Source organism: Arthrobacter sp. Ms25 (assembly GCF_059090365.1).
Map to the genome: position 1 here is coordinate 284243 of NZ_JBNHFP010000002.1, position 56658 is coordinate 340900.

A 56658-nucleotide genomic window follows, 5' to 3' on the forward strand; every position below is an offset into this window, starting at 1 on the left:
TCAACTCCTCCCTCTTTGCCCGGATCGCCGCCCTCCCGCTGCCGGTGATCGCCGCGCTGGACGGCTTCGCGCTGGGCGGCGGGGCGGAACTGGCCTACGCCGCGGACTTCCGGATCGCCACGCCGCGGCTGAAGATCGGCCAGCCGGAGGCGGGGCTGGGCATCATGGCGGCCGCCGGTGCCACCTGGCGGCTGAAGGACCTGGTGGGGGAGCCGCTGGCCAAGGACATGCTGCTGGCCGGGAGGATCCTGACCGGGGAAGAAGCCCTGGCCGTCCGGCTGGTCACCGAGCTCCACCACCCCTCCGGCCTGCTGACCGCCGCCCACGCGCTCGCGGACCGCATCACTGCCTCGGATCCGCTGGCACTCCGCCTCACCAAAGCGGCCTTTTCCGCCCCGCGCGACGCCCATCCGCTGATCGACAACCTCGCCCAGGGCATCCTGTTTGAATCCGAAGCCAAGATGAACCGCATGCAGGCCTTCCTCGACCGCAAGGAGAATCCGAAGTGAACACCGCGAACCCCGGTGCCGTACCGTCCCGGGTCGGCGTGCTGGGCGGCGGACGCATGGGAGCGGGCATTGCCCACGCCTTCCTGCTGGCCGGAGCGGAAGTGGTGGTGGTCGAACGGGACCAGGCAGCCGCCGACGCCGCCCGCACCCGGGTCCAGGCATCCATCGCCAAGAGCATCGAGCGGGCCGACACCGCGTCGACGTCCGCGCAGCTCGCCGCCCGGGTCTCCTACGCGGTGGACTACGCCGCCTTTGCCGGCTGCGGGCTGGTGGTGGAAGCGGTGCCGGAGGACTTCGCGCTGAAGTCCTCTGCCCTGCGGACTGTGGAGGAACAGCTCGACGACGGCGCCTGGCTGGCCACCAACACCTCCTCGCTGTCCGTGGACCGGCTGGCCGCGGACCTCAAGCGGCCGGAGAACTTCTGCGGGCTGCACTTCTTCAATCCCGTGCCCTCCTCACAGCTGGTGGAACTGGTCCTCGGCACCCGGACCTCCGAGAACCTGGCCCGCAGCGCGCAGGAATGGATCGACGCCCTCGGCAAGGCCGCCGTCGTCGTGCACGATGCGCCGGGGTTCGCGTCCTCCCGCCTGGGCGTGGCCCTTGCCCTGGAAGCCATGCGGATGGTCGAGGAGGGGGTGGCGTCCGCGGAGGACATCGACGCAGCCATGACGCTGGGCTACCGCCACCCGACCGGTCCGCTGCGGACCACGGACCTGGTGGGACTGGACGTACGGCTGGGGATTGCCGAGTACCTGCATGCCACACTGGGCGACCGGTTCGAGCCGCCGCACATCCTGCGCGACAAGGTGGCGCGGGGCGAACTCGGGCGGAAGGCCGGACGGGGTTTCTTCAGCTACGAATAGCCTCACCCGGCGCCACCGTGTCCAGGAACGTGCGGACCATGGCCGGGTGGTCCAGGGCCATGGCCACCGAAATGACCGGTGCCGGAGCGAGCAGGCCGTGCACCGTGTCTTCGCCGGCGATGAGCCGCCGGTCCACCAGGGTCTGCCCGCGGCTGTGTCCGGCGAGCTCCACCCGCACCGGATAATCCTCCAGCACCACGGTCTCCGGTGCCGCGATCAGGCAGGCGGCGCCGGCGTCGCCGATGGTCATGGGATCCAGGGTGCCGTCGTGTGCACTCACTTGGAGAAGCGGTTCCGCGCCGATGACCCCGCCGGCGGCCCGGGTCCGCGCGCCCGAGGCCAGCAGCTGGCCCACGAGCCGGGCTCCGGGATCCGCGGAGGCCTCCAGCTGCAGGTACTGCGGGGCGGTGAGGGTTGCCAGCATAAAGACGTCCAGCCCGTACATGGTCACCGGCACCCCGCTGTCCAGCACCACCGCCAGTGCCTCCGGATCGTGCCAGGCATTGAACTCGGCATGCGAGGTGGCGTTGCCGATCCCGGCGGATCCGCCCATGAACACGATCCGCTCCAGCTTCCGGGCCGTGCGGGGATAGGCGCGCAGGAACACGGCCAGATTGGTCAGCGGACCGATGCCCAGCAGGGTCACCGGCTCCGGGGAGTCTTCAATGGTGCGGTGCAGCAGTTCCACGGCGGCCAGCGGCGAGGCGGCGGCGCTGCTGGCCGGCAGCTGCAGTCCGCCGATCCCGTTGGCGCCGTGGAAGGCGTGCGCGTTGCGGGGCTCGTTGACCAGCGGCCGTTCCGCACCGCGGGCCACCGGGACGTCCGGCCGTCCGGCAAGGTCCAGCACGTCCAGGGTGTTGCGCAGCACCTGGTTGACGTCAGTGTTCCCGGCAACGCAGGTCACGGCCAGCAGGTCGATGCGGGGGCTGCGGGCCAGGAAGGTCAGGGCCAGGGCGTCGTCCACGCCGGTGTCGACGTCGGCAATCACCGGGATGCGGCGCTGCGGACGGGAGGGGGACTGGGGCTGCACGGCGCCGCCTTCCGGTGGATCTTGTAGTGATGGTCTTCCCAGGAACGGTACGGCAGAACGGCCGTCGAACAGTAGCCGGGGCCGGTTCCGGGAATGGCTGCCGGCCGGGGTCCCGAACTAGGGTGGGTTCTTGAATGACCGTGACGGCTGACGTGGCAGGAGGAGAACAGTGGCAGGACTTGCACTCGTGACCGGGGCTTCCTCGGGGATTGGTTTCCAGCTCGCGAAAGGGCTCGCGGACCGGGGTTACGACATCGTGGGCGTGGGATCAAGCGACCGCATCGAAGAAGTGCCGCGGCGGCTGACGAAAACGAAGGTGTATGCCGTCCGGGCGGATCTGGCCTCCAGTGAGGGGGTCCAGACGGTCCGGGACGCGCTCAGCGCGATCGACGCCCCGCTGGATGTCGCGGTGCTGAACGCCGGGCGGAGCCTGGGCGGGTCCTTTCTGGACGCGGACACGGACCAGGAGCTGGAGCTGCTGTCCCTGAACGTGACCTCGCAGGTCCTGCTGGCCAAGCACGTGGCACGCACCATGGTCGACCGCGGGCAGGGCAGGATCCTCATCACCAGTTCCATTTCAGCCACCACGCCCACTCCCTTCGAATCGATCTACGGACCCACCCGGGCGTTCATGTACAGCTTTGCCGAGGGGCTGCGCGAGGAGCTGCGCGAGCACAATGTGAACGTGACGGCGCTGCTGCCCGGGCCGACGGCCACCGAATTCCATGACCGGGCCGGAATGCAGAACACCGCCTTCGGGGACAACTCCGTCAAGAACGATCCGCGGAAGGTGGCCCGGATGGGCCTCGATGCGCTCTTCGCCGGGCGGGACCACGTGGTCGGCGGCGACCTCAAGACCCGGCTGCAGGCGGTGGTGAACAAGTTCCTGCCGGAAGAGACCAAGGCGCGGCGGTTCGCCAAGCAGTCGCGCGAAAGGTAGGAGGACGCTATGACGCAGGAACCTGCAGCTCCGCCCCGGACCGTCGCCGTCCTGGGCGGCGGGGTGCTGGGACTCTCGACAGCAGTGCAGCTGCTGCGCGGCGGCGCGGACGTGCTGCTGGTGACCGAAGCGGAAGTGGGCAGCGGCGCCTCCGGGCGCTCGCTGTCCTGGCTGAACGCCGGCGGCGGCTACGGCGAGGATTACTACCGGCTCCGGATGGCCGGCATTGACCGGTACCGGACCCTGCTGGCGCGGAATCCCGGCATCGACTGGCTTGCCTTCGACGGCGGCCTGTACTGGGACGATGACCCGTTCACCGTGGTCGACCGGCACAACGGGCAGACCCGGCAGGGGTACGACGCCCGGATGCTGGAACGCGAAGACATCGCGGGCATGGTGCCCGGCGTGGATCCGGGCGTGCTGCCGCACCGGGTGCTGGTCAATGCAGGGGAGGGGTGGGTCTCGCTGCCGCACCTGGTCCGGCACCTGGCCGAGGAATTCACCCTGCGCGGCGGGACACTGATCGAGCACGCCGGACTCTGCACGCTGGTGCGCGGGTCCGGCCCCGGTGACGGGTCCGACGGCGTCAGCAGGGTCCGCGGGCTGCGCACTGCCGGCGGCGAGGAGTACGGTGCCGACGCCGTCGTCGTCGCCTGCGGAGCCGGCACCGCTGCCGTGCTTGCCGAAGCCGGCGTCCACCTGCCCGACGCCTCCGACCCGGCGATGCTGGTGATCAGCGAACCGCTGGAACACGGACTGCGGGCCGTCCTGAACACGCCGCGGATTTCGCTGCGCCCGCATCCGGGCGGACGGCTGGCCATGGACTCCACCTGGTACCTGGACCGGGTGCAGCGCAACGGGGGCGGAAGCTGGGCCGTGGATCCCGCTGTGCCGGGAGAACTCGCTGCCGAAGCCAGCCGGGTGCTGGCGGGGCATCCGGAGGTGGTGCCGCAGAGCTGGCAGCCCGGCCTGAAGCCGGTCCCGGGCGACGGCGAACCGGTGCTCGGGGAGCTGGCGGAGCTGCCCGGCTGCTGGACCGTCTTCACGCATTCGGGCGCCACTCTGGGGCTGATCGCCGGGGAACTGGTGGCCGATGAGATCCTCACCGGCCGCCGGCATCCGCTGCTGGAGTCGTTCCGGGCCGAGCGCTTCGGCTTCGGCTGGGACGCCTAATAAGCGGGATTCCTCGAAGGGGGCCTAGTGGCGCCAGCTAGGCGGGGCGCGGCGCGGCGAGTACCGGGGCGAACGCCAGCTCCGCGGCGCCGACCAGCAGCAGCTCCGACCGCAGCGCCGCCCGGCGCAGCTGCACGCGCCGGCCCAGGCCGGCCACCGCCTCCGCGGCCACCGCATCCGTCAGCCGCTGCGGATTGGAGGCAAACAGGGTGCCCAGGAATCCCCCCAGGACAACGGCGTCCGGGTTGAAGATATTGACGAAATTCGTCAGCGCCACGGCCAGGAAGTCCAGCTGGCGGTCTGCCTCGGCGCGGACCTGCGCGGTTTGCTGCTCGCTCATTGCGGCGTCGAGTGTGTCTTGGTCCGCGCGGTCCAGCCCCAGCACCCGCAGCAGCCCGGCGAGGTGTACTTCCGTTTCCAGGCAGCCGCACCGGCCGCAGTGGCACTGTTCACCGTCGCTGCGGACCAACGTGTGCCCGAGTTCGCCTGCGTAGCCGTCCGCGCCGCGCAGCGGAGTGCCGGCGACTATGATGCCGCCGCCGATGCCGCTGGCGCTGCCGTTCAAGTACACCGTGTTGTCCGTGTCGACGGCGGCGCCGAAGAGGCTTTCGGCCACCGACCCCAGCGTTGCGTCGTTGCCGGCGAAGACCGGCAGGGAGAGCGCGTCGGCCAGGGGAGCGGCCAGCGGCTCGTTCCGCCATCCCAGGTGCGGTGCCAGCAGCACCTTGCCGTCGGAGGTGCGGGTGAGTCCGGGCACCGCCACGCCTACCCCGGCAATCCGGTCCATCGCGGCAAGTTCGGGCGCCATCCCGGCCAGCACGGCGCGGGTGATGCTGACTGTCTCCTCCACGCTCGGCCTCGTATCGGTGTCGTGGCGGATCCTGCGGTGCACCCTGCCGCCCAGGCCTACCAGGCCTACGGTCACGGCGTCGACGTCGGGATGAATGACGACGGCGGCCACCCGCTCGTTGGGATGGACCAGCGGACTGGGCCGCCCCACCCGGCCTGCCGGCGGATCCGTTTCGTACGCCAGGCCCATGGCGGCCAGCTCTGCCGTGAGCGCGCCGACCGTGGAACGGTTGAACCCGGTCAGCCGGGTCAGGTCCGCCCGGGACAGCGGTCCGCTCCGGTGCAGCAGGGTCAGGATCCGCGAGAGATTGGCGGACCGCAGGTTATCGGTGCCGCGGCCTGCCGGGGCTGGGGCGCTGATGGTGCCGCGTTCCACGTTGTAGGTTCCTCTCGGTTACAGGGTCCCTTCCAGCCTACCCGGCGTTCCTCCCGGTTGGTTGGGCAAGGCAACATATTGGCGATATGGCGTGCCGTCGGCCGCGGCTGCGCCGGGATGGATGCCCGGAAACCATTGACAGGAGAGGATTGCCCCAATATGTTGTTGATCCCAACTAATACTTGATCTGGAGCTCACGTGACAATGACGCCATCGCCTTCCGACCGGTTTACCTTCGGCCTCTGGACCATCGGCTGGACCGGAACCGACCCCTTCGGCACTCCTACCCGGGCCGCCCTGGATCCGATTAAGGGCATGCATAAGCTCGCCGAACTGGGCGCCTACGGGGTGACCTTCCACGACAATGACCTCGTTCCCTTCGACGCCACGGCGCAGGAGCGGGACATCATCATCAAGAACTTCACCAACGCCCTGGCCGAAACCGGCCTGAAGGCGCCGATGGTAACCACCAACCTGTTCACGCATCCGGTCTTCAAGGACGGCGGCTTCACCTCCAACGACCGTTCGGTCCGGCGCTTCGCGCTGCGCAAGGTGCTGCGGAACATCGACCTCGCCGCCGAGCTCGGTGCGGAAACCTTCGTCATGTGGGGCGGCCGTGAAGGCAGCGAATACGACGGTTCCAAGGACTTCTCCGCCGCCTTTGACCGCATGCGGGAGGGCATCGACACTGCCGCCGGCTACATCAAGGAGAAGGGCTACGGGCTGCGCATCGCGATCGAACCCAAGCCCAACGAACCGCGCGGCGACATCTTCCTGCCGACCATCGGCCACGGCCTGGCGTTCATCGCCCAGCTCGAGCACGGCGACATTGTCGGCCTGAACCCGGAAACCGGGCACGAGCAGATGGCCGGGCTGAACTTCACCCACGGCATCGCCCAGGCCCTGTGGTCCGGCAAGCTGTTCCACATCGACCTCAACGGACAGAAGTCCATCAAGTTCGACCAGGACCTGGTCTTCGGGCACGGCGACCTGACCAGCGCCTTCTTCACCGTGGACCTGCTGGAGAACGGCTTCCCCAACGGCGGCCCCCGCTACGAGGGACCGCGCCACTTCGACTACAAGCCGTCCCGCACCGAGGGCTACGAGGGTGTCTGGGAATCGGCCAAGGCCAACATGGGCATGTACCTGCTGCTCAAGGAACGCGCCCTGGCCTTCCGCGCCGATCCCGAGGTGCAGGAAGCCATGCAGTACGCCGGCATCGGCGAACTGGCGCAGCCCACGCTGGCCGCCGGTGAATCCGTCAGCGCGTTGCTTTCCGACGCCGCGTCCTTCGAGGACTTCGACGCCGACGCCGCCGCGGACCGCGACTTCGGCTTCGTGAAGCTGAACCAGCTTGCGCTGGAACACCTGATGGGTGCCCGCTAGGCTACCTGCGCACGGCGCCGCAAAACATCACCGAACCGTGCTGCCGCCGGGTCCTGGGGGACCGGCGGCAGCACCTTTTTGAAAGGCTCGACATGCCCCTCGTTGCCGGAGTCGACAGCTCCACCCAGTCCTGCAAAGTCGTCATCCGCGACGCCCAGACCGGCGCCCTGCTGCGCGAAGGCACGGCCCGGCACCCGGCAGGCACAGAGGTGGACCCCGAAGCCTGGTGGGCGGCGCTCACCGAAGCTGCCGCGGCCGCCGGGGGACTGGACGACGTCGACGCCGTCTCGGTGGGCGGGCAGCAGCACGGCATGGTGTGCCTGGACGAGACCGGTGCGGTGGTCCGCCCGGCGCTGCTCTGGAACGATGTGCGTTCCGCCGCCGCGGCGGACAAGATGGTGGCCGATGCCGGCCCCGACGGTGCCCGGCACTGGGCCGAAACCACCGGCTCGGTGCCGGTGGCCTCGTTCACCGCGGCGAAACTGCGCTGGCTGGCCGAAAACGAGCCCGAAAATGCGGCCCGCACCGCCGCCGTCTGCCTGCCGCATGACTGGCTGAGCTGGCGCCTGGCGGGCTACGGCCCGGGCAGCGGGGCGGAAGGCCTGGCCGCTCTGACCACCGACCGGTCCGATGCTTCCGGCACCGCCTACTGGTCCCCGTCCACCGGGGAATACCTGCCCGAGGTCCTGGAACAGACCCTTGGCCACGTGCCGCAGCTGCCCCGCGTCCTGGGTCCGCTCGAAGCCGGTGCCCGTACCCCGGCCGGAGCGCTGATCGGACCCGGTGCCGGCGATAACGCTGCCGCCGGACTGGGCGTCGCAGCCGGGGTCGGGGACGTGGTGGTCTCCGTGGGCACCTCCGGCACCGTGTTCGCCGTGACCGACGACCCGACGTCGGATGCTACCGGGCTGGTGGCCGGATTCGCCGACGCCACCGGCCACTTCCTGCCGCTGACCGCCACCCTGAACGCCTCCCGCGTGCTGGACGCGACCGCCGGCCTGCTCGGCGTGGAACTGAACGAACTGACCCGGCTGGCGCTCTCTGCTCCGGCCGGCGCCGACGGGCTGGTCATGGTGCCTTACTTCGAAGGCGAACGCACGCCCAACCTGCCCGATGCCACCGGTTCCCTGCACGGCGTGACGCTGCGCAACTTCACCCCCGCCAACCTGGCCCGCGCAGCCGTCGAAGCCGTGGCCTGCTCCCTGGCGGACGGGTTCGCGGCGCTGAAGGACACCGGAGTGACCGCGCAGCGCGTGATCCTGGTAGGCGGTGCAGCCCGGTCCGAGGCCATCCAGCAGTCCATCGCCGCTGTCTTCGAGCTTCCCGTCACCGTTCCGCGCCCGGGGGAGTATGTCGCCGACGGTGCCGCCCGGCAGGCCGCCGCCATCCTCACCGGTGCGTGGCCCGCGTGGAATGACAGCGCATCCGTGGTGGTCACGGCTGACCCTGCCCCCGCTGTGCTGCAGCGTTACCGGCAGGCCGCGGCCGGAGCGACGCTTCCGGCTGCCCGGTAGGATCGGGCCCATGACTTCCTCTTTCGGCCCCAACGGCCGCCCCGTCGAACTGGCTGCCGGAGACTACCGGGCGACCATCCTGCCCGTCGGGGCAACGCTCGCCGGCCTGACGTCCGACGGCCGGGACCTGGTGCTTCCGCTGTCTCCGGACACCATTCCCCACGCGTTCAGCGGCAAGGTGCTCATGCCCTGGCCGAACCGGATTGTCGGCGGCCGCTACAGCTTCGACGGTGCCGAGTACCAGGTGCCGGTCAACGAACCGAAAGCCGGCATGGCCCTGCACGGGCTGGTTGCGTGGGATGCCTGGGAGGTTGCCGAGTCCTCGCCGGAGCGTGTTGTCCTGCGGCACCGGCTGATGGGCCAGCCCGGGTATCCGTTCCAGCTGGACCTCGAAACGGTCTACGCGCTCGACGCCGATACCGGGCTCAGCGTGGAACTGGCCGCCGTCAATGCCGGCACGGCGTCCGCCCCCTACGGTGTCTCCGCCCACCCCTATCTCACTGCGGACCGGGTGCCGGTGGACCGGTGCGTGCTGGACGTGCCGGCCGCGCAGGTGCTCGGCGGAGTCGACCAGCCGGGCCGCCCCCTGGACCTGGTCGAACTGCGGGACACCGGGGGGACGCCGCTGTCCTTTTCCGCTCCGGAGGCGATCGGGAGCCGCACTGCGGACCATGCCTTCACGGGCCTGCCCGACGGCGGCTGGCAGGTCACGCTGACCGATCCGGACACCGGGTTCGGTGCTGTCCTGTCCGCCAGCGGCAAGGACGCACCGTGGCTGCAGGTCTACTCCGGGGAGAAGATGGACCGCCTCGGCGTCGCCGTCGAACCGATGACCTGCCCGCCGGATGCCTTCAATTCCGGCGAGGGGCTGATTGTGCTGGCTCCCGGCGAGGAGCACCGGTTGAGGTTCGGCATCGCTGCGGCCTAAGCCCCGCCCCACTGTCGGTTCCCTGACCCGCAGCCCCTGTTAGCGGTGGGGGTTGATCAAACCTAAACACCACATCTTGTCCTCGCCAGACTAGGCTCGACACGCCCATGTAGCGCGACACGCGGCTATTTCCTCTGGGAGTCTCGGTCCGCTTCGTCTGGGAAAAACGACGGCAATGCCCTGAGAAGCCGCGGAATTACAAGGGCTTAGACTCTGGGTGAAGCACGGAACCGGGTGCCGGGAATGACATGTTTGTAATACAGAGTGTGTCGGTCACCACGGCGACGTATGCGCCGAGAGGTACCCTTGGGAAAGCTGTTAACGCATGAGAGCCAACTTGGCAACGGCAATTGCTTAGTTGGCTCAAATACGAGCGCTGGCAGCCCTGGAGTCATCCGGACTGTGTACGCATTTTTATATCTTTGTGTATGTATAGAAACAGTACATGGTTTGGTGGATCGCGCGGTAACCCGTACGGCGTGTTTCCGACTCCTAGAAATCTGGAATTCAATTTCTAAGGAGAAACCATGACAGAACAGCAACGAAAAATGGCGGGGCTGAACTTGGAGGTCAACGTGCGGAGGATCCAGCCCACGTTGCCGAATTCGAAGGCATATTGGGAAGTTCATACCGGCGGGGACAGTTGGCGCCGACTGACTGTTACGGAGTAGAAGGTCCTAATCGCTGGTTCCTCTGTGTTCTCCTTAGCGCGGCTGCACTAGGGAGAACACAGAGGAGCGGCGTGTTGGGAAGGGCTGATTGTGCTGCCTCCCGGCGAGGAGCACCAGCTGGGGTTCGGCATCGCTGCGGCCTAAATGGCCGGCAGGGCTATTTCAGCCGCCGAAAACCGGCCTACGCTTTCACCTATGACCCAGGACCCGGTCGAGTCCAATCCAGACCATTACACGGTGGTATTCGAAAACGACCGCGTGCCCGTGCTGGAGTACCGGGACGCTCCCGGCCATATCAGCGTTGGGCACCGGCATCCGGACAGCGTGATGATTACCGCCAGCTCCTTTCAGCGTCGGTTGCACTCCAGTTCCGGTCTGGCAGGTTCCCACATGGACGTGGAGCTGCCTGCCGGTGCAGTCCGCTGGCTCCCGGCCCAGGAGCATTACGGCGAAAACACGGGCGAGACGGACACGCACGTCTTTTTCGTCGAGCTCAAGGAACCGAACCCCGCGGGGGAGACGCCCGGCCAGTTGGGACCGCAGGGAGCGTAGGTATCCCGTGAAAAGCCCAGCTAACTGGCCGGTTGTTTGTAGATGGCCGTTTTATAGCTAATCGACAGCAGCCCCCGCAGCGGGTAGTGGCTGAAGGTCGGGGGCGTCGCCGCCTGCCGGGCCGCTCCGCAGGGAAGAGCGGCCTGGGGGCCAGGAGCCGCGGATCAAGCCGATATCGGGCGTAAATCCCAGCCAGTCTTGGGGATCCCTGTCGGGGTCTTCCCCGGTAGCGGGGCAGTCGACCTGTCTCAGCTCCCTAATGAGGAAGGTGAGGACCCTGAACCGTCGGGCCTGATCTCCTGCGTCGGGACCGGAGTGTTCCGCCTGCGCCATTCGGCGGGCAGCGGCCAGACGGTGATTTCCATCCAACACCACGCGCACAGTCCGCCCGGTCTCCGGGTCGAGAAGCAGTTCGTAGGCAAGCACGCAGACTGTGGGAGATGGCTGCTTTTCCAGTATCCGGCAGAATTTCTCAATGCCCATACGCCTCATGCCCTCCGGCAGCTGCCCGTGCGGGACTGCGTCGGGCCAAAGGGGAGTGGAGGCATCAACCTCGAGCTGGTCGTGCCGTGCCCGTTCTTGCAAGTCGCTGCGTGAAACGCTGACCGGCTGCACATGGTTGTCGGTGGCGTCCTTATCCACATACCAAGGAGCCAGCCACTCATCCGTCGCCGCGCTGTCCACAAGCTCGACCTCGCACTGAAGGTCCCCAGCATTGTCATCCAGGACCTTCCAGTTGTGCTGGACGGTCAATTCGTACCTGTAGAGGTCTGCGAAACACCCAAGGCGGTGACTGGTCTCGTCGCTATTCGGGGTATTCGGCTGACGGTGAGTGCTGTAGGGCAACCGTGTTCTGTCCCAGACAGCGGGCAGAGTCAGGGTTCCCCGGGGAGGCAGAAACGCATCGTCGTTTTCCCGCAACGCACTCCCCAGAAGTTCGATAAAAGCAACGTGCTCAGCTAAGGAAGTCAGGGTTTTGTCCTGGTAGTTCCGCTCGAGGGTATCGGCTTCGGCTACCACGCTCCGCGTCCCCTCGAGCAACTTCTTCCAGACTGAACGAGCGAGACTATCGGAGTGCAGGAACGTGGAGAAGGCTAAGTCGTTGTATGCGCCGGTGACCGCCCGCACAAGGTCGGTTCGGATCGCTGGATCGACATCGGGGTAATGCTGCAATACCGCCCGGGCGTCAGCAGCCACGCGAAGAGCATCCGGAGCCGCCCCGGCAAAGGTGCGTGCACTGTTCATGGCCAACACTCCGGTGGAAGTGAGGAGGTTGGCGCTCGCTACTGCCATGGCACGTCTGCTCGCCTTGCGATTGGCCCCTTCGGCGAGGGCGAAGAACGATAATCCGAGCAGCAGGGAGATAGCAAGGTCTGCCCAATTTGCAGTGGTCCATGCAGAAGGACGTATTCTCCACGCCAAAAAGGCGGCAGTGACGGAAGCGGCGCAGAAGATCACAGCCCAGACCAGCATCATGTTGACGCTATGACGTCGCCCTCTCACTCTGTCCTCCGCTCAGCCGCCCGTCCACGCGACGGAGTGGACTGAGCGTAGCCGGATACAGGCGAAGTAAGGGAGTGCCGGTGTTGGAGGACAGGAGAAACATACTCGCGTAGTAGGGCCCAGCTAACCCGCCAGTTGCCCACGTAGGAACGCCAGTGCGACGAGCTCATCCTCGCTGCCCCCGGCCTCGTGCTGGTTGAAGGGCCAGACGGAGAGTTCCTTTGGCCCGGCATAGGTGTTGTAGGCGGCATACACCGTGGACGGGGGAGTAGTGGTATCCATCAGGCCCACCGAGAACAGCGCCGGCGCGGAGGCTCGCGGCACCAGATTCACGACGTCGAAATAGCGCAGCGTCTGCCTCACATGCTCCACCGCCCCGCGCTGCATGGACAGGAAGTCGGCGATTTCCCGGTATGGGTAGGCATCGGTGACGGTCAGCGCCCGCGGAAAGTCCGAAAGGAACGGCACCAGGGCGACGACGGCGGCCACCTCCGGGCACAGCGCGGCAACCGCCAGGGCCAGCCCGCCGCCCTGGCTCATCCCCAGCACCGCCACCCGTTCCGGATCCACCGGCGCCGAACCGCTGCCGGCGAGTGAACGCATGGCCTCCACCGCCCGGACAGCATCAGTGATCAGCCGGCGGTAGTAATACGTCTGCGGATCAAGCACCCCGCGGGTCATCACGCCCGGAACCTGAGGACCGGCACTGCCGGCGGCATCCGGCGTCGTGCCTTTGCTCCAGCCGGCACCCTGCCCGCGGGTGTCCATCTGCAGGTGGGCGAAGCCGGCCGAGGCCCAGAACAGGCCCTCGTGCGCTTCCCCCCGGCCGCCGCCGTAGCCGGCAAACTGCACCACGCCGGGCAGCGGACCGTCGCCGAGGATGCTCCGGGCAGGCAGCCGGAGCCAAGCCCGGATCGGGTCACCGGCGAAGCCCGGGAACACCACGTCATAGACCTCAACCGTCCGCAACTCACTGGGGAAGGGGGTGACCTCCACCTCCAGGGGATGCACACGCGCTTCCGCCAAGGTGTCCGCCCAGAATCGGTCCAGGTCCTCCGGAGCGCTGGTGCTGCCGCGGTAAGTGGCGAGTTCTTCGGCGGGTAGGTCGTAATACATGTGGCTCCCGGGTGTTGGAGGGATGCAGGCGTTGCGAACTGGTGCGGCTCAATCCAGCGGGCTCGCCTCCACCGGGCAATGCAGCCGCCTGATGTGATCCACCTCCCGCACGGTTCCGGTCAGGCTAACACCTGCCGTGCCGTGGATATCGGCACTTGATGCCCCGAGCCGCAGTTCCAGGTTCCCGGGCTCCACAATCCCCTGGCCGTCCCGCCGGTGAAGGACGCGGTCGGCCGGAACCGTGAACCGGACCTTCGCCTCGCGGTGCCCCCGTTCGCGCAGGGACTCCCATTCGGTGGGGCTGCTGGGACTGGTGGTTTCCCTTCAGGTAACACCTGTACCACCCGGTGGGATGCTGTGCAGCCCGGCTGCTCCCGAGGTGCTTTTCGTATCCCTTCACCCCAGCCGGTGAATGGAGAACGCCGCAAGGAAACCGACCGAGGCTATGAGCCCGGTCAGCACATGCGACTCTTCGAAAGCTTCCGGAATCATGGTGTCCGCCAGCATGGCCAGGATGGCGCCGGCGGCGATGGCGGTAATGAACGCAACCAGCTCCACAGGCGCGCCCTGCAGGGCAACAAAGCCCAGCAGCGAGGCCAGCCCGCAGACGACGGCGATCCCTCCCCAGACGCCGAAAACGTACCTGGCGCTGCGGCCGGAACGTTTCATGCCTGCCGTGCTGGACAACCCCTCAGGGACGTTGGAGATGAACACCGCGGCCAGCATGGCCGGGCTGATAGTGGACGCGCTGACCAGGCCCAATCCCAGCACCACCGACTCCGGAATACCGTCCAGCAGGGCACCTACGGCAATGGCACCCCCGCTGCCGGGATTCTCAGCCTCGCTCGGATGCTTGTGCCCGGAACGTTTACGGTGCCGTGCACCCGCCCGGGCCAGCAGGGCGTTGGCCCCCACATAGGCCACGGCCCCGGCCAGGAACCCCCAGATGGTCGGCTCCAACCCGCCCGACTCCACCGCCTCGTCCACCAGCTCAAAGGCAAGGGCGGAAATCAGCACCCCGGCGCCGAAAGCCATCACCGAGGAGACGATTTTGGGCGGAATCTGCCACTTCCAGGCGATGCCCGATCCAATGACCAGCGCCGATCCGGCAACCGTTCCCCACAACCATGCCTCATACCAAGAGCCCAAGAGCTTTTCTCCTTCCAGTGCCGGAAGATCAGCATACTGATGTTCGAATGCTGCTGTTTCGTCTGCCGGGCCCATCGGGGTTAGGGTCGGCGGAACCGCCGGGACAGGACGGGAGACCCCATGGCTGCGCAGCAGAGCGTTGAAAACATCCGGGACGAGATTCTTTTGGCCGCTGCCGCCTGGTGCGGGCACGCGTGTTCGGCTAGCGTCCCACTCCGAATGGGACGGACGGTTCCGTTGACCGGCTCCAGAGCTGGTTTCACACTAAGAGCAGCACATCCGCTGTCCGCCGCTGGATTGGCCGGCCACGAAGTCCGGCTACCGAGCTGTCCGGTCCGCCGCCGAGCTGTCCGCCCTCCACCGAAGGTGCTTCCCATGGACAAAAACTTCCTGAACTATCCGGACTGGCAGGCCACTGCCGACACCCTGCACCTATACCTGCAGGTGGCGGGCAAGGTGAAACTGGAACGCAGCTACCCGGAGCCGGAGTGGGGCCACATACGCATGCCGCTTACCGTCCAGGGCATCGGAACCGGCATCATCCCCGGGCCGGACGCGAATTTCGAGATCTATATCAACCTCCGCCAGCATCATGTGGACGTACAGAACAGCGACTACATCCGCACCCGGATCGAACTCAGCGACGGCCTCAGCGTGGCCGACTTTTACCGGCAGCTGATGGGCGCCCTGGAATTCATCGGGGCACCCACCTCCATCAACACGGCTCCGCAGGAGTTCCACGATCCGGTGCCTTTCGACTCCGACACCAAGCACTCCACGTACGACAAGCACGCAGTGGAACTCTTCCTGGACAACCTGCATTTCGCCCACCGCAGCCTCTCCAAGTTCATGGGACCGGTGCGCGGAAAGGTCTTCGCGCCGTCGTACTGGTTCGGAACCATGGATCTTTCCGGAACCATCTTCAGCGGCCAGTCGGAGCCGTATCCCGGAAACGGGGTGATTGCCGTGAACTGCTTTGACGAGCGGTTCTGCGAATTCGGCTTCTGGCCCGGCGACCCGTCCTCCACGGAGCCGGCGTTCTACGTGATGCCGTATCCGTTCCTCGCCGACATCGGGAGCTACCGGACGCTGCTGGCCCCGGCCAAGGCGGAATTCCTCACCCGGTCCAGTGAATTCATCCTCACCCTCAGGGACGCCTTCTCCTATGAGGATCCGCAGCAGGCCGTGCTGGACTTCTGCCGCACGAGCTTCGACATCCTCCAGCGGCTGGATCGCTGGGGGGACATCGACTGGATCACCGAGCCGCTGACCTATCCGGGGCCCACCGACTAAGAGGAGAGTAAGAGGGGCTACCGAGTAAACGGGGGGAGCGGCTGCCGAAGCGCCCCCTCACGCAGGAGCTTCAGCCGGATCTGCCGGGCCGTTTCCATGTGTTCGCGGGCAATACGGCGGGCAGCTTCAACGTCCTGGCTCTCGACGGCACGGATCAGTGCGTCATGCTCGTCAAGGGCGGCGTCCCAGCGTGATTCCACGGACAGCGTGGACTGCGGGGCGTGCACGAGGTGGGTGCTGAGCCGTTCCAACAGGTCAGTCAGCACCGGATTATGGGCACACTCCCAGACGGCCGCATGGAATTCCAGGTTGGTGGTGATCCGGGTCGCGTCATCGGGAGCGGTAAGGGCCCGGTCCCGCTCGAGCAATGCCTCCAGCCGCATCAGGTCGGTGAACTGTCGGGCTCGTGCCGCCTGTCCGGCGGCCTCTTCCTCCAGCAGGATGCGCATGTCGTACATCTGGATGACCTGGGCCGGTTCGACCCGGGTCACCTGCAGGCCGCGGGCGGCCCGCTCGAGCAGCCGTTCCTGCAGCAGGCGCGAGAGCGCCTCCCGGATGGGTGTCCGGGAGACGCCGAAGCGCTCAGCCAGGTTCACTTCCCGCAGGGCCGTCCCGGGCCGGTGCACTCCGGAGAGGATCTCACTGCGCAGAGTTGCGAAGATCGCCTCGCCGTCCATACGTGCTGATGCTGCTTGCGCCACTGAAGTGTCCTCGGAAAAGATGCGGAAAATAGCCGGAATTGACGTCCCTACTTTACGGGAGCTCAGGCCAGGGAACCTGCCCTGCGGCCGAAGACGCAGCCCGCTGCCAGCCCTGAACCGCCGGGATAGTTGGTGCTGAACAGCCCGCCCAGCATCTCGCCGGCGGCGTACAACCCCGGTATGTGGCTGCCGTCGGCGTCGAGCACCCGGCCGTGCGTATCTCCCTTGACTCCGCCAAAGGTAAACGTGATGCCGCAGGTGACTCCGTAGGCATAGAACGGACCGGTTTCCAGCGGCATTGCCCAGTTGCTCTTCACCGGCTCCGTCGAGGCGGAGCGGCCGTCCAGGACGTTGGGGTCAAAGTCGACACTGCGGTCCACGGAGGCGTTGAACGCGGTGACCGTCTTCTCCAGTGCCTCCGGATCAATGCCGATCTTCGCAGCGAGTTCCGCGATGCTGTCCGCGGTCTCCACGGAGACACCGGGCATGTCGTATTCCTCGGTCCGCAGCATCGGCCGCAGCGTCGCATCGAAGATCTGCCAGGCCACCGATCCCGGTTGGCGGAGGATCTCGCGTCCGTACTTGGCGTAGGTGTAGTTGCGGAAGTCGGCTCCCTCGTCCAGGAACCGTTCGCCGTCGCGGTTGACGATGATGCCCAGCGGATAGCTCTGCCGCGTCAGGCGGTTGGTCAGTTCCCGGTTGCTCTCGTTGTTTTCGGTGAAGGCGTCCCACTGCACGCTGTGGCAGGTGTTCCAGTCACCGCCGCGCGCCGCCCCGGCTTCCAGGGCCGCAAGGATCATGTCGCCGGTGTTGCAGGGGGTGCCGCGCACCTTGGCGTTTTCCCACCCCTCGCCGAGGTGTTCCCGGCGCAGCCGGGGGCTGGACTCGAAACCGCCGGCGGTGAGGATCACCGACTCGGCACTGATCTCGTATTCGCCCTCGGGACCGGAGACGACGACGCCGGTCACCCGGCCGCCGTCGAGCACCAGCCGGGTCGCCGGGCTGCCGTAACGGATGTCGACGCCGCGCTCCCGGGCAACGCGGGTGTGGTCTGCCATCATGCCCTCGCCGCCGCCGACATTTCCGACATGCAGCCCGCCCCAGAACAGGTAGCTGCCGTCGGGCCGCTGGTAGGCCTGGCGCTCGTACATGAGCCGGTACTTCAACCCGAGGCTGTTCAGCCAGCGCAGGGTGGACTGGCTTTCGGCAATCAGGACCTCGGTGAGACCGGGATCGTTGCGTCCCTCGGTGACCTTGGCCAGATCGGAGGCGTAGTTCTCCGCCGTGTACGGGGGAACGACGGTGGAGGCGTGCCGGTCATCGGGTTCGACCAGGCCGGCCAGGTCTTCCAGCCCGCCGTGGACAATCCGCGTGGCGCCTGCCGTGTAGAAACTGTTTCCGCCGGAGAGCTCCTCGCTGCCCTTTTCGAGCAGGATGACGGACCGGCCCCGTTCGGTTGCCGCGTGGGCAGCGGTGAATCCGGCATTTCCGCCGCCCACGACTATGACGTCCGTACGTTCGAGACCTGGTTTCTCTGCCATCTGGTTACTCCTGCCAATCGTTGCATACGACTGTATACATTGCCGTGGAAACAGAACAGAGTCTAGGGAATTTCCGCGTCCGGTCAAATATTCGGACGCAAATTCGTATTGTTACTTCGGGTTGCCCGGGATTATTGTGGTGAGCTGCGTCACTTGGAGTATATGTATTTCAGTGTGTACAAACGTCTCCACCACAACGAAGTAATGGAACGGGAAACATGAAAAAGTCCATCCGTACGGGGGCATTCGCCCTCGTGGTCGCAGTGGTCACCCTCCTGGCGTTCGTCAACGCGGCGGCCTCCGGCGGTACCGCTACCGCCCGCAGCAAACTCACGCTCATCGCTCCGGCGGCCCCCGGCGGCGGTTGGGACGGGTTTGCGCGGGAATCTCAGCAGGCGCTGCGCAGTGACGGGATTGTCAACAACCCGCAGGTGGTGAACGTCCCGGGAGCCGGAGGCACCATCGGGCTCAGCCAATTCGTCCAAACGCCCGGCCGGGAGGACGCACTCCTGGTCACCGGCGGGGTCATGGTGGGAGCCATTGAACTGGCCGACAACCCGGAGTCCATGGCCGACGTCGTGCCGATCGCCCGCCTCGCTGACGACTACGCGGCACTCGTGGTCCCTGCAGACTCCGAATTCGAGACACTCGACGATTTCCTCACGGCATGGAAGGCGGATCCGGGAGCCAACTCGATCGGCGGCGGATCGCTTGGCTCCATTGACCACCTGCTCAGCGGACTGCTCGCCCAGAAGATCGGCATGGACCCGAGCACGGTGAACTACGTGGCCTACTCCGGAGGCGGCGAGGCGCTGACCTCCCTGCTGTCCCACACCACGGCCGTCGGCATGTCCGGATACAACGAGGTGGCGGACCAGATTGAGTCCGGCACCCTGCGCGCCTTGGCCATTTCCTCCGCCGAACGCCTCGAGGGAGTGGACGTGCCCACTTTCAGGGAGCAGGGGGTGGATGTCTCCATGTCCAACTGGCGCGGGGTTGTTGCCGCGCCCGGTATTTCGGACGAGGCGAAGGCGGAGTTCATTTCCATCATCACCGAAATGCGTGAATCGGAGGAATGGAAAGACACCCTGGAACGCAACAGCTGGACGGACAGCTTTGCAACGGGAGAAGAATTCGAAGCCTATATCGAAGAAGAAGTCGCCACTGCCCAATCCATTGTTAAGGAGCTCGGACTATGAGCCTCGCCCAGGACAAGCCGGCTCCGCTGCAGCGGACGCAGCCGCAGCGGAGCCCCGCCCTCGAAGGCCGCAGCGAACTGATCGTGGTGGCGGTGCTGTATGCGCTCGCCGTTTTCCTTACCGTCGGCACCGCCTCCATGAACGTGCAGGGCAGCGCCGTCCCGGGACCGCAGTTCTTCCCGATCTTGGTCTGCATTGCCCTCTACGTGGTGGCCACGGCCTTGGCGGTCTCCATTATCCGGCGGCCAAACGTTCCCGACACCCGCATCCACCCCGGACGCGGCAACTTCTCCGGAGCAATGCTCGACGACCTGTCGGGCGAGCACGAGTTCTCCATGCCCCACCCGGCCGGCGGAACGGCTCCCACCTGGAAAACCTACTCGGACTGGCGCACCGTCGGCCTGGTGGTGGGCGGCGTGGTGGTCTTTACCGCCGCACTCAACATCCTGGGCTGGATCATCAGCGCCGCGTTCCTCTTCTGGGTGGTCTGCTACGCCATGGGCAGCAAACGTCCCGGCTTTGACGTGGGGGTATCCCTGCTGTTCTCGTCCGCTATCCAGCTGGCCTTCGGCGCCGGCCTCGGCCTCAACCTGCCCGCCGGTTTCCTGGGAGGAATGTTCTGATGGACCAGCTCGCCCTGCTTTTCGAAGGCTTCGCCCACGCCCTGACTCCCGTGAACCTGCTCTGGGTCCTGATCGGAGCGGTGCTGGGGACAGCCGTCGGCGTGCTGCCCGGACTCGGCTCCGCGATGGCCGTGGCACTGCTGCTGCCGGTCACCTTCTCCCTGGAACCCACAGCGGCTTTCATCATGTTCGCCGGCATTTACTTCGGCGGCCTCTTCGGTGATTCCACCGCAGGGATCCTGCTCAACACTCCGGGTAATTCCTCGGCTATCGCCTCCACCTTCGAAGGGCACCGCATGGCCAAGAACGGCCACGCAGCCAAGGCGCTGGCCACCGCGGCCATCGGTGCCTTCATCGGCGGACTCATCGCCACGACGCTGGTGGTGTTCTTCGCCCCGACCCTGGTGCGGCTCGCCACCGTCTTCGGTCCCGCGGAATACTTTGCCCTGGCGGTCTTCGCCTTCCTCGCCATCTCCGCCGTTGTCTCCGAGTCCGTCATCCGGGGCGTGGCCGCCCTGTGCATCGGTTTGGCCCTGGCACTGGTCGGCATTGACGGACCCAGCGGCACTGCACGGTTCACCCTTGGCCTGCCCCAGCTGTTCGACGGCATCTCGGTCATCGTCATCACGGTGGGCCTGCTGGCCCTGGGCGAGGTCTTCCACGTTGCCTCGAGGATCCACCGCGACCCGGTGGCAACCCGGCTCAAGGCAGGCGGCAACGCCCGGATCAACTTCCGCGATTTCCGGAAAGCGCTTCCCGCCTGGCTGCGCGGCACGGCTTTCGGCGCACCCTTCGGCCTGATACCCGCAGGAGGAGCCGAGGTGCCGACCTTCCTGGCCTACGGCACCGAAAAGCAGCTGGCCAAGCGGCGCCGCGACCCCGAATTCGGCACCACCGGTTCCATCAAGGGCCTGGCCGCGCCCGAAGCGGCGTCGAATGCGACTGCAGGCACCGCCATGGGGGCGCTGCTGGCACTCGGGCTGCCGACGTCGGCCACCGCAGCGATCATGCTCGCCGCCTTCCAGCAGTACGGCATGCAGCCGGGACCGCTGCTGTTCGAGCGCAGCGGAGACCTGGTCTGGGCGCTGCTCGCCTCGCTGTTCATCGGCCTGGTGATGCTCCTGGTCATCAACCTGCCGTTTGCGAGCGTCTGGGCCAAACTGCTGAGCATTCCCCGGCACTACTTGTACGCCGGAATCACGGTGTTCTCGGTGCTGGGCGTCTACGCGGTCAGTTCGTCGCTGATCGACCTGTGGCTGCTCATCGCCATCGGCCTGGTCGGCTTCATGATGCGCCGCTACAGCATCCCGCTGGCTCCGGTGTTGATCGCCGTGATCCTTGGCCCGCTGGCGGAGACGGAACTGCGGCGGGCCCTGGCCGTGTCCGAGGGGGATCTGGGCATCCTGGTGGGCAGCCCCATCACGATCACCCTCTACCTGGTCCTGGTAACGGCGCTGGTGGTCAGCGGCGTGCAGCACCTGCGGCACCGGCGCAGCGGCCGGCAGACGGATGAGCCAACGCTGGCACCGGTGAATTAACTGCCTGGACGGCCGGCCGCGGCGGGAAGGAACCGCGGCCGGCACCCGTTGAATCGGGGGACAGGTCCGCAGCAGGCGGGCAGAGATGGAACAATCACCTGTGAGCAACCTCATTGGCGAGGGGGCGACAAGGGGGAACACGATGGATGCGCGGGACGAACAGGCCCTTGATGCGGTCAAGCTCTACTACGGGACTGGACTTTCGCAGAGCGAGGTTGCCCAGCGGCTGGGGCTGTCCCGTCCCACCGTTTCCAAGCTCATCCAGCATGGCAAGGACCGGGGGTTCGTCACCATCCAAATCCATGATCCGCGGGAGCAGGAATCCTCGCTCGCAACGGAGTTGGGCAACGTCTTCGGCCTCTCTGACGTCCGCCTCGCCGTGGTGCCCGAGAACGGGGCCGACCTGGTGGGGGAGCTGGGCAAGGTAGGCGCGGCACTGCTGGCCGACAATGTCGCCGACGGCGATTCCGTGGGCGTGACCTGGGGGTCCACCATGTACGCCGTGGCACGGAACCTCCAGCGCCAGGAACGCCGCGGGGTGGAAATCATCCAGCTCAAGGGCGGGGTCTCCTACACCACCCGGGCAACCAATGACTTCGAAACCATCACCCTGTTCTGCAAGGCCTTCGGCGCGTTTGCCCGGACCCTGCCGCTGCCGGTGATTTTCGACAGCGCGGAGGTCAAGCGGCTCGTGGAAGGGGAGGAGCACATCCGGCGGGTCATCGACATGGGCCGGGAATCCGACGTCGCCGTCTTCACCGTGGGCGCGATCCGGCCGGATGCCATGCTGTTCAACCTGGGCTATCTCAGCGAGACGGAGGAAGCCGGTATTGCAGCCCACGCGGTCGGGGACATCTGCTCCCGCTTTTTCGACGACGACGGGAACCCCTGTGTTCCGCAGCTGGACGAGCGGACAGTGGGAATCACGCTGCAGGACCTGCGTGGAATACCCACCCGACTCATGGTTGCCGGCGGCGAGCACAAAGCGGCAGCTATCGAAGCCGCGCTGCGCGCCGGATACGCAACCCACCTGGTGATCGACCAGGACACCGCCCGGCAGGTGCTTCGGATGACCCGGCAGCGCGCCGCGTCGTAACTTCACCCGTCGGAAACTTTGTCAACAGTTGGTTTGACATGTGTTCCGAGCCACTTCTACAGTGAGTGAAAACCCTCAATGAGGAGGCTCACATGTCGAAGATTTCGCAGCTCATCGATCACACCCTGCTTGCCCCGACGGCAACAGCAACGCAGATCGACACCCTTGTCCAGGAGGCCGTTGACCACGAGTTCAAGACCGTCTGCGTCAACCCGGCCTGGGTCAGCAGGGCCCGCCGTGCCGTAGAAGGAACCTCGGTCGGTGTGTGCACCGTCGTCGGGTTCCCGCTCGGCGCTTCCACTACCGCCGTCAAGGTGTTCGAAACCACCGACGCCGTCGCGAACGGCGCCCACGAGGTGGACATGGTCATCAACATCGGCTGGGCACTCGCCGGCGAGTGGGACGACGTCGAAGCGGAAATCCGCGCCGTCGTCGACGCCGCAGGCTCCGACGCCCTGGTCAAGGTCATCCTCGAAACCTGCCTGCTGGACGCCGAACAGACGGAGGAAGCTTGCCGCTGCGCCGTCGCCGCGGGCGCCGACTTCGTCAAGACCTCCACCGGTTTCTCCACGCACGGCGCCACGGTCGAAGCCGTGCAGCTGATGCGCGAAACCGTAGGACCCGATCTCGGTGTCAAGGCCTCCGGCGGTGTCCGCACCCCCGAGGATCTGGCCCGCATGGTGGAAGCCGGTGCCAGCCGCATCGGCGCCTCCGCCGGTGCAGCAATCCTGGCGGGGAGCACCATCTAATGCTCTTCAAGACCTCAGCCGTCCAGCAGCCGGATGGCTACCTCAGCCGCATCCCGTGGTTCCAGTTCCTCCTGATCTCCCTGTGCTTCCCCCTGTGGGGCGCTGCGGCAAGCCTGAACGACATCCTCATTACGCAGTTCAAGTCCGTGTTCACCCTCTCGGACCTGGCCACCGCCTTCGTCCAGTCGGCCTTCTACGGCGGCTACTTCGTCATCGCCATTCCCGCCTCCCGCATCATCCGCCGGTTCACCTACAAAACCGGCATCCTGATCGGCCTCGGCGTCTACATCGTCGGCTGCGCGGCCTTCTTCCCCGCCTCGCACATGGCCACGTACAGCATGTTCCTGGTGGCCCTGTTCGCCATCGCCATCGGCCTGAGCTTCCTGGAAACGGCCGGCAACACCTACTCCACCATGCTCGGCCCGAAGCCCACCTCCACGCTCCGGCTCAACATCTCCCAGACCTTCACGCCCCTCGGCTCGATCCTGGGCATCCTGCTGGGCAAGTACCTGGTCTTCACCGACGGCGACACCCTGGACGCGCAGATGGCCGGCATGACCATGGAGGAGAAAACGGCCTTCAGCGCCGAAATGCTGCAGCGGACCCTGCTGCCCTACCGCTACATCATCATGATCCTGGTGGTGGTCTTCATCGTGGTGGCGCTGACGAAGTTCCCGCACTGCAAGCCGCTGCGCGACCAGAAGCATCTGGCCACCGCCCGTGTGGGGGAGACCCTGGCCTACCTGGGCCGCAACAAGGAATTCCTGCGCGGCATCTTCGCCCAGTTCATGTACGTGGGTATGCAGACCGCGGTCTGGTCCTTCACCATCCGGCTGGCACTGAACCTCGATGACTCCCTCAACGAACGCGAGGCCACCAACTACATGGTGTTCGCCTTTGTGGCTTTCTTCCTCGGCAAGGTCATCGCCAACTTCCTCATTGCCCGGTTTGACGTCAACGCCGTCCTGATGGGCTTTGCCGTCCTCGGCAGCCTGGCCCTGGTCTACGTCATGCTGGTTCCGAACATCACCGCAGTCTGGGCCGCCGTGCTGGTCTCCGGCCTCTTCGGTCCCTGCTGGGCCACCATCTTCGGCCGCACCCTGGACACCATCACCGACAAGCGCCACCAGGAAACCGGCGGAGCGGTGCTGGTCATGGCCATTGTCGGCGGCGCGGTCATCCCCGTGATCCAGGGCCTGGTCTCGGATGCTTCCGGCTCCCTCCAGTTCTCCTTCATCGTGAACCTGGTCTGTTTCCTGGTGGTCCTGCTGCACTTCGGCCGCCTGCGCCGGATCGAGGGACGCCTTTCCACCCCTGCCGCAAAGGACGCCGAGTATGTTTCGCATTAATCTGGCCCGGTCCGCCTTCTCCGCGGTTCCGGTCACCCTGGCAGAATCGACCGAGTTTACGGTCACGGGCATCCGGTACCCCAGCGGCGTCGAGTCCGTAACCGTAACCAACTCCCGCGGGCGGGTGGAAGTCCTCCCGTTCCTGGGGCAGATGGTCTGGGACGCCGAGTTCGACGGCGTGAGCCTGCGGATGGATTCGCCCTTCCGGCAGCCCTACCCGGCCACGCTGATCGAAGACACCTACGGCTGCTTCGCCTTCCACTCCGGACTGCTCGCCGCAGGGTGCCCGTCACCGGAAGATGAGCATCCGCTGCACGGGGAATTCCCGTGCGCGGTCTTCGACGAAGCCTGGCTCGAAATCGACACCGACTCCGTGGCCGTCTCCGGGCGCCATGAATTCGTGAAGGGATTCGGCGACCACTATGAGGCCGTGCCCGCCGTCCGGCTCCGCCCCGGTTCGGCGATGTTCGACATCGACCTGACCGTGACCAACCTGTCCGCGGTGCGCACTATGCCGCTGCAGTACATGTGCCACATGAACTACGCCTACTCGGACGGAGCGCGCATGACGCAGTCCCTGCCCGACGGCGCGTTTGCGCTGCGCGAGACAGTGCCGGCGCATGTCTTCCCGACTCCGGAGTGGACGGTCCTGAACAAGGCCATCTCGAGCGGTGAGGTCGCCGCGGACGTGCTGGATGCCGCCCAGGGGTATGACCCGGAGATCGTGTTCCTCGCCGACGACCTGCCCCGGTACGGGCAGGACCTGGAATTCCGGATGGAGCGCACCGACGGCATAACGTTCTGCACACGGTTCTCCAGCACGGACTTCCCGGTGGCCACCCGGTGGCTGCTGCACAACCCGGACCAGCGGGTGGCGTCCTTCGTCCTGCCCGGCACATCCCGGCCCGAAGGATTCCTCGCCGCGAAGGCCGCGGGAACATTGATTGAACTGGCACCCGGAGCGTCCCGCTCCTTCTCCGTCAGTACCGGCATCAAAGAGAAGGCATAGTCCCATGGATATTGCAGTGATCGGTTCCAACATGGTGGACCTGGTGTCCTACCTCAGCCGGATGCCGGACGAAGGGGAAACCGTCGAGGCCTGGGACTTTCAAATGGGCTGCGGCGGGAAGGGCGCGAACCAGGCCATGGCTGCTGCCCGTATGGGTTCCTCGGTGCTGATGCTGACCCGGGTGGGCAATGACGCTTTTGCCGAAACCACCCGGCGCAACTTCGAGGCCAACGGGATCGACACCACCTACGTGCTGGATACGGACGCCACCAGCGGCGTTGCTCCCATCTTCGTGGATGACAACTCCCGCAACTCGATCGTCATTGCCAAGGGTGCCAACGCCTTCCTGACGCCGGCGGACATTGAGGATGCCGCCGAGGCGATTGCGCAGTGCTCGTTGATTGTGCTGCAGCTGGAAGTGAACCTGGAGACCGTCTACGCAGCCATCGACTTCGGCAACCGGCACGGCATCCCCGTCCTGCTCAACCCGGCACCGGCCAGCCCCGACCTGGACTTCGCCCAGGTGGCGAAGTGCGACTATTTCGTTCCCAATGAAACCGAGCTGGCCCTGCTCACCGGCATGCCCGTGGAAACACTGGAGCAGGTGCAGGCCGCGGCGCAGACCATTCTGGACCGCGGCGTGAAGAATGTCATCGTGACCATGGGATCGCGCGGGGCCCTGTGGCTCTCGGCGGGCGGTCCGGTGCTGGTGGAAGGCCGGTCTGTCCCTGCCCTGGACACGACGGGCGCCGGCGATGCCTTCATTGGCTGCTTCAGCCACTGCCTGGTGGAATCCGGAGACATCCCGGCGTCCCTGGCGACGGCAAACGCCTATGCAGCGGATTCCGTCACCCGGCGCGGTACGCAGACTTCCTACGCGACGCGTGCGCAGTTCGAGAAAACCCTGTCCGGGGGCAACGCCGCCTGATCTGCCCGGCCGGCAAGGCTGCCGCAGCGGAGTCCCGATACCTGTAGGCGGCTCTGTTGCGGCAGCCTTTTGCCTTGCCGGGGCAGGCATCCCCGGGGCCGTGTGGGATCCCTCATCGGATTCGCTCCTCCCGCGCACATGCTGACATACTGTTGGTTAATCTCACGCAGAAGGTGGATCCCGCAATGACCCCCCGCAAATTGTTCCGCACCCTCGCCCTGGCCGAAGCGGTGACCTGGACCCTGCTCCTGATCGGCATGTTCGCCAAATACGTGCTGGACTTCGAAGCCCTGACGCCGATCTTCGGCGGCCTGCACGGCTTCGTTTTCCTGTCCTACGGCGTGGTCACGCTGTTTGTGTGGGCCAACCAGAAGTGGCCGGCCCGCACCGGCATCCTCGGGCTGGCGACCACGGTGATCCCGTGGGCGACCATTCCCTTCGAGAAGTCGGTGGACCGGCGCGGCATGCTGAACGGCGGCTGGCGGATGGCCCCCGGCGGCGAAGAGCCCACCAACGGCGTGGACCGGATCGCCGCCCTGGTGCTGCGCCGACCCGTCGCGGCCGGGCTGGTGGCCCTGGTCGCCGTGGCCGTGGTCTTCAGCATCCTGCTCTACCTCGGCCCGCCCATCCCGAAGGGCTAACCGCCGGGACTCCTAGGACTCGGCAGCGAGCCGAGCGGTACCGGACCCTTCCGGCGCGGCGTCCCTGCGCAGCAGCCGACGCCGGCCCGGACGGTCGGAACCGCCGCCGCGGTACGCCGTCGTCCCCGTGGCCAGAATGAGGACGATCAACACCGCACAGCCGATGATCACCGACACCATGGCCAGCGCTCCGCCGCCGAGGAGGCCGACCACGGGACTGATGATCCCGGCCAGCCCCACTTGCAGCGCGCCGATCAGCGCCGCGGCGCTGCCGGCCATGTGCCCGTAATTGTTCAGCGCCAGCACGGAGGAATTCGACGCAATGAAACCGTGCATCGCCAGGACCAGCCAGAGTCCGGCGGTGAGTCCGGCGGCGCCGCCGAGTCCGGTCAGCACAATGACCGGGAGCAGGGCAGCCAGCCCCAGCAGCAGGATCACGGCCAGCCGCAGGATCCCCATGGGGGAGTGGCGGCCCACGAGCCAGGCGTTGAGCTGCGCGGAGATGACCATGCCCACGCCGTTGATGGCGAACACCGCGGCGTACTGTGCCGGGGTGAGCCCGTATTCCTCCTGGAAAACGAACGGTGAACCCACCACGTAGCTCATGATCACTGCCATGCCCAGGCCTGGAATGGTGGCCAGCGCCAGGAACCGCCGGTCCTTCAGCAGTACGCGGAAGCCGCCCAAGGTACTGCCGCTGCCCTTGGTCCGGCGCCGTTCCGGCGGCAGCGTTTCGGGCATCCACTTCAGCACGATCGCGCCCAGGACCACGCCGATCAGTGCCAGGGCCAGGAACACGGCCCGCCAGTTCCACAGTCCCGAGACGGCCTGCCCGATGGTGGGGGCCAGCAGCGGGGCCAGGCCGATGATGAGCATCAGCCGGGACAGCATCGCGGCGGCGGAGGAGCCGGTGAACCGGTCCCGGACCACGGCCAGGGCCACCACGCCGGCGGCCGCGTTGAAGAAGCCCTGCAGCAGGCGCAGCAGAATCAGGACGCCGATGTTCGGTGCCAGGAAACACAGCAGCGAGACCACTACGTGCAGGGAAATGCCGATGATCAGCGGCAGGCGCCGGCCGAAGCGGTCCGAGAACGGACCGATGACCAGCTGCCCGACGGCGGCGCCGAGCAGCGTGCCCGAGAGCGTGAACTGGGCCGCGGCGGCACTGGTGTGCAGATCCTCGGCCACCTGCGGCAGGGCCGGCAGGTACATGTCGGTGGTGACCGCCGGCAGCGCGGCCAGCGCGCCGAGCATCAGGATGTACTTGATGCTCGTGCGGGTTGCGGTGCGGGTGCGTGGTCCGGTTTCGGGCGGGGTGTCGCTCACAGGTACTCCTGGTGCGGTTGCGGTTACATGAATCCTAAGGGTGCCGGACTCCGGCTCCAGCCAGTACGGCCCGGTAGCCTTCCCGGTACGTGGGATAGGCAAAGTCGAATCCGGTGCTGCGCAGCCGCCGGTTGCTCAGCCTGCGGTTGCCGCCGCGGCTGCTCGGGGTTGCAGCGGCCGGCGGCAGCTCCCGGCCGAGTTCGGCAGCCAGGAAACCCAGCACCTCGGCCTGTTCCACCGGCTCGTCATCGACGCCGACATACAGCGGCGCCGGGTTCGACACCCGGGTGGCCAAATGCACGATGGCCGCCGCTGCGTCATCCCGGTGGATCCGGTTGGTCAGCTGGCTTCCGGCCGGTACGACGGCGGTTCCACCGGTCACCGCATCGATCAGTCGGGTGCGTCCCGGTCCGTAAATACCGGACAGCCGCAGCACCACCGCATCCGGCCGGCGGGCGTGCAGCAGTTGCTCTGCCTCGAGGATGACGGCCCCGGTGGCCGATGCCGGATCTGCGGGTGTGTCCTCATCCACCCCGCCGCCGTCGGCATCGCCGTAGACCGCGGTCGAGGACACGAACAGGATGCGCCGCGGCTGCACGCCGTCGCGCTCCAAGGCGTCCAGCAGATTGGCGGTGCCGGTGACATAGGCGGCACGGTAGGCGGCCTCGGTGCGCTCACCTGCGGCCAGCGCAATGACAACGACGTCGGTATCCGCGGGAATGCGCGGCAGCTCACCGGTCAGATCCACGGCAGATCCGGTGATCTCCGGCGGCAGTTTCTCCGGGGAGCGCCGCCACCCGTGCACGGAAAAGCCGGCCGCGGCGAACCGCAGGCCGGCTTCCGTGCCCAGATCGCCGCAGCCGGCGATCAGGACCGTCATGTCCTACTCAGCCAGGGCGGAGATGACGGCCTTGGCCACATCCTCGCTGGACTGGGGGTTCTGGCCGGAGATGAGGTTCTTGTCGCGGACCACGTAGCTGGTCCAGGCCGGACCGGTTTCCACTTCGGCGCCCTTGTTGCGCAGCACTTCCTCCACGAACCAGGGGGTGTTTTCGCCGGTGCCGCCGTTCAGCTCTTCCTCGTCGGTGAAGACGGTGAGCTTACGGCCGGCGAAAATGAACTCGCCGTTGTCGGTTTCCGCGGCGAGCAAGCCGGCCGGGCCGTGGCAGAACGGGGCAATGATCTTGCCGGCGGCGTCGGCCTCAACAAGGATCCGGCCCATGTCCTTATCGAAGGCGAGGTCCGCCATGGGGCCGTGGCCGCCCGGCATCACCACGGCGTCGTACTCCGACACATCCGCGTCGGCGAGCACCATGGGGGAGGAAAGCTCGCCGTCGATGAAGGAGATGTACTGGGTGAACGCGGCGGCCTTTTCCGGGCTGCCGGCGGATTCCGGGGCCAGGGACACCTGGTCCACGGTGGGCTTCACGCCGCCGGGGGTCGCGATGCGGACGGTGTGTCCGGCTTCGCGCAGCACCCGGTGGGATTCCACCAGTTCCTCGGCCCAGTAGCCGGTGGGGTGTTCGCTGCCGTCCTTCATGGTGAGGGAATCGGCTGCGGATACGACCATCAGGATATTTGCCATGCGTTCTTTTTTCCTTTGCTTGGCGGGAAATGCGGAAAGTTTTTGTTACTTGGCCGGTGCTGCGGCGGCGCCGGCGGCGTCCAGCTCAGCGAAGGTGGCGTCGTCGAGCTGCACATTGGCGGCGCCGAGGTTGTCCTCGAGGTGCGCAATGGAGCCGGTGCCGGGGATCGGCATCATGACGGGGGAGCGGCGCAGCAGCCAGGCCAGGGCAACCTGGGAGGTGCTGGCGTTCAGCCGCTTGGCTGCCTCGTCTACGGGACCGCCTTCCTTGGCGAGCTCGCCTGCGGAGATGGGTGCCCACGGAATGAAGCCGATGCCGTTGTCCTCGGAGTACTTCAGGACGTCCTCGGAGGAGCGGTCGGTGAGGTTGTAGCGGTTCTGCACGGTGGACACGGTGAAGAACTTGCCGGCAGCCTCCAGGTCATCGACGGATACCTGGGACAGGCCGAGCGCCTTGACCTTGCCTTCCTGCTGGAGGTCGCGCAGGACGGCGAACTGCTCGTCCCGGTCCACCTTGGGGTCGATGCGGTGCAGCTGGAGCAGGTCCAGGGAATCGACCTTCAGCTTGCGCAGCGCAAGTTCGGTCTGCTGGCGAAGGTACTCGGGGCGGCCGACCGGCACCCAGACATCCGGCCCGGTGCGGACAAAGCCGACCTTGGTGGCAATCCGCACGCCGTCGGGGTACGGGTACAGCGCCTCGGCGATGATCTCTTCGCTGATGTTCGGTCCGTAGGAGTCGGCCGTGTCGATGAAGTCGACGCCCAGCTCGACGGCGCGGCGCACCACGTCGACGGCGGTGCCGCGGCTCTCGGGTTCACCCCAGACACCGGGTCCCACAATCCGCATGGCGCCGAAGCCCAGGCGGTGTACGGTGCCGAGGTCCTTGAGGTCGATGGTGGGGGACAGGGCGGGTGAAGTTTCCGTCGTATCAGTCATATTGGCGTCAACACGGGCCGATGCCGGGTTTATTCCTCAGCAGCCTTACTTAGGCGGCTGCCGTCTTCCGGATCCTGTTGTCCGGGGTCCCGGGGTGGGCTACCTTGTACCCACTGCGGCGTACCCACTGCGGCCGGAAGCTGCCATTTCCGGAGATACAGCAGCAACCCAGCAAACACAGAGAGGTGTTGGCGATGACAAAGACTTCCGCCCAGGTGGTTACCGGGCTGTACATCAACGGTGAAGCCCGGACCACGCAGGAAACCCTGGCTGTTGCTGATCCGGCCCGGCCCGGGACCGTCGCGGGCTACGCGGCGGCGGCGTCTCCGGAAGACGTGGCGGACGCCGTCGGCGCTGCAAAGGCGGCCTTTCCCGGCTGGTCGGCACTGTCGGCACAGGAACGGGCGGCCCGGATGGCCGAGGCAATAGCGGGCATAGCCGACCTGCGGGACGAGGATGCGGCCGTCCTGTCCCGGGAGAACGGCAAGATCGTCATGGAGAGCTGGGTGGATACCCTCGTCTTCGAGCTCCGCTGGCAGCTTGCCCTGTCCCTGGCCGGCCAGGTGGACCAAGACGGGATCCTCGAACCGGCGCCCGGCATCCCCGTCACCACCACCGTCTCCTACCAGCCGCTGGGCGTGGTGACCGTGATTGTGCCGTTCAACTGGCCGGTGGCAATCCTCGGCGCGTCCCTGCCCCACGCCCTGCTGGCCGGGAACACCGCCATCGTCAAACCGCCGCCCACCGCCCCGCTGGCAACCACCCGGATTGTGCAGCGCGTTGCCGAGAAACTGCCGCCGGGTGTGCTGAACGTCGTCACGGGACGGGACAGCGACATGTCCGGCCTGATCCGGAACGATGATGTTGCCAAGGTCTGCTTTACCGGCAGCGTCAACGGCGGCAAGCGCATCATGGAAATGGCCTCCGGGTCACTGACCCGGGTGACCCTGGAACTGGGAGGAAACGACGCGGCGGTCATCCTGGACGATGCACTGCTGGATGACACCCGGCTGGACCGGCTCCATGCCGCGGTCTTCGACACCACGGGCCAGATCTGCATGAACGCCAAACGGATCTACGTCCACCGGTCCCGCATGGACGAACTGGTGCAGGGGCTGTCCGCCCGGCTGGACAACACCGTCATCGGCTACGGCCTGGACGAGGGAACCACCATGGGGCCGCTGCACTCACCGGCGCAGAAAGCCTTCGTGGAAGACCTGATCCAGGAGGCGGAGGCAGCCGGCGCGGAGGTCCGCCGCTTCGGCACCCTTCCCGAGGATGCGGACCTGCGGGGCGGCAATTTCCTACGCCCCGCGCTGGTCCTTGATCCGTCGCCCGAGCTGCGCGTGGTCACCGAGGAGCAGTTCGGGCCCGTGATCCCCGTCATCCCCTTCGATGACGAGGAGGACGCCGTCACCTGGGCCAACGACACCTGGGCAGGGCTCTGCGGCTCGGTCTGGACCGAGGATCCGGCCAGGGCCAACGCAGTGGGCTCCCGGCTGGCCTGCGGCTACGTCTGGGTCAATGACCACGGAGCGACCCGGCTGGATCTTCGGGCCCCCTTCGGCGGCATGAAGCAGTCCGGTATGGGCCGGGAACAGGGAATCCAGGGCGTGCGGGCCTTCCAGGACACCCGCTCCATTGCCCACCTTGACGAGGCTGCAGCCGCCGCCGCGCACTGACGCCGAAGAGAGGAAGCAAAGATGACCCCGAAGTCCCTGCAGGATGCTTTGGATGCGTCCGGAAACGCCGTGGACTACCTGCGCAACCTCCAGGTGGGAGCCTACGTTTACCCGGTGGTCGCTGCGGAGTTCACCAACTGGCGCAGCGAGGTCCAGGCCTGGCGCGAATCGGCAGTGCTGTTCGACCAGTCCCACCACATGGACAACCTGACCGTTTCCGGGCCCGGAGCCCTGCAGCTGATGTCCGACACCGCCATCAACTCGATGGCGGACTTTCCCGTCAACCGGGCCAAACAGTATGTTCCCGTCACCCCCTACGGGCACGTCATCGGCGACGGCATCCTCTTTCGGGAAGGGGAGACTGAGTTCGTCTTTGTGGGCCGCTCACCCGCCGTGAACTGGCTGCTCTACAACGCCGAGCACGGGGGATACGACGTCGAGCTCAAGACCGACCGGCGCTCGCCGTCACGGCCCATGGGCAAAGCCGTGGTCCGGGACTACTGGCGGCTGCAGATCCAGGGCCCGCGTGCCTGGGACGTCATTGAAAAAGTGAACGGCGGTCCGCTGGAGCAGCTGAAGTTCTTCCACATGGCCTGGATGTCCGTGGGTGGAACCAGGGTCCGGACCCTGCGCCACGGCATGGCGGGAGCGCCCGGCCTGGAACTCTGGGGTCCGTACGAGGACTACGACCGGATCCGCGAGGCCATCCTCGCCGCCGGCGCGGAGTTCGGGCTTGAACCCGCCGGTGCCCGGGCCTACTCCTGCAACACCCTGGAATCCGGGTGGATCCCGTCGCCGCTGCCCGGAATCTACAGCGGGGATGAGCTGGCAGGCTACCGCCGGTGGCTGGGGGCCGACAGCTTCGAAGCTAATTCCGCCGTGGCCGGGTCCTATGTGCCCGATTCGGTGGAGGGGTACTACAGCACCCCCTGGGAACTGGGTTACGGATCCTTCATCCGGTTCGACCATGACTTCATCGGCCGGGATGCGCTGGCAGCGATGGATCCGCAGTCCCGGCGCCGGAAAGTCACGCTGGCCTGGGACGGCGGCGACGTAGCCGCCATCCACGCTTCGATGTACTCCAAGGATGACCTGCCCTATAAGTTCTTCGACCTGCCCAATGCCAACTACGGTGCCTCGAATTTCGACGTGGTCCTGGACGGGGAGGGCCGGACCGTGGGGCTTTCCATGTTCACCGGCTACAGCTGGAACGAGAAGCGCCCCCTGTCGCTGGCAGTGGTGGACCCGGAGGTCGAGATCGGGTCGCGGCTGTCGGTGGTCTGGGGCGAGCCCGACGGCGGGACCCGGAAATCGTCGGTGGAACCGCACCGGCAATACACCGTCGGCGTGGACGTCAGCCCCGTGCCTTATTCCGAAGTGGTCCGCAGGACCTACACGGACGGCGGCTGGCGGTCGGCGGCTGTCTGACCGGTTCAGGATTCATCCGCGGAACGAGGACTGAAGCTGTCCGCGGCACTGTTCCGGGCCGTCGTCGGCGGTCCTAGCGTGGTGGCCATGGACTGGAAAATTGAACTTGTGCCCGTGCCCGTCTCCAATGTGGATGCTTCCAAGGCGTTTTACGTGGACCAGGTGGGATTCAACGCAGACTTCGACGAACGCGTGAATGAAAACCTGCGCTTTGTGCAGCTGACACCGCCCGGATCGGCCTGCTCGGTGGTCATCGGCCCGGGGACCACCGACATGGTTCCCGGAACGCAGCGCATCCAGGTGGTGGTGCCCAGCGCGGCCGATGCCCGTCAGCATTTGGTGGACCACGGCGTGGCCACCAGCGAGATCACCCCGCTGGATTGGGGAACGTTCGTGTACTTCAGCGACCCCGACGGCAACGAGTGGTCCCTGCAGCAGCTCCCCGAGATTGCACCGACGCTTCCCTCGGAAACGGGCGCCGGGAACGGGTAGTCCCGCTTCCCTGCGGTGTCAGGCCTGCCGGCGCCTACAGTTCCGCGGCGACGGCGTTCAGGAGCTCGGTCAGCTGGGCCTTGCCCTGTCCCCAGTCCGTCAACGTGGTGGGGACAGCCGGAGTGCTCGTGGCAAGCACGCGCGTGGTCTCGGCGTCGACCGGTTCAAAAGCGAGCACCATGGCGAGGCCATAGGACTTCCAGGTCATGCCGACCGCGAACTCCGCCCGCTCCTGCCATAAGCCGGTCAGTGACATGTGGGGCAGTTTGAGCGCAGCACGCTCGACGGCCGGCGGCAGGGCATGCACGGGAGCGGAGACCAGGAGTTCTCCGCGGCCGCGTGCCCGCTTGGACGTAACGTCGAGACTGATGGTTTTCGAATTCCCCGTATTCGTCATGCCCAGAGAATAGCGGAGGGATCCGCCGGAGCCGGGACCTGCACACTTTCCCCGCATCAGCCATATCAATCGGCGCGTTTATATTGAAAGATGGTTCCACCCGAGGAAACGCAGCGTTGCGCTTCCGCTGAGAGGCTGCCATGAAGATTGCTTTGTTCGCCACCTGCATTGTGGACGCGATGTATCCCTCCACCGCCCGCGCCACGGTGTCCATCCTCGAACGGCTGGGCCACGACGTCGTTTTCCCTGCCGGCCAGGCCTGCTGCGGGCAGATGCATCTGAACTCCGGGTACTTCCCCGAGGCAGTGCCGGTGGTCCGCAACCACGTGGAAGCGTTTGAAGCCCAGGAGTACGACGTCGCCGTGGCGCCTTCGGGTTCCTGTGTCGCCTCGGTGAAGCACCAGCACGCCATGCTGGCCCGCTCCATTGGCGACCCGGATCTGGAAGCCCGGGCCACCGCCGTCGGCGCCCGGACCTACGAACTCTCCGCCCTGCTGACCGATGTCCTGGGCGTCACGGACGCCGCGGAGCAGCTCGGCTCCTGGTACCCGTACCGGATTACCTACCACCCCAGCTGCCACGGCATGCGGCTGCTGCGGCTGGGGGACCGGCAGGCCAACCTGCTCCGCACGGTGGAAGGCCTGGAACTGGAACAGCTGCCGGAGGCGGACCAGTGCTGCGGCTTCGGCGGGACCTTCTCCCTCAAGAACGCGGAGGTCTCCTCGGCCATGCTCGCGGATAAGAATGCGAACATCACTGCCACCGGCGCCCAGCTGTGCAGCGGCGGCGACGCGTCCTGCCTGATGCACATCGGCGGGGGCCTGTCGCGGGAAGGCAGCAGCATCTCCACCCTGCACTTCGCCGAGATCCTGGCCAGTACCCGCGAGCACCCGGCGCCGCCGCCGGACTCCATCCGCGGCGGAGCTCCGGATGCCGCCAACGTCATGCGAAAGGCCGGACAATGAGCAACACTTTTCTGGGCATGCCGGGGGTTCCGGTGTTCGGCAGCGGCAACCTGCACACCGCTGAACCCTTTCCCCAGGCCGCGCGGCGGGAACTGGACAACACCCAGCTGCGCGCCAACCTCGGCCACGCCACGCACACCATCCGGGACAAGCGGCTGCGGGTGGTGGCCGAGCTGCCGGACTGGGAGGACCTGCGCGAAGCCGGCAGCGCCACCAAAGCCGCAGTGATGGCACAGCTGCCGGAACTGCTTGAGCAGTTCGAGGCGAACTTCACCGCCCGCGGGGGCGTGATCCACTGGGCACGGGACGCCGCGGAAGCCAACCGGATAGTCCGGGACCTCATCCGTGACGCCGGGGCGGACGAGGTGGTCAAGGTGAAGTCCATGGCCACCCAGGAAATCGGGCTCAACGAATACCTTGAAGAGCAGGGCATCTCCGCGTTCGAAACGGACCTGGCGGAACTGATAGTGCAGCTGGACCATGACAAGCCCAGCCATATTCTCGTACCTGCCATCCATAAGAACCGCAGCCAGATCCGGGACATCTTCCTGCGCGAGATGCCCGACGTCGATCCGGGCCTCACGGACACCCCGGCACGGCTGGCCGAAGCGGCCCGGCTGCACCTGCGCCGGAAGTTCCTCTCCGCGAAGGTCGCCATTTCCGGTGCGAACTTTGCGCTGGCCGATACCGGGACGCTCGCCGTCGTCGAATCCGAAGGCAACGGGCGGATGTGCCTGACCTTGCCGGAAACCCTGATCACGGTCATGGGGGTGGAGAAGCTGCTGCCCTCGTGGACGGACCTGGAAGTGTTCATGCAGCTGCTCCCGCGTTCCTCCACCGGGGAACGGATGAATCCCTACACGTCGCTGTGGACCGGAGTAACCCCGGGCGACGGACCGCAGAACGTGCACCTGGTGCTGCTGGACAACGGACGCAGCGCGGCGCTCGCGGACGAGATGGGGCGCTCGGCCCTGCACTGCATCCGCTGCAGTGCCTGCATGAATGTCTGCCCGGTGTACGAACGGACCGGCGGGCACGCCTACGGTTCCACCTATCCCGGACCTATCGGCGCAATCCTCTCGCCGCTGCTGACCGGAATTACCTCGGAGGAAAACGCCTCGCTGCCCTATGCGTCCTCCCTGTGCGGAGCCTGCTACGACGCCTGCCCGGTGAAGATCAACATCCCGGAGATCCTGGTGCACCTGCGTTCGGAGGACGTTGAGAGCCGGCGGGGGCAGAAAAAGGTGCCGGGGCAGATGGACGCGGCCATGAAGGCAGCGTCATGGATGATGGGCGCGGGCCGGCGGATGGCCCTGGTGGAGAAAGCGCTTCCCTTGGGAAAGCTGGCCGCGGGTCCGGACCGGAAAATCAAAAAGCTTCCCGGCATTGCCGCCGGGTGGACGAGGAGCCGCGACCTGCCGGCTCCGCCTGCGCAGTCCTTCCGGGATTGGTGGGCTCGGGAACATGATGGCACTGCGGCGAAAGAGAAGGCATGAGCGCCCGTACGGAAATCCTGAACCGGCTGCGGCAGGCCCTGCATGATGCCCCGGCTGTTCCGGAGGTTCCGCGGAAGTACCGGCACACGTCGGACCTGAATGAAGACGAGCTCATTGAACTGCTCAGCGACCGGCTGCTGGATTACAAGGCAGGCGTCAGCGTGGTGGATGAAGCATCGGTCCCCGCGCGGGTAGCCGAACTGCTGGGCGGGCGCAGCTACGTGGTTCCTGCGGGGCTGGACGAGCGCTGGACCGCGCTGGCCCCCGGGAGGGTGGTGGATTCGCCGGAGGACCCGTTGAGCGTAGAGCAGCTCGACGGCATCGATGCCGTTGTCACCGGCAGCGCAGCGGCTGTGGCGGAAACCGGAACGATCATCCTGGACGGCAGCCCGGGGCAGGGCCGGCGGGCGTGTTCACTGATTCCGGATCACCATGTGTGCCTGGTCCGCGCATCGGACATTGCCGGGGTGCTTCCCGAAGCGGTGCGGCGGCTGGACGTCACCCACCCGTTGACCTGGATCAGTGGTCCAAGTGCCACCAGCGACATTGAACTGGAGCGAGTGGAGGGCGTGCACGGACCGCGGAAGCTGGACGTGGTGATCATTCGGAGCTGACCCTGTTCGAAAGCTAGGCGGCGAGCAGGCCCGCGGTGCGGGTCAGGTCTTCGCGCAGGTCTTCACCCCGGGAAATCACCTTCTTCGGCGACGGCCCGGGCAGGGCGGAGACGCCGGTGACCTCCGCCAGGAAAGCAACCGTCGAGTGCAGTGTTTCCATTGCCTCGGGGCGGTGCAGCTGGAACTGGTATTCATGTCCCAGCTTCGGCTTGTAGCCGTCCGGCCAGAATTTCCGCCGGACGGGAACCCCCACGTCCTGGAGCCGGTCTGCCAGGGACATCGACTGCGCGCGGGTCAGGTTGTCGCCGTTGCCGCCGGAAATGTAGGTGGGCGGAAAGCGGTGGTCCACGTGCCTCGGAATGCACATGTGATCGGCCGCCGGGGTGCCTGCCCAGCGCCGGGACCCGGTGTAGGCCCACAATGCCTTCCTCAGCCCCCAGCCCACCGGACCGGCCATGCGGGCCACCGATTGCAGATCGAAGACACCGCAGTGGAGCACCATCCCGCGCAGCTGGCCGGGGCCGGCCGCGGGAAGGACCCCGGTGTCCCGGGCATAGTCCGGATTGGTGATCACCAGCGCGAGCTGTGCGGCCAGCTGCGCACCGGCCGAATCGCCGGCCAGCACAATCCGGTTCGGGTCCAGCCCGTAGCGGTCGGCGTGTTCGCGGATGAAGCCCAGTGCTGCGTTCAGCTCCGTCACGGCCGTCGGATAGATGACTTTGGGCGAGACGGAATAACCGACCCCAAGGACGGCGTAGCCGAACCCGGCGAGGACCTTGAGATACGGAGCCACATCGTCCTTGGAGCCCGAGATCCATGCCCCGCCGTGGATCCACATCACCACCGGGAGCGGTTGCCGGTCCGGATCGTCGGGAAGGAACAGGTCAAGGGAAGGTTTTCCGGCGGATCCCAGATAATGCAGGTCCCGGTGTCCGGTCACCGTAAAACGGGGGATATGGGGAAGGACCTTCTTCACCGGAACCCGGCCTGCACCGGCAAAGACTCCGCGGATGAGCAGCGCGGCCGGGCGGGGATCCCGCTGGAGTGCGGCAGCGGCGCTGATTCCGGCAGCGGCGGCCACCCCGGCCAGGAGCCCCGCCGCCGTGAGCGAGGAGAGCTTCATGCCCCTAAGCTAAATCCCCCGCAACGGGCCCCTTCCGCCGGTTCCGCGCCGTTCGGGGGCTCGGGGCCGGCGGCTGCGAGGAAGGTCATGCCCGGTGGTGGTGGACGGTACAGCGTCCGCCAACGATGCTGCGGAGTGTGCCGGGCCGCTGCCGCGGGCGTTTTCGGCCACGGAAGCGCCCGGCACAACTCCCCAAGGTCAGCCCTGGCTGTTCCCCGTCCGCCAGCCGCCCTTGTACTCCTTGCGGACCGTTTCGGAGAACGGCACCGGGCTCACGGTGGCACGCACGTCGAGCTGCCGGTGCGGCTCCACCGTTGTCTTGGCGGTTCCGCCGTCCGGCTCGCCCCACACCACCCGAAGTTCGGCGCCCAGGGGTACCGACGGGTCGACCGTTGCCAGTGAGAGCCCGCGGCGTTCGTTTGCCGAGTAGCCGGTGAACATGGAGACGCCGACGACGTTCCCGTCCGCATCGATGACCGAGTCATAGTTGGAGGAGCCGTAGTTTGCCAGGGGAAGGTCGAAGTGCTTGTACGGCTCGTCGGTGCCCAGCGGCGAGGCCAGGATCTTCCCCAGGTCTTCGGCGTTCCAATCCAGCGTCACCTTGCGGCGCTGTGCCTGCGGGTCCATCTGTTCCAGGGCCTCCCGGCCGATGAAGTCGTGGTCGAACTTTACGAAGGACCCGTAGCCGAGTTCCCACGGGGTGAGGTAGTAGTCCTCGATGTTCGGGCTGACGAAGCTGCCGGCAATGGCGTTGGAGGCTTCGTAGCTGTCCGCGCCCAGCCACTCCCGGTAGGGCCGCAGCTCTTCGCCGGTGTAGATGGCGGGCAGCGGTGAGGGAATCCAGCCGGACTCCAGGGTGTTGGACGGGTACGCGCGGGCGCCGACGGCGGCCATCCCGTACTCCGCGCCGACCTCCATGATCGTGTCCCGGACCTTTTCATAGGACCCGTAGTTCCCCCAGATTTCCAGCCCCGGGGCTCCGGCCATGCCGTGGCGAAGCGTCCGGACCCGTTCGCCGGCAATGTTCATATGGTCCATGTTGAAAAACTTCAGCTGCTCCACAGAGGAACCGTTCAGTTTCTCGATGATCTGCCAGGCATTGGGACCCTGGATCTGGAACCGCCAGTACCGGCGGGACACCGGCCGTCCCATCGGCCGGGAGGGGGAGCGCCGGTCGACCTCGACCTCGAGGTCGTAGCCGCCGGTTTCGGCGTTGAAGAGCAGCCAGTTGGCCGCCGGTGCCCGTCCCACGTAGATGTACTCATCCTCATCCTCGTGGAAAAGGATGCCGTCTCCGATGACGTGGCCCGAGGGGCCGGTGGGAACGTACTGTTTCGCCTTGTTGACCGGGAAGTTCGCAACACTGTTGACCGCGGTGTCGGAGATCAGTTTCAGGGCATCAGGGCCTTTGATGAACAGGTTGTCCATATGGTGGGACTGGTCAAAGAGGACCGCAGTCTCACGCCAGGCCCGCTGTTCACTGCGCCAGTTGCTGAACTCCGGTGCTACGACGGGATAGATGTATGCGCCAATCTGGGAGTTGCGGAGCCGGTCCACCACATTCGTGCTCGCATCGAGGACTTCCTGCAGATTCTTAGGTGCCACGTTGAACCTCTTCTTCCCTGGAATATTCGGACGTTTCTTCTCCGTAGCCACGCCTCGGCCGGCCGGCGGACTCTTCACATCCGTCCTTGGCCGGCCCCCGAATGGCAGCACGAATTGTCCTGACCCTAGGGCCAACTCCGAGTGCTGTCGAGAGGCCCTCGGCGAAGCCCCCGGACCCGGACCTTGCAGAAGGGGCCGGATATCTCGCTGGCCGAGCAGGCCCAACGCGGTTAGGGTGCAGCTACCGACAGGGCGGCCGGGACCTGGCTTGCCCCCGGCTCACGGAAACTGGAGGGCACAATGAGGGGAATCGGTGTTGCCGCTGTGCTGGCGGCGGCGTTAGTAGGCATTGCGGGATGCGGTGGCGGTTCGCCGTCGGGCGAGACCGAAACGGAAGCCAGCGGAGATCTGGTGCCCATAGAAGTGGGCGTCATCCCCATTGTGGATGTGGCCCCCATCTACCTGGGGGTGGAGCAGGGCTTCTTCGAGGACGAGGGCCTGGAGCTGACCCTGACCCTGGCGCAGGGCGGCGCGGCGATTGTCCCGGCCGTAACCTCCGGGCAGATGGCGTTCGGCTTCTCGAACGTGACCTCCATGATCGTGGGCAAGTCCAAGGGCCTGCCCATCCGGATGGTGGCTCCGGGGGCCAGCACCACCGGCGACGTTGATGCGGACTTCGCCTCGGTGATGACGCTTCCCGGCAGCGGCATCGAGGAGATCGCGGATCTGGCGGGCAAGCGGGTGGGCGTAAATACGCTGAACAACATCTCGGATTCCACCATCTCCGAAGCCGTGAAGCAGGCCGGCGGCGACTACGAGAGCATCGAGTTCGTGGAGATGCAGTTTCCGGACATGCCCGCGCAGCTCGACGGCGGCAACGTGGACGCCATTGCCGCGGTGGAACCCTTCGTGACCATCACCGAAGCACAGGGAGCGGTTCCGGTGTTCTCCAACTACGCGGAGCCCATCAAGGACCTCACCGTGGCCGTGTATTTCACCTCGGACCAGTATGCCCAGGAAAACCCCGAAACTACGGAGAAGTTTGTCCGCGCGATGACGGCATCGCTGGAATACGCCGACCAGAATCCTGACGAGGTACGCGCAGTCCTCCCGACCTATACTTCCCTGGAGCCCGATGTCATCGAGGAGCTGACCCTGCCCAGGTACTACGGCGAAATCAACGAGGATTCGCTGGCGGAGGTTGCGCGCATCTCACGTGACCGCGGCCTGATCGAGGAAGAACCCGATCTCGAAACCCTTCTGCCCCAGTCGCAGTAGGGTCTAGTTCCGATAGGCGTGCACCCAGTCCGCCGTGGTCTTGATCCCGCCGAAGGTGTAGAAATGCAGCCGGACATCGCCGTGGACTGCGGGCGAAAGTGCCTGGGCCAGGTCCTGGATGAACCGGTCCGGTCCGGCCGTGCCGAGCAGATTGGTCAGGGAAAAGCCGTACTTGTGCGCGATTCCCGCCGAGGAGGCAACGCCGAACCGGCGGGCGTAACCGAGGAGCCGCTTTACGCCCGCCGGGCCGGGGACACCGATCCGGACGGGGGCGTTCACGCCGCGGCTGCGGAGTTCCTCCAGCCAGGTCAGGACCGGCGCCACGTCGAAGCCGAACTGCGTGGTGATCGAGGCCTCCAGTCCGTCCTGGTCCAGCGCGCGGATCTTGTCTTCCAGGGCGGTCCAGAGGGTGCCGCCATCGATATCCGGATGTCCTTCGGGATAGCCGCTGATGCTGACTGACCGGACCCCGTGCCCGGGCAGCAGCCCGCTGCGGATCACGGACAGCGCATCCGGAAAGGGGCCCAGCGGGGACACCGGATCTCCGCCGACCACGAAGAGTTCATGCGCGGCGTCCGCTTCCCGGAGCGCCGTCAGGAATTTGCCGAGGTCTTCCCGGGATTCCAGCCGCCGCGCGGAAACATGCGGGACGGGAATCCACCCGCCGGCGCGGACGGCCGCAGCAGCGGCAACGCGCATCGGCAGGTCCTCGTTGCCCAGGAACGTGACGTTGATCCGCGTGCCGGAGGGGATGGAATGCTGCGCTTCCTGAAGTGCACCAATGTCCTTCCCGGTCATCTCGAGCGAGAAGCCGGTGAGGAGGCGGGTGGCGGCGGAGGGCGTTTGGGCGGGGTCTGCGGTCATGCGCGATACCCTAGCGACCGGCGAAACCGGTGTCCACGGTTCGCTCCGGCACCGGAACAGCCCGCAGCCTAGAAGGAGCCCGAACTGCCCGAACCGGAGAAGCTGCCGCCGCTGCTCCCGTAGCCGGTGGTGCTGCTCGAATCGGTCCGCACCGAACTGACTGCGGAGGTCCCGGACGCGAGACCGGTGTTGAACGTCCCCACGGAGTACCACGCGTAGTAGGGGAAAACGGTATCCAGGATGCCGGGACGGTAGCCCTCCCGGGTGCCGGGCCGGCTGGTGCCGTTTTTCACCAGCGCATCGCGCATCAGCCCGCGTTCCTTCTCATTCCGGGCGTAGCCGGCGATGACCGTTTCCGAGTGGTTCTTCAACAAATCCGAAAGCTCGCTGCGGGCATCCCGCAGCAGGTCCAGGGCCGTCTCGGGGCTGATGCTTCCCTGCGAAAGCTCCGCCGCCCAGCTGTGAAGGTCCTGCCGCACGCGCGCCCGGAACGCTACGAGCGCCGCCGCAGTCGAGGATTCCTTGTGCCCTTCGTCGGAGTCCAGCAGGTCGTCGAGCTTGTCCAGGTCGGCTTCGAACGGTGCCACCTGCCGGTCCCAGGCACGCTCCCACCCGTGCGCCTTGTTGAGCAGGGCATTGGTGTCCGCGATAACGTCATCCAGGCCGTCCAGCTCCGTTGCCGTGTCCGCGTAGCCTTCAATGACGGAGGTGCTGCTGCGCTTGCGCAGATCCTTGGCCGGAAGGTCGTGGGCAGCGTTGTTCTGCTTGGTCGCCGCGTTGTACCGGGATGTGAAGGTGCGGTACTGCTCCAGGACCTTGGCGCCGTAGGCAGACTCGGAGGGAATGGTCCGGGCGTTCACCTCGGTGGCCTCAAGGTCTCGGGTAACGCTGGAATAGGCGGCATCGGCGTCCTTAAGCAGCTCGCTGTTTTTTCTCCCGCGGCGGCGCCGGATGCCGACGCCGACCCCCGCACCTGCCAGTACCGCAACACCGCCTACTACCGAGGCTCCGATGAAGCCGTCCGAGGCGTACCAGGGCTGGTTAATCAGGTCGGCCGCTTCTTCGGTGGCCGCGATGGTGCCGTCGGTCCACTGGGCTTCGCGGAAAAGGTCCGTGACGTCTTCGCGGATGTCTTCCTGCTGGTCCAGGGAAATCTTCCGGTCTTCGCCGAAGTAGGTGCCGATGTGCCGGCCCACGGGATCAAGCGCGAAGATGAACAGGCCGTCCGCCCATTTCTGTCCGTCGTCGCTGAGCCATTCCGGGCGCTCGGCCCGCGCGAAGCGCAGGAGATCCTCGTTCAGGTTCGCCTCGCTGGTGCCGTTGTAGGTGTAGACCGCCACGGTGGTCGGATCACGGAACTCGATCTCTTCGAGCGCCGGAATCAGTGTGGTGGCATCCAGCACCCCCGCGGTGTCCTCGACAACCACATCTTTCGGCGTCACCGCCGCGGCGGACGGCGCGCCGATAAGGACAACGCCGAAGACGGAGAACAGGAACAGCAGGGCTGTCGATACGCGGTGCACGGTTTCCCCTCATGATGAACAGTGGTGCCCCTGAGTCTAACGAGTGTGCACCCCGCGGGGCCCCTGGATTTACGGCAGCATCCACTCCAGGACCGGGGTGGACTGCAGGTAGACCAGGATGCACAGGGCCAGGAGCAGCAGCACGCTCCAGCCGACCACCTTGCGCAGCAGCACCGATTCCTGGCCGCTCATGTTCACCGCGGCGGCCCCGATGGCCAGGTTCTGCGGGCTGATCAGCTTGCCCATGACACCGCCGCCGGTGTTGGCGGCGACCATCAGCTGCGGATCAAGTCCGGCTTCAAGGCCGGCCGTCTGCTGCAGCTTGGCAAAGAGCGCGTTGGCGGAGGTGTCGGAACCCGTCACTGCAGTGCCGATCCAGCCGAGCACGGGGGAGAGGAAGGCGAAGAAGCCCCCGGTAGCCGCGAGCCACGTACCGATGGATACCGTCTGCCCGGAAAAGTTCATCACGTACGCCAGGGCCAGCACTCCGAGGATGGTCAGCGCCGCGGAACGCATCCGCACCGCCGTCGTCCAGATTTCCCGCACGGCCGCGCCCATGCTCAGCGGATACCGCCCGTTTTCGTTGAAGCGTGAATAGACCAGGGCGACGATCAGCCCCGTGATCAGCAGCAGGGTGCCGGGACTGATGAGCCATTCGAAGGAATAGACGGTGGAGGACTGTGTTTGGCCGTTGGCATCCAGCAGGGCTTCGTGCAGCACCGGCCACGGGATCTCGATGTTGGTCTTCGCCAGCGCTTCGGGCACGTCGATGCCCAGCGTCCACAGGTTCACAAAGCCGAAAATGACAATGACCGCCACATAGGGGAACAACGCCATCCATGCCCGTCCCGGAGTCAGGCGGTCCTCGGCGGTGTCATCCGCCGACGTCAGGACGTCCGACGCCGTTCCGGAACCGGCCGGGGTCCAGCCGTCCGCCCGCGCCTGCGCCAGTTCCGCCTTCATCCGCTCGCCGGCCTGCCCTCCGTTGCGGGGGTGCCAGAGCCGCAGGAACCCCACGGCGGCCAGCAGGGCCACAAGCGAGGCCACGATGTCGGTGAGTTCGTAGGAGAAGTAGTTCGAGCACAGGAACTGGAAGATCGAGAAAACGACGCCGGTGAACAGGGCGATGGGCCAGCAGTCCCGCAGGCCGCGGCGGCCGTCCAGGATGAACAGCAGGATCAGCGGGACAAACAGGGCCAGCACCGGTGTCTGCCGGCCCACCACGGAGCCGATTTCCTCCCCGGTGTAGTTGGTCAGGTTGGCGGCGGTGGTGATAGGGATGGCCAGGGCACCGAACGCCACCGGCGCGGTGTTGGCCACCAGCACCGCCGTGGCTGCACGGATCGGGGCGATACCCAAGGCCAGCAGCATGGTGACGGTGATGGCCACGGGGGCGCCGAACCCGGCGAGGGCCTCCAGCAGCCCGCCGAAGCAGAAGGCCACCAGGATGGCCTGCACCCTCAGGTCACCGCCGCCGATGGCATCAAAGACCCGGCGCAGATCCTCAAACCGGCCGCTGAGGACCGTCACCTGGTACAGCCAGACGGCCATGACGATGATCCAGACCACTGGGAACAACCCGAAGGCGGCGCCCTGCGTGGCCGAGAGCAGGGCCAGTCCGATCGGCATGCCGAAACCGAAGACGCCGACGGCGAGGGCAACGAGCAGCGCCCACGCGCCGGCCACGTAGGCCCGGGTCTTGGCGAAAGCGAGCAGGAAGAAGAACGTCAGCAGCGGCAGCAAGGCCACGAGGGCGGACAGCGCCACGCTGCTGAGGACCGGATTGGTGGTGGGGGTGAAGCTGTCCATGAAGACCTCCGCGCCGGCTGCGGAGCCGGCTTCAACGGATGGAGCTTCCCTGCCCGGCCGGCTGAACCGGTCCAACCGGGGAAGCGCTGGAACAAGCGTTCATTCAAGCGTACGGCGGTGTCTCAGGCTGGTAACCCCGTTGGCGCGGATTTAGCCGGCAGACACCGCACCGCGCTCCCGGTGATGGCGGACGTAGCCGCCGGTAGCCACGGCAATGGAAATGACGGCGGATACCGCCAGTCCGAGCCAGAGTCCGACGTTCAGGGTGGCAGCGCCGGCCAGGGCGCCGAGCAGGATCAGGGCAATGGCCAAGGCCCGCCGGACCCAGTACTGGCTGTTGCCGCCGGCCAGGCGCGAGTCCGAGGCCAGGCCCGTGATGGTGGAGGTCACCACCACCGTGGTGATCTCGGCGACCTTCAACCGCTTCGCCGTCGCTGCCTGCACACCCATCGCGGCGGCGAGCGTGGACGTGGTGATGCTGCCCAGCAGTTCGTTGCCCTGCACGTCGGCAACAGCAGTGAAGACTGCCAGTGCCGTAATCATCACCGCCACCAGGGCCAGCGAGAGCGAGGTGTGCCAGGACCAGCCCGCGGGACCCTTGCGCAGCATCCGTCCAGCAAGGGCGGCACCGACCATAAAGAAGACGAGCGCCAGGACGGGGCGCAGGATGGGCAGTTCGTCGCCCCCGGCAAAGGCCATGCCTAGGAGCACCACGTTGCCGGTCATGTTTCCGGTGAAGACCCGGTCCAGTCCGAGATAACCCACGGCATCAACCACCCCGGTGGAAAACGTCAGGGCCAGCATTAGCCACAAATGCAGCCGGTCGGTGGGTACTGCATTGAGTCGCTTCACTTTCGACATTTCTCCTTAACAATTAACCCGTTCGTAACAGATGTATACGAAGCTGTGGTTGTAATTTCGATTGTATTCAAAATTCCTGACGCAAGGAACGCCATGGCACCTCCACAGCGCACCACCCCACCCGTCGCCCGCCGTCGTACCCTGTCCCGCAATCTCACCGCGGCGGCGCTGGTGATGCTGGCCGTCAGCGGCTGCCGGCCCGTTCAGGCATTGGAACCGGCACCGGAACGGACCAACGTTCCTGCCGCGGTCATCGGCGACCGGGAAATTATCGAGGGCGGTGACCTGGTCATGGCGCTCTCTGCCGAACCGGACCGCCTGGATCCCACCACCTCGTCCTCGCTCTACACCCGGTATGTCATGCAGACGATGTGCCAAAAGCTCTATGACATCGACGCGGACGGGGAACTGGTGCCGCAGCTGGCCACCGCGCTGCCCGAGGTGTCCGACGACGGACTCACCGTCACCATCCCGCTGCGCGACGACGCCGTGTTTGCCGACGGAACCCCGTTCAACGCCGAAGCCGTCCGGACCACCCTGGAGCGGCACCTCACCATGACCGGTTCCACCCGCAAGGGCGAGCTGGGACCCATCACCGGCATCACGGCCGTGGACGACAGCCATGTGCAGGTCAGCTACGGGAAACCGTTCGCACCGCTCACCGCTGCGCTGGCCGACCGCGCCGGCATGATGCTCTCGCCCCGGGCGGTCGCTGAAAACGGCGACAAGTTCGGCGACCATCCGGTCTGCGTGGGCCCGTTCAAATTCGCCGAGCGCGTGCCGCAGACCTCCATCCGGGTGGAGCGCGATCCGCTGTATTACGACGCCGGCAACGTCCACCTGGACAGCATCACGTACCGGATCATGACGGACGCGAATATCCGTGCCGCCAACCTGCGCTCCGGCGACGTCCAGGCTGCGGACACCATTTCCCCGCAGGACGTGGACGCCCTGCTGCAGGAAGAGGGCATCGGGGTGCTGCAGACTTCGTCCCTGGGCTACCAGGGACTCACCCTGAACCTCGGCAACGTCAACGGCACCGGGGAGGAACCCGGCGTCATCGACACCCCGCTGGCACAGAACGCGGCAGTGCGGATGGCACTGTCCATGTCGATTGACCGTGAAGCGCTGGTCAACACGGTCTTCAACAGCTGGTTTGAACCTGCGTGTTCCCCGATCTCTCCCGACAGCCCGTATTCCTCAGAGGCCAGCGAGGCCTGCCCGCCGTTCGACCCCGAAGCGGCGCGGAAACTGCTGGAGGACAGCGGCGCCCCCGTTCCCTACCCGCTCACCGTGCAGGTCACCAACAGCCCGGACACCCTGCGCTACGCCCAGGCGCTGCAGGCAGCAGTCGCCGAAGGAGGCTTCGACCTGACCGTCCAGCCCGTGGAATACTCCACCCTGCTGGACGTCCAGACCCGCGGCGACTTCGAAGCCCTGCAGCTGGGCTGGTCCGGGCGGATCGACCCGCACGGCAACATGTCCAACTTCCTGAGCACCCAGGCCGGGAACAACTACTCCGGCTACAGCGACCCCGAGGTGGACGAGCTGCTGGTCCGGGCCGCCCAGTCGACCGACAGCGGAGAGCGGGCGGCGCTCTACGGGCAGGTCGTGGAACGGGTGCAGGAAGACAACCCGATCCTCTACCTGTACCGCCAGCGCAGCCTCACCGCCTACACCACTAATATCGCCGGCGTGGCCACCTACCCGGACGGCGTCGTCCGGCTCGGCAACGCGGCCTTCGTGAAAGAAGAGGACTGAGCATGCTGCGCTACCTTGGCACCCGGCTGTGGCAGTCGGCCATGACGCTGGTCCTGGCTTCCCTGGTCATTTTCATCGGCGTCCGCCAGCTGCCGGGCGATCCGGCCCTGGCCATGGCGGGGGAGGAGGCCACACCCGAACAGGTGGAGGCCGTCCGCGAGCAGCTCGGCCTGAATGAATCGCTGCTGACCCAGTACCTGAAGTTCATCGGAAACATGTTCCGCGGCGACTTCGGCGAATCCACCCGCACCGGCACCCCGGTCACGGAACTGATCGCCACCACCCTCCCGGTCACCCTGTGGCTGTCGGCATACGCGATATTGGTGGCCGTGGTGGTCGGCATCCTCTTCGGCGTCATTGCCGAGCGGTTCCGCGGCCGCTGGCCGGAATGGACGGCCAACGGCTTCGCGCTGGTGGGCCTGTCGGTGCCGAACTTCTGGCTCGGGATCCTCGCCATCCTCTACCTGGCCGTCACCCTTGGCTGGTTCCCGGCGTCCGGTTACGTGGACGTAGTCGAGAACCCGGTCAAGGGACTGTACTACCTCACCCTGCCGGCGCTGATCCTGGGCACCGGACTGGCCGCGGTGATCATGCGGCAGACCCGGGCCTCCATGATCGAGACCATGAGCACCGACTATGTACGCACTGCACGGGCCAAGGGCCTGAGCCGGGGCCGGGTCCTGATGCGCTACGGGCTGCGGAACTCGCTGATTGTGGTGGTCACCATTGTCGGCCTGCAGTTGGGCGGACTGATTTCCGGGGCGGTGGTCACCGAGCGGATCTTCGGACTGCCCGGCTTCGGCAAACTCACCCTGGACGCCGTCTTCACCCGCGACTATCCGGTGATCCAGGCAGTCGTGCTGATCATCACCGTCTCCTACATTGTCATCAACCTGGCAGTGGACCTTTTGTACTCCCTGATCAATCCCCGCATCCGAGTCGGAGGAAGCAACTGATGACCGTTATCGAAACCAGCGCCCCGGTGGGGTCCCCCGCGGAAGGGCTGGGCTCCGGCCGGGGACGCGTCCTGAAGTCCCTGCTGCACAACCCGCTCGGCCTCACCGGCGGCATCCTGCTTGCCCTGGTGCTCCTGGCCGGCATCCTGGCCCCGCTGCTGGCGCCGTACAGCCCGTCACAGGTGCACTTCGACACGCCTTTCCAGCAGCCGGGCACGGTCGGGTTCCTGCTCGGCACCGATGACCTGGGCCGGGACATCTTCTCGCGGCTCCTCTTCGGCATCCAGGCCTCACTCAAGGTGGGGGTGCTCTCCGTGGCCCTCGCCGTCGTCATCGGCACCCCGCTGGGCCTGCTGGCCGGATACTGGCGCTGGCTGGACGCCTTTATCTCCCGCATCACCGATGTCACGCTGGCCTTCCCCTTCCTGATCATCGCCGTCGGCCTCGCCGCGATCAGCGGACCCAGCCTGACCAACGCTGCCATCGCCCTCGGCATCGCGCAGATCCCCACCATGATCCGCGTGGTCCGCGGCGAGACGCTGCGCATCAAGGAAAGCGACTTTGTGCTCGGGGCCAAAACCATGGACGCCTCCGGCCTGCGGATCATCTTTACCCATGTCCTGCCCAACGCGGCGTCCGCAGTGATCGTGCAGGCTACTGTGATCATGCCCGTGGCCGTGATCGGCGAGGCGCTGCTTTCCTTCCTCGGGCTGGGAATCCAGCCGCCCACCCCGAGCCTGGGCATCCTGCTCTCGGATGCCCAGCAGTACCTGTTCCGCTCGCCCACCGCCGCGATCTTCCCGGGCCTGGCGATCGCCGCGATCTGCCTGTCCTTCAACCTGTTCGGGGACGCCCTCCGGGACGCCCTGGACCCCACCAGCTCCAGCCGAAAGTGATTCCCATGACCTACACCGCTCCGAACTCTTTCACTACCCGGCCCACGCTCGAGGGCACCTTCGGCATGACCGCCTCCACGCATTGGCTGGCCACCGCCTCGGCCCAGGCCGTGCTGGAGCGCGGCGGCAACGCGTTCGACGCCGCCGTCGCCGGGGCCTTTGTGCTCCACGTGGTTGAACCGCACCTGAACGGGCCCGGCGGGGACATGACCGGCGTTTTCGCGACGGCGGAGGCTCCCTCCGAACCCGTGGTCCTGATGGGTCAGGGCCCGGCTCCCGCCGCCGCCACCCGCGGACATTACCTCGCCGAAGGCCTGGAACTGGTACCCGGCGCCGGCGCCCTGGCCGCGGCAGTACCCGCCGCCGTCGATGCGTGGCTGCTGCTGCTGCGCGACCACGGCACCTGGGAGCTGGGCGACGTCCTGGCCTTCGCGGTGGACTACGCCCGCTACGGACACCCGGTGGTCGGCCGCGTGGGCACCACCATCGAATCGGTGGCCGAGCTGTTCACCGAGCACTGGCCGACGTCGGCCGCCCAGTGGATGCCCGAAGGCCGCGCCCCGCGCGAGGGGGAAATCATCCGCAACGAGGCCTACGCCACGGTGCTGGACCGGCTGGTTTCGGCCGGCGCCGGCGCGGACGGACGGGCCGCACGGATCGATGCGGCCCGGCGTGAATGGCGTGAGGGGTTCGTCGCCCGCGCCGCCGTCGACTTCCTGGCCGCGCCGCACCGGCACTCCTCGGGCACCGACCACGCAGGCGTCATGACCCTGGCGGACTTCGCCGGCTTCGAAGCAGGCTACGAACCCGCCACCACCTTCGAATTCCGCGGCTACACCATCGCCAAGACCGGCGCCTGGGGGCAGGGACCGGCGCTGCTGCAGACCCTGGCCATCCTGGCCGGGTTCGAAGACGAACGCCTGGATCCGTCCACGGCGCTGGGTGCCCACACCATCCTGGAGGCGCAGAAACTGGCGATCGCGGACCGCGAGGCCTACTACGGAGATGCGCAGGTGCCGCTCGACTACCTGCTCAGCGAGGAATATGCCGCTCAGCGCCGTGCCCTGATCACGGACCGGGCGTCGCACGAATTCCGCCCGGGCACCGTACCGGGCCATGCTCCCTTTGTGCCGCCGCTGCGCACCGAATACCTGCCCCCGGCCCTGGCCGGAACGGGCAAGGGCTTCGCCGGCGCCGGCGAACCCACCGTGATGCCCACCGGCGAGACCCGCGGCGACACCTGCCACATCGACGTCGTCGACCGGTGGGGCAACATGGTCTCGGCCACCCCGTCCGGCGGCTGGCTGCAGTCCTCGCCGACCATCCCGGAACTGGGCTTCTGCCTCGGCTCGAGGCTGCAGATGACCTGGCTGGAGGAGGGCGCCCCGTCCACCCTGACCCCGGGAAAGCGCCCGCGCACCACGCTGACTCCCACCCTGGTGCTCAAGGACGGCAGGCCCGTGGTTGCCCTCGGCTCTCCCGGCGGCGACCAGCAGGACCAGTGGCAGCTGCTGTACCTGCTGCGCACCATCGTGGGCGGGTACACCCCGCAGCAGGCAGTGGACGCACCCGCCCTCCACACCACCTCGATCCCCGGATCCTTCTGGCCGCGGACCTGGACGCCCGGCGGAGCAGTGGTCGAAGACCGGCTGGGGGAGGACGTGATCGCGGAGCTGGAAGCCCGGGGCCACGTGATCACCCGGGCAGGGGACTGGGCCCTGGGCCGGCTCTCCTGCGTAGTCAGCGAACCGGAAACCGGTTTGCTCAAGGCAGCAGCAAATCCGAGGGGAGCGCAGGGCTATGCAGCAGGACGTTAAGGAAGAAACCCGGCCGGACGGTGCCGGCCCGCTGCTGGCCATCCGCGAACTGGAAGTCTGCTTCGGGGACAAAGCGCAGCCGGTCCTGCACCGGATCAGCTTCGAACTGGCGCGGGGTGAGCGGGTGGCCATCGTGGGGCAGTCCGGGTCGGGCAAATCCACCACCGTCGGCGCGGTCCTGCAGCTGCTGGCCGGCAGCGGCAGGATCTCGCACGGGTCCATCCTGCTCGACGGCGTCGACCTCGCCGCTGCCGGGGAAGCCGGGATGCGCTCCATCCGCGGTTGCCGGATCGGCCTGGTGCCGCAGGATCCGATGTCCAACCTGAACCCGTCGCTGAAGGTCGGCGCGCAGATCGTAGACGCCCTGGCGGCCAACGGGCTGCCCGGCGTCACGGACCGCTCCCGGGCCGGTATCCGGCGGCGCGCCGTCGAACTGATGAGCGAAGCCGGAATCCCGGAAGCGGAGCGCCGGTTCGGCCAGTATCCGCACGAATTCTCCGGCGGTATGCGCCAGCGGGTCCTCATTGCCATTGCCCTGGCCGGGGACCCGGACCTGATCATTGCCGACGAACCCACCTCCGCGCTGGATGTGACCGTGCAGCGCCAGATCCTCAACCACCTCCAGAAACTGGTGGATGCCCGCGGCACCTCGCTGCTGTTCATCACCCATGACCTGGGCCTGGCCGCGGACCGCACAGACAGGATCATCGTGATGGCGGACGGGCGGATCGTGGAGCAGGGCACGCCGCGGCAGATCCTGCTCGACCCGCAGGAGGACTACACGCGGGCGCTGGTGGCCGCCGCCCCGTCCGTCTCCGCCGCCCTGGCACCCGAACGCGGGTATGCCGCCGGGACCGGCGACCCCGCCGCTGCGGCCGGCGCGGTGGTGACCGTGCGGAACCTCGTGAAGGAGTTCCGCCTGCGCGGCCAGCGCGGCGGCACGGTGAAGGCCCTGAACGATGTGTCCTTCACCGTCGAACCCGGCACCACCACCGCCGTCGTCGGCGAATCCGGCTCCGGCAAGACCACAGTGGCGCGCATCCTGCTGGGACTGGAAACACCGACCAGCGGCGAAGCCCTGATCCGCGGTGAGAGCATCACCGCCAGCCGGGGCGCGGCCCGGCGGTCGCTGCGGCGGATGGTGCAGCCGGTGTTCCAGGATCCGTACGGCTCGCTGGATCCCACCTTCAGCATCGAGCGGCTGATCGACGAGCCGCTGCGCATTTTCGGGATCGGTGACCGTGCCTCCCGGCGGGCCCGGGTCGCGGAGCTGCTGGACCAGGTGGCGCTGCCGCGCAGCGTCGCCCAGCGCCGCCCGAACGAGCTGTCCGGCGGGCAGCGCCAGCGGGTGGCGATCGCGCGGGCGCTGGCACCGGAACCCGAGCTGCTGATCTGCGATGAGGCCGTGTCCGCTTTGGATGTGCTGGTGCAGGACCAGATCCTGGCACTGCTGGCCGAACTGCAGGAGAGACTGGGCCTGACCTACCTCTTTATCACCCACGACCTGGCGGTGGTCCGCCAGATTGCACATAAGGTTGTGGTTATGAAGTCCGGTTCAGTCATCGAGTGCGGCACCGCGGACCAGGTCTTCCTGGCTCCCGGAGCCGAGTACACGCAGGAGCTCCTCAGCGCCATTCCCGGAGCAGCTTTTGCCGGCTGACAGTGCACGGGCCAGTAAACAGCGGGTCCAGGACGAGATCCGGCGTGACATTATCTTCGGCCGGCTCTCGCCCGGAACCCGTGTCACCGAGGCGTCCCTGGCCGAGAAGTACGGGATGTCCCGGGTGCCGGTGCGGGAGGCGCTGCGGGCACTGGAGGCGGAGGGGTTCGTCGAGTCGCGGCCCTATGCCGGATCCACGGTGTCCGACATTCCGGTGGACGAGGCCGATGACCTCTTTGCCGTGCGTGCCGTGGTGGAACATGCCGCGGCACGCCGGGCTGCCCGGCGTGCCGCCCGCCAGTTCGCTGCCGGGACGCCGGATGAGACGTGGTGGGAGACCCGGCGGGAACTGGCGCAGATCCTGGACGCCGGCGACGCAGCCATCGCAGACGGGCGCCTGGATGTGTTGCCGGACCTGAACGTGCGCTTCCACCTCGCGGTGGCGGCCCTGGCCGAGAGCCGGTCGCTGACGGCGCTGCTGCGCCAGCTCGCGGGCAAGATCGAATGGCTGTACGCCACGGACGTGGACAACCGGGGCAAGGATTCCTGGGGTGAGCACCGGCACATCATGGCGGCGATCGACGCCGGGGATGACGCACGTGCCGCCGAGCTGATGGAAACCCATGTACAGCAGTCCCGCGCCGGCTATCTGAGCCGGTTCAGCCCGTCCTGACGGACGGCGGAGGTCCCGCCGTTCCGTTCAAACAGGTCCGAGCCTATAGTTCAAAAGGGGTTCATTCCTACTGTGAGCGAGGCTCTGCAATGGCGAATATCACCACCCGACCCGTCACCAAACTCGGCATCGTGGGAGCCGGAAGCGTCGGCACGTCCATGGCATACGCGGCCATTATCCGGGACACGGCCCGCGAGATCGTGATCTACGACATCGATGCCACCAGGGCTGAAGCCGAGGGGCTGGACCTGGCCCACGGTACACAGTTCACGGGCGCCAACACGGTCATAGGCGGCAACCATGTGGAGGACCTGGCCGGAGCAGACGTCATAGCGATTACCGCAGGGGCCCGCCAGCAGCCGGGCCAGAGCCGGCTGGACCTGGCCGGCGCCAACGTGCGGATCCTGGAGACCCTGATACCGCAGCTGATGGAACAGGCACCGGACGCCGTTTACATCATGGTGACCAACCCGGCCGATGTGCTTGCCGTGGCCGCCCAGAAAATCGGCGGCCTGCCGCGCAACCGGATCTTCTCCTCCGGCACCGTCCTGGACACCTCCCGCCTGCGGCTGCTGCTGGCCCGTGAAGCGCACGTGCTGATGACCAGCGTGCACGCCACCATCATCGGCGAACACGGCGACACCGAGTTCCCTGTCTGGTCCAATGCCACCATCGGACCGGTGCCGATCCGGGAATGGGAAATCAGCGGAAGACAGGTCTTCACCGATGACTTCCTGGCCGCTGCCACCGATGACGTGGTCAACGCCGCCTACAAGGTGATCGAAGGCAAAGGCGCAACCAACTATGCAATCGGACTGGCCGGAGTGCGGATCATTGAGGCGGTGTTGAACGCCGAAAACGCCGTCCTGCCGGTCGCGGCAACACTGGAGGGGGAGTACGGGATCAGCGGCGTTGCACTGTCCCTGCCCTCCATCGTGGGTCACAACGGCGTCTACAAGATGCTGGAGATGCCGCTGGATGAGGAAGAAGCCGGAAAACTGGCAGCGTCGGCCGAAACCCTGCGCAGCACCCTGGCCTCCCTGGGGATCTGACCCGCCCCGGTAGAGCCTCCCTATAACGCCTCGGGATCATTGCCGAGAACCGAGCGGCCGCCGTCGACCGGCAGGACCGCACCCGTCACGAAGGTTGCCTGCGGGGACAGGAGGAAACCGACCACCTGCGCCACCTCCAGAGCGAAACCCACGCGTCCCAGCGGGTGGAGATCCGCCATCTGTCGATCAGCTGCGGGATGGGTGCGGCGGTACTCCTCGAACCGTTCGGTAGCAATCGAACCCAGGGCGACGGCATTGATCCTGATTCCATCGGGACCGTGGTCGACGGCGGCGGCGCGGGTGAGCCCTTCGACGGCGGCTTTGGCCGTGGCATAAGGCAATGCACCTCGCACGGGGCGCCCCGCCTGGTGCGACGAGACATTGACGACGGCTCCGCCCCGGAGGTGGGACAGGAAATGGCCCACCGCGGCGGAGCAGCCGACAACTGCCAGGTTCACGTTCTGCATGATCAGGGCAGTGATTTCCGCGGCCGTGGCCGTGGCCAGGTCCGCGTCCTTGAAAACAGCGGCGTTGTTGACCCATCCCGCCAGCGGCGCATACTCCTCAGCGAGACGGGCACCGCGGGCTGCGTCTTCGGGGTTTCCGGCATCACCCTCAAGGGTGTGGATCCGC

General features: G+C 66.7%; 51 protein-coding genes (2 of these 51 only partly in view). 32 read left to right on the forward strand and 19 right to left on the reverse strand.

Translation table 11 applies throughout. The annotated features are described in order from the left end of the window. On the forward strand, positions 1–509 hold the 3' portion of the coding sequence (locus AC5RT8_RS05855; protein WP_494094772.1) for an enoyl-CoA hydratase/isomerase family protein. 283 nt of this gene lie to the left of the window's left edge; only the last 509 of its 792 coding nucleotides appear in the window; its start codon lies off the left edge, out of view; it ends in the stop codon at positions 507–509. After that, a complete protein-coding gene (locus AC5RT8_RS05860; protein WP_494094773.1) occupies positions 506–1372 on the forward strand; it encodes a 3-hydroxyacyl-CoA dehydrogenase family protein in 867 nt (288 codons plus the stop codon). The genes AC5RT8_RS05855 and AC5RT8_RS05860 overlap by 4 nt, the downstream gene beginning before the upstream one ends. On the opposite strand, the gene AC5RT8_RS05865 is transcribed toward AC5RT8_RS05860, so the two are convergent. Next, the gene (locus tag AC5RT8_RS05865; protein WP_494094774.1) at positions 1359–2402 is read right to left on the reverse strand and encodes a nucleoside hydrolase; all 1044 of its coding nucleotides are present in this window, start codon (positions 2400–2402) and stop codon (positions 1359–1361) included. The two genes, AC5RT8_RS05860 and AC5RT8_RS05865, sit on opposite strands and share 14 nt — an antisense overlap. A gap of 169 nt (positions 2403–2571) precedes the next feature. Between AC5RT8_RS05865 and AC5RT8_RS05870 the strand changes: the two genes are divergently transcribed. Continuing rightward, positions 2572–3342 (forward strand): SDR family NAD(P)-dependent oxidoreductase, encoded by a 771-nt coding sequence (locus AC5RT8_RS05870; protein WP_494094775.1) that lies wholly within the window; start codon positions 2572–2574, stop codon positions 3340–3342. Between the two features lie 9 nt (positions 3343–3351). After that, a complete protein-coding gene (locus AC5RT8_RS05875; protein WP_494094776.1) occupies positions 3352–4515 on the forward strand; it encodes an NAD(P)/FAD-dependent oxidoreductase in 1164 nt (387 codons plus the stop codon). A 37-nt stretch (positions 4516–4552) separates the two neighbouring features. Here AC5RT8_RS05875 and AC5RT8_RS05880 read toward each other — a convergent pair whose 3' ends face one another. Further along, entirely contained in the window at positions 4553–5740 is a 1188-nt protein-coding gene (locus AC5RT8_RS05880; RefSeq protein WP_494094777.1) for an ROK family transcriptional regulator, read from the reverse strand. A gap of 204 nt (positions 5741–5944) precedes the next feature. Between AC5RT8_RS05880 and xylA the strand changes: the two genes are divergently transcribed. The 4 genes from xylA (at position 5945) to AC5RT8_RS05900 (ending at position 10791) form a co-directional block, all read left to right on the forward strand. After that, positions 5945–7126: a xylose isomerase gene (xylA, locus tag AC5RT8_RS05885; RefSeq protein WP_494094778.1), complete on the forward strand. Its 1182-nt coding sequence runs from the start codon at positions 5945–5947 to the stop codon at positions 7124–7126. A 92-nt stretch (positions 7127–7218) separates the two neighbouring features. Continuing rightward, the gene (locus tag AC5RT8_RS05890; RefSeq protein ID WP_494094779.1) at positions 7219–8640 is read left to right on the forward strand and encodes an FGGY-family carbohydrate kinase; all 1422 of its coding nucleotides are present in this window, start codon (positions 7219–7221) and stop codon (positions 8638–8640) included. Positions 8641–8650: 10 nt separating this feature from the next. Then, positions 8651–9568 (forward strand): aldose-1-epimerase, encoded by a 918-nt coding sequence (locus tag AC5RT8_RS05895; protein WP_494094780.1) that lies wholly within the window; start codon positions 8651–8653, stop codon positions 9566–9568. 866 nt (positions 9569–10434) lie between these two features. Then, on the forward strand, positions 10435–10791 hold the full coding sequence (locus tag AC5RT8_RS05900) for a cytoplasmic protein (protein WP_494094781.1): 357 nt from the start codon (positions 10435–10437) through the stop codon (positions 10789–10791). Between the two features lie 57 nt (positions 10792–10848). Here AC5RT8_RS05900 and AC5RT8_RS05905 read toward each other — a convergent pair whose 3' ends face one another. The 3 genes from AC5RT8_RS05905 to AC5RT8_RS05915 form a co-directional block, all read right to left on the reverse strand. Continuing rightward, positions 10849–12267: a hypothetical protein gene (locus tag AC5RT8_RS05905; RefSeq protein WP_494094782.1), complete on the reverse strand. Its 1419-nt coding sequence runs from the start codon at positions 12265–12267 to the stop codon at positions 10849–10851. A 150-nt stretch (positions 12268–12417) separates the two neighbouring features. Then, positions 12418–13410 carry an acetylxylan esterase gene (locus AC5RT8_RS05910; RefSeq protein ID WP_494094783.1) on the reverse strand — a complete coding sequence of 331 codons (993 nt, stop codon included), beginning with the start codon at positions 13408–13410 and terminating at the stop codon, positions 12418–12420. A 396-nt stretch (positions 13411–13806) separates the two neighbouring features. Then, positions 13807–14559 carry a ZIP family metal transporter gene (locus tag AC5RT8_RS05915; protein ID WP_494094784.1) on the reverse strand — a complete coding sequence of 251 codons (753 nt, stop codon included), beginning with the start codon at positions 14557–14559 and terminating at the stop codon, positions 13807–13809. A gap of 375 nt (positions 14560–14934) precedes the next feature. On the opposite strand from AC5RT8_RS05915, the gene AC5RT8_RS05920 reads away from it, so the two are divergent. Next, complete coding sequence (locus AC5RT8_RS05920) at positions 14935–15852, forward strand: DUF5996 family protein (protein WP_494094785.1); 918 nt, start codon at positions 14935–14937, stop codon at positions 15850–15852. 17 nt (positions 15853–15869) lie between these two features. Here the strand turns inward: AC5RT8_RS05920 and AC5RT8_RS05925 are convergent, their stop codons facing one another. Both AC5RT8_RS05925 and tcuA read right to left on the reverse strand, forming a co-directional pair. Further along, positions 15870–16553 carry a GntR family transcriptional regulator gene (locus tag AC5RT8_RS05925; RefSeq protein WP_494094786.1) on the reverse strand — a complete coding sequence of 228 codons (684 nt, stop codon included), beginning with the start codon at positions 16551–16553 and terminating at the stop codon, positions 15870–15872. A 62-nt stretch (positions 16554–16615) separates the two neighbouring features. Beyond that, the gene (gene tcuA / locus AC5RT8_RS05930; RefSeq protein ID WP_494094787.1) at positions 16616–18094 is read right to left on the reverse strand and encodes an FAD-dependent tricarballylate dehydrogenase TcuA; all 1479 of its coding nucleotides are present in this window, start codon (positions 18092–18094) and stop codon (positions 16616–16618) included. A 218-nt stretch (positions 18095–18312) separates the two neighbouring features. On the opposite strand from tcuA, the gene AC5RT8_RS05935 reads away from it, so the two are divergent. The 9 genes from AC5RT8_RS05935 (at position 18313) to AC5RT8_RS05975 (ending at position 27226) form a co-directional block, all read left to right on the forward strand. Next, a complete protein-coding gene (locus tag AC5RT8_RS05935) occupies positions 18313–19293 on the forward strand; it encodes a Bug family tripartite tricarboxylate transporter substrate binding protein (RefSeq protein WP_494094788.1) in 981 nt (326 codons plus the stop codon). Further along, the gene (locus AC5RT8_RS05940; RefSeq protein WP_494094789.1) at positions 19290–19916 is read left to right on the forward strand and encodes a tripartite tricarboxylate transporter TctB family protein; all 627 of its coding nucleotides are present in this window, start codon (positions 19290–19292) and stop codon (positions 19914–19916) included. The genes AC5RT8_RS05935 and AC5RT8_RS05940 overlap by 4 nt, the downstream gene beginning before the upstream one ends. Beyond that, positions 19916–21454 (forward strand): tripartite tricarboxylate transporter permease, encoded by a 1539-nt coding sequence (locus tag AC5RT8_RS05945; RefSeq protein WP_494094790.1) that lies wholly within the window; start codon positions 19916–19918, stop codon positions 21452–21454. Before AC5RT8_RS05940 ends, AC5RT8_RS05945 begins: the two co-directional genes overlap by 1 nt. Before the next feature lie 100 nt (positions 21455–21554). Beyond that, a complete protein-coding gene (locus AC5RT8_RS05950; protein ID WP_494094791.1) occupies positions 21555–22550 on the forward strand; it encodes a sugar-binding transcriptional regulator in 996 nt (331 codons plus the stop codon). Between the two features lie 92 nt (positions 22551–22642). Then, positions 22643–23299, forward strand: a complete 657-nt coding sequence (deoC, locus tag AC5RT8_RS05955) for a deoxyribose-phosphate aldolase (RefSeq protein ID WP_494094792.1) — start codon at positions 22643–22645, stop codon at positions 23297–23299. After that, positions 23299–24648, forward strand: a complete 1350-nt coding sequence (fucP, locus tag AC5RT8_RS05960) for an L-fucose:H+ symporter permease (protein WP_494094793.1) — start codon at positions 23299–23301, stop codon at positions 24646–24648. Before deoC ends, fucP begins: the two co-directional genes overlap by 1 nt. Continuing rightward, the gene (locus tag AC5RT8_RS05965) at positions 24635–25657 is read left to right on the forward strand and encodes an aldose 1-epimerase family protein (RefSeq protein ID WP_494094794.1); all 1023 of its coding nucleotides are present in this window, start codon (positions 24635–24637) and stop codon (positions 25655–25657) included. Before fucP ends, AC5RT8_RS05965 begins: the two co-directional genes overlap by 14 nt. A gap of 4 nt (positions 25658–25661) precedes the next feature. Beyond that, complete coding sequence (gene rbsK, locus AC5RT8_RS05970; protein WP_494094795.1) at positions 25662–26585, forward strand: ribokinase; 924 nt, start codon at positions 25662–25664, stop codon at positions 26583–26585. A 185-nt stretch (positions 26586–26770) separates the two neighbouring features. After that, positions 26771–27226 carry a DUF3817 domain-containing protein gene (locus AC5RT8_RS05975; protein ID WP_494094796.1) on the forward strand — a complete coding sequence of 152 codons (456 nt, stop codon included), beginning with the start codon at positions 26771–26773 and terminating at the stop codon, positions 27224–27226. Positions 27227–27238: 12 nt separating this feature from the next. On the opposite strand, the gene AC5RT8_RS05980 is transcribed toward AC5RT8_RS05975, so the two are convergent. Genes AC5RT8_RS05980 through AC5RT8_RS05995 form a run of 4 tightly spaced genes read right to left on the reverse strand, consistent with a single transcriptional unit; the run spans position 27239 to position 31073 of the window. After that, a complete protein-coding gene (locus AC5RT8_RS05980) occupies positions 27239–28552 on the reverse strand; it encodes a multidrug effflux MFS transporter (protein WP_494094797.1) in 1314 nt (437 codons plus the stop codon). Between the two features lie 34 nt (positions 28553–28586). Beyond that, positions 28587–29432: an SDR family oxidoreductase gene (locus AC5RT8_RS05985; protein WP_494094798.1), complete on the reverse strand. Its 846-nt coding sequence runs from the start codon at positions 29430–29432 to the stop codon at positions 28587–28589. Between the two features lie 3 nt (positions 29433–29435). Beyond that, a complete protein-coding gene (locus tag AC5RT8_RS05990) occupies positions 29436–30137 on the reverse strand; it encodes a type 1 glutamine amidotransferase domain-containing protein (RefSeq protein WP_494094799.1) in 702 nt (233 codons plus the stop codon). Between the two features lie 45 nt (positions 30138–30182). Next, complete coding sequence (locus AC5RT8_RS05995) at positions 30183–31073, reverse strand: aldo/keto reductase (protein WP_494094800.1); 891 nt, start codon at positions 31071–31073, stop codon at positions 30183–30185. A gap of 194 nt (positions 31074–31267) precedes the next feature. Between AC5RT8_RS05995 and AC5RT8_RS06000 the strand changes: the two genes are divergently transcribed. From AC5RT8_RS06000 to AC5RT8_RS06010, 3 genes are all read left to right on the forward strand, one after another. Next, on the forward strand, positions 31268–32755 hold the full coding sequence (locus AC5RT8_RS06000; RefSeq protein ID WP_494094801.1) for an aldehyde dehydrogenase family protein: 1488 nt from the start codon (positions 31268–31270) through the stop codon (positions 32753–32755). 21 nt (positions 32756–32776) lie between these two features. Beyond that, a complete protein-coding gene (gene ligM, locus AC5RT8_RS06005) occupies positions 32777–34183 on the forward strand; it encodes a vanillate/3-O-methylgallate O-demethylase (RefSeq protein WP_494094802.1) in 1407 nt (468 codons plus the stop codon). An 87-nt stretch (positions 34184–34270) separates the two neighbouring features. Continuing rightward, on the forward strand, positions 34271–34675 hold the full coding sequence (locus AC5RT8_RS06010; protein WP_494094803.1) for a VOC family protein: 405 nt from the start codon (positions 34271–34273) through the stop codon (positions 34673–34675). A gap of 34 nt (positions 34676–34709) precedes the next feature. On the opposite strand, the gene AC5RT8_RS06015 is transcribed toward AC5RT8_RS06010, so the two are convergent. Continuing rightward, complete coding sequence (locus AC5RT8_RS06015; protein ID WP_494094804.1) at positions 34710–35072, reverse strand: hypothetical protein; 363 nt, start codon at positions 35070–35072, stop codon at positions 34710–34712. A 140-nt stretch (positions 35073–35212) separates the two neighbouring features. Here AC5RT8_RS06015 and AC5RT8_RS06020 point away from each other — a divergent pair, with 140 nt between their 5' ends. From AC5RT8_RS06020 to AC5RT8_RS06030, 3 genes are read left to right on the forward strand one after another with little or no spacing between them, the layout of a single operon-like run. Further along, positions 35213–36037 (forward strand): (Fe-S)-binding protein, encoded by an 825-nt coding sequence (locus AC5RT8_RS06020; protein ID WP_494094805.1) that lies wholly within the window; start codon positions 35213–35215, stop codon positions 36035–36037. After that, entirely contained in the window at positions 36034–37533 is a 1500-nt protein-coding gene (locus AC5RT8_RS06025) for a LutB/LldF family L-lactate oxidation iron-sulfur protein (RefSeq protein WP_494094806.1), read from the forward strand. Before AC5RT8_RS06020 ends, AC5RT8_RS06025 begins: the two co-directional genes overlap by 4 nt. After that, positions 37530–38147 carry a LutC/YkgG family protein gene (locus tag AC5RT8_RS06030; protein WP_494094807.1) on the forward strand — a complete coding sequence of 206 codons (618 nt, stop codon included), beginning with the start codon at positions 37530–37532 and terminating at the stop codon, positions 38145–38147. The genes AC5RT8_RS06025 and AC5RT8_RS06030 overlap by 4 nt, the downstream gene beginning before the upstream one ends. A gap of 13 nt (positions 38148–38160) precedes the next feature. Here the strand turns inward: AC5RT8_RS06030 and AC5RT8_RS06035 are convergent, their stop codons facing one another. Together AC5RT8_RS06035 and ligM (AC5RT8_RS06040) are read right to left on the reverse strand one after the other, a co-directional pair. Further along, complete coding sequence (locus AC5RT8_RS06035) at positions 38161–39270, reverse strand: alpha/beta hydrolase (protein WP_494094808.1); 1110 nt, start codon at positions 39268–39270, stop codon at positions 38161–38163. Positions 39271–39468: 198 nt separating this feature from the next. Further along, complete coding sequence (gene ligM, locus AC5RT8_RS06040) at positions 39469–40875, reverse strand: vanillate/3-O-methylgallate O-demethylase (protein ID WP_494094809.1); 1407 nt, start codon at positions 40873–40875, stop codon at positions 39469–39471. A gap of 300 nt (positions 40876–41175) precedes the next feature. On the opposite strand from ligM (AC5RT8_RS06040), the gene AC5RT8_RS06045 reads away from it, so the two are divergent. Beyond that, positions 41176–42153, forward strand: a complete 978-nt coding sequence (locus AC5RT8_RS06045) for an ABC transporter substrate-binding protein (protein ID WP_494094810.1) — start codon at positions 41176–41178, stop codon at positions 42151–42153. Between the two features lie 3 nt (positions 42154–42156). Here AC5RT8_RS06045 and AC5RT8_RS06050 read toward each other — a convergent pair whose 3' ends face one another. The 4 genes from AC5RT8_RS06050 to AC5RT8_RS06065 form a co-directional block, all read right to left on the reverse strand. Then, positions 42157–43017, reverse strand: a complete 861-nt coding sequence (locus AC5RT8_RS06050; RefSeq protein WP_494094811.1) for a methylenetetrahydrofolate reductase — start codon at positions 43015–43017, stop codon at positions 42157–42159. A 68-nt stretch (positions 43018–43085) separates the two neighbouring features. Further along, positions 43086–44540 carry a DUF5129 domain-containing protein gene (locus tag AC5RT8_RS06055; RefSeq protein WP_494094812.1) on the reverse strand — a complete coding sequence of 485 codons (1455 nt, stop codon included), beginning with the start codon at positions 44538–44540 and terminating at the stop codon, positions 43086–43088. A gap of 69 nt (positions 44541–44609) precedes the next feature. Continuing rightward, entirely contained in the window at positions 44610–46349 is a 1740-nt protein-coding gene (locus tag AC5RT8_RS06060; protein ID WP_494094813.1) for an L-lactate permease, read from the reverse strand. A 150-nt stretch (positions 46350–46499) separates the two neighbouring features. Continuing rightward, positions 46500–47201 carry a YoaK family protein gene (locus tag AC5RT8_RS06065; RefSeq protein WP_494094814.1) on the reverse strand — a complete coding sequence of 234 codons (702 nt, stop codon included), beginning with the start codon at positions 47199–47201 and terminating at the stop codon, positions 46500–46502. Positions 47202–47303: 102 nt separating this feature from the next. Between AC5RT8_RS06065 and AC5RT8_RS06070 the strand changes: the two genes are divergently transcribed. The 7 genes from AC5RT8_RS06070 to AC5RT8_RS06100 all read left to right on the forward strand — a co-directional run bounded on the left by AC5RT8_RS06070 (position 47304) and on the right by AC5RT8_RS06100 (position 56025). After that, on the forward strand, positions 47304–48971 hold the full coding sequence (locus AC5RT8_RS06070) for an ABC transporter substrate-binding protein (RefSeq protein ID WP_494094815.1): 1668 nt from the start codon (positions 47304–47306) through the stop codon (positions 48969–48971). A 2-nt stretch (positions 48972–48973) separates the two neighbouring features. Continuing rightward, entirely contained in the window at positions 48974–49927 is a 954-nt protein-coding gene (locus AC5RT8_RS06075) for an ABC transporter permease (RefSeq protein ID WP_494094816.1), read from the forward strand. Next, on the forward strand, positions 49927–50823 hold the full coding sequence (locus tag AC5RT8_RS06080) for an ABC transporter permease (protein WP_494094817.1): 897 nt from the start codon (positions 49927–49929) through the stop codon (positions 50821–50823). Before AC5RT8_RS06075 ends, AC5RT8_RS06080 begins: the two co-directional genes overlap by 1 nt. A 5-nt stretch (positions 50824–50828) precedes the next feature. Beyond that, positions 50829–52640, forward strand: a complete 1812-nt coding sequence (locus AC5RT8_RS06085) for a gamma-glutamyltransferase family protein (protein WP_494094818.1) — start codon at positions 50829–50831, stop codon at positions 52638–52640. Next, positions 52624–54300 carry a dipeptide ABC transporter ATP-binding protein gene (locus AC5RT8_RS06090; protein WP_494094819.1) on the forward strand — a complete coding sequence of 559 codons (1677 nt, stop codon included), beginning with the start codon at positions 52624–52626 and terminating at the stop codon, positions 54298–54300. The genes AC5RT8_RS06085 and AC5RT8_RS06090 overlap by 17 nt, the downstream gene beginning before the upstream one ends. Further along, positions 54290–54973: a GntR family transcriptional regulator gene (locus AC5RT8_RS06095; RefSeq protein ID WP_494094820.1), complete on the forward strand. Its 684-nt coding sequence runs from the start codon at positions 54290–54292 to the stop codon at positions 54971–54973. The genes AC5RT8_RS06090 and AC5RT8_RS06095 overlap by 11 nt, the downstream gene beginning before the upstream one ends. An 89-nt stretch (positions 54974–55062) precedes the next feature. Further along, positions 55063–56025 (forward strand): L-lactate dehydrogenase, encoded by a 963-nt coding sequence (locus AC5RT8_RS06100; protein ID WP_494094821.1) that lies wholly within the window; start codon positions 55063–55065, stop codon positions 56023–56025. Between the two features lie 20 nt (positions 56026–56045). Here the strand turns inward: AC5RT8_RS06100 and AC5RT8_RS06105 are convergent, their stop codons facing one another. Continuing rightward, a protein-coding gene (locus AC5RT8_RS06105; protein ID WP_494094822.1) for an SDR family NAD(P)-dependent oxidoreductase crosses the window boundary here: on the reverse strand, positions 56046–56658 show its 3' portion. 119 nt of this gene lie beyond the right edge of the window; only the last 613 of its 732 coding nucleotides appear in the window; the start codon falls outside the window, past its right edge; its stop codon occupies positions 56046–56048.

Coding starts and splice junctions, on each gene's coding strand:
- AC5RT8_RS05935 (WP_494094788.1), top strand. CDS start 18,313: ATGAAAAAGTCCATCCGTACGGGGGCATTCGCCCTCGTGGTCGCAGTG.
- AC5RT8_RS05890 (WP_494094779.1), top strand. CDS start 7,219: ATGCCCCTCGTTGCCGGAGTCGACAGCTCCACCCAGTCCTGCAAAGTC.
- AC5RT8_RS06060 (WP_494094813.1), bottom strand. CDS start 46,349: ATGGACAGCTTCACCCCCACCACCAATCCGGTCCTCAGCAGCGTGGCG.
- AC5RT8_RS06015 (WP_494094804.1), bottom strand. CDS start 35,072: ATGACGAATACGGGGAATTCGAAAACCATCAGTCTCGACGTTACGTCC.
- AC5RT8_RS06085 (WP_494094818.1), top strand. CDS start 50,829: ATGACCTACACCGCTCCGAACTCTTTCACTACCCGGCCCACGCTCGAG.
- AC5RT8_RS06020 (WP_494094805.1), top strand. CDS start 35,213: ATGAAGATTGCTTTGTTCGCCACCTGCATTGTGGACGCGATGTATCCC.
- AC5RT8_RS06030 (WP_494094807.1), top strand. CDS start 37,530: ATGAGCGCCCGTACGGAAATCCTGAACCGGCTGCGGCAGGCCCTGCAT.
- AC5RT8_RS06025 (WP_494094806.1), top strand. CDS start 36,034: ATGAGCAACACTTTTCTGGGCATGCCGGGGGTTCCGGTGTTCGGCAGC.
- AC5RT8_RS06010 (WP_494094803.1), top strand. CDS start 34,271: ATGGACTGGAAAATTGAACTTGTGCCCGTGCCCGTCTCCAATGTGGAT.
- AC5RT8_RS05875 (WP_494094776.1), top strand. CDS start 3,352: ATGACGCAGGAACCTGCAGCTCCGCCCCGGACCGTCGCCGTCCTGGGC.
- AC5RT8_RS06100 (WP_494094821.1), top strand. CDS start 55,063: ATGGCGAATATCACCACCCGACCCGTCACCAAACTCGGCATCGTGGGA.
- AC5RT8_RS06035 (WP_494094808.1), bottom strand. CDS start 39,270: ATGAAGCTCTCCTCGCTCACGGCGGCGGGGCTCCTGGCCGGGGTGGCC.
- tcuA (WP_494094787.1), bottom strand. CDS start 18,094: ATGGCAGAGAAACCAGGTCTCGAACGTACGGACGTCATAGTCGTGGGC.
- AC5RT8_RS05990 (WP_494094799.1), bottom strand. CDS start 30,137: ATGGCAAATATCCTGATGGTCGTATCCGCAGCCGATTCCCTCACCATG.
- AC5RT8_RS06045 (WP_494094810.1), top strand. CDS start 41,176: ATGAGGGGAATCGGTGTTGCCGCTGTGCTGGCGGCGGCGTTAGTAGGC.
- AC5RT8_RS06000 (WP_494094801.1), top strand. CDS start 31,268: ATGACAAAGACTTCCGCCCAGGTGGTTACCGGGCTGTACATCAACGGT.
- xylA (WP_494094778.1), top strand. CDS start 5,945: ATGACGCCATCGCCTTCCGACCGGTTTACCTTCGGCCTCTGGACCATC.
- ligM (WP_494094802.1), top strand. CDS start 32,777: ATGACCCCGAAGTCCCTGCAGGATGCTTTGGATGCGTCCGGAAACGCC.
- rbsK (WP_494094795.1), top strand. CDS start 25,662: ATGGATATTGCAGTGATCGGTTCCAACATGGTGGACCTGGTGTCCTAC.
- AC5RT8_RS05965 (WP_494094794.1), top strand. CDS start 24,635: ATGTTTCGCATTAATCTGGCCCGGTCCGCCTTCTCCGCGGTTCCGGTC.
- AC5RT8_RS05945 (WP_494094790.1), top strand. CDS start 19,916: ATGGACCAGCTCGCCCTGCTTTTCGAAGGCTTCGCCCACGCCCTGACT.
- AC5RT8_RS05975 (WP_494094796.1), top strand. CDS start 26,771: ATGACCCCCCGCAAATTGTTCCGCACCCTCGCCCTGGCCGAAGCGGTG.
- AC5RT8_RS05995 (WP_494094800.1), bottom strand. CDS start 31,073: ATGACTGATACGACGGAAACTTCACCCGCCCTGTCCCCCACCATCGAC.
- AC5RT8_RS05940 (WP_494094789.1), top strand. CDS start 19,290: ATGAGCCTCGCCCAGGACAAGCCGGCTCCGCTGCAGCGGACGCAGCCG.
- AC5RT8_RS05900 (WP_494094781.1), top strand. CDS start 10,435: ATGACCCAGGACCCGGTCGAGTCCAATCCAGACCATTACACGGTGGTA.
- AC5RT8_RS05905 (WP_494094782.1), bottom strand. CDS start 12,267: ATGATGCTGGTCTGGGCTGTGATCTTCTGCGCCGCTTCCGTCACTGCC.
- fucP (WP_494094793.1), top strand. CDS start 23,299: ATGCTCTTCAAGACCTCAGCCGTCCAGCAGCCGGATGGCTACCTCAGC.
- AC5RT8_RS06050 (WP_494094811.1), bottom strand. CDS start 43,017: ATGACCGCAGACCCCGCCCAAACGCCCTCCGCCGCCACCCGCCTCCTC.
- deoC (WP_494094792.1), top strand. CDS start 22,643: ATGTCGAAGATTTCGCAGCTCATCGATCACACCCTGCTTGCCCCGACG.
- AC5RT8_RS06075 (WP_494094816.1), top strand. CDS start 48,974: ATGCTGCGCTACCTTGGCACCCGGCTGTGGCAGTCGGCCATGACGCTG.
- AC5RT8_RS05985 (WP_494094798.1), bottom strand. CDS start 29,432: ATGACGGTCCTGATCGCCGGCTGCGGCGATCTGGGCACGGAAGCCGGC.
- AC5RT8_RS06070 (WP_494094815.1), top strand. CDS start 47,304: ATGGCACCTCCACAGCGCACCACCCCACCCGTCGCCCGCCGTCGTACC.
- AC5RT8_RS06090 (WP_494094819.1), top strand. CDS start 52,624: ATGCAGCAGGACGTTAAGGAAGAAACCCGGCCGGACGGTGCCGGCCCG.
- AC5RT8_RS05910 (WP_494094783.1), bottom strand. CDS start 13,410: ATGTATTACGACCTACCCGCCGAAGAACTCGCCACTTACCGCGGCAGC.
- AC5RT8_RS06080 (WP_494094817.1), top strand. CDS start 49,927: ATGACCGTTATCGAAACCAGCGCCCCGGTGGGGTCCCCCGCGGAAGGG.
- AC5RT8_RS05920 (WP_494094785.1), top strand. CDS start 14,935: ATGGACAAAAACTTCCTGAACTATCCGGACTGGCAGGCCACTGCCGAC.
- AC5RT8_RS05895 (WP_494094780.1), top strand. CDS start 8,651: ATGACTTCCTCTTTCGGCCCCAACGGCCGCCCCGTCGAACTGGCTGCC.